The organism is Duganella sp. CT11-25 (genome assembly GCF_047302815.1).
In the GTDB taxonomy this organism is placed as follows: Bacteria; Pseudomonadota; Gammaproteobacteria; order Burkholderiales; family Burkholderiaceae_D; genus Rugamonas.
The window spans coordinates 2,057,834-2,115,504 of record NZ_JBKBFD010000001.1 but is presented as its reverse complement, the minus strand read 5'-3'; the positions used below and the strand labels follow the sequence as shown (position 1 = coordinate 2,115,504).

42 protein-coding genes and 2 tRNA genes (1 of these 44 cut by a window edge) are annotated in these 57,671 nt (G+C 64.3%); 26 read left to right on the top strand and 18 right to left on the bottom strand.

What is annotated here, in order from left to right:
• Window positions 1-1,575, top strand: the 3' portion of a protein-coding gene (pnp, locus tag ACEN9F_RS08820; protein ID WP_413419662.1) for a polyribonucleotide nucleotidyltransferase. It extends 549 nt beyond the left edge of the window; 1,575 of the gene's 2,124 nt are visible here — the last part of the coding sequence; its start codon lies beyond the left edge, outside the window; it ends in the stop codon at window positions 1,573-1,575.
• A gap of 123 nt (window positions 1,576-1,698) precedes the next feature.
• Window positions 1,699-2,172, top strand: coding sequence for a DUF29 domain-containing protein (locus ACEN9F_RS08815; protein WP_413419661.1), 474 nt, complete (start codon window positions 1,699-1,701; stop codon window positions 2,170-2,172).
• Here the strand turns inward: ACEN9F_RS08815 and ACEN9F_RS08810 are convergent.
• From ACEN9F_RS08810 to ACEN9F_RS08800, 3 genes are all read right to left on the bottom strand, one after another.
• Window positions 2,132-3,040: a hypothetical protein gene (locus ACEN9F_RS08810; RefSeq protein WP_413419660.1), complete on the bottom strand. Its 909-nt coding sequence runs from the start codon at window positions 3,038-3,040 to the stop codon at window positions 2,132-2,134. The two genes, ACEN9F_RS08815 and ACEN9F_RS08810, sit on opposite strands and share 41 nt — an antisense overlap.
• 1 nt (window position 3,041) lies before the next feature.
• On the bottom strand, window positions 3,042-4,472 hold the full coding sequence (locus ACEN9F_RS08805) for a PQQ-dependent sugar dehydrogenase (RefSeq protein ID WP_413419659.1): 1,431 nt from the start codon (window positions 4,470-4,472) through the stop codon (window positions 3,042-3,044).
• Window positions 4,473-4,617: 145 nt separating this feature from the next.
• The gene (locus ACEN9F_RS08800) at window positions 4,618-6,276 is read right to left on the bottom strand and encodes a methyl-accepting chemotaxis protein (protein WP_413419658.1); all 1,659 of its coding nucleotides are present in this window, start codon (window positions 6,274-6,276) and stop codon (window positions 4,618-4,620) included.
• Between the two features lie 199 nt (window positions 6,277-6,475).
• On the opposite strand from ACEN9F_RS08800, the gene ACEN9F_RS08795 reads away from it, so the two are divergent.
• On the top strand, window positions 6,476-7,189 hold the full coding sequence (locus ACEN9F_RS08795) for an alpha/beta fold hydrolase (RefSeq protein WP_413419657.1): 714 nt from the start codon (window positions 6,476-6,478) through the stop codon (window positions 7,187-7,189).
• Here ACEN9F_RS08795 and ACEN9F_RS08790 read toward each other — a convergent pair.
• From ACEN9F_RS08790 to ACEN9F_RS08735, 12 genes are all read right to left on the bottom strand, one after another.
• Window positions 7,174-7,269: transfer RNA gene (locus ACEN9F_RS08790), tRNA-Sec, on the bottom strand. The genes ACEN9F_RS08795 and ACEN9F_RS08790 overlap by 16 nt on opposite strands.
• A 6-nt stretch (window positions 7,270-7,275) precedes the next feature.
• Window positions 7,276-9,177: a selenocysteine-specific translation elongation factor gene (gene selB / locus ACEN9F_RS08785; RefSeq protein ID WP_413419656.1), complete on the bottom strand. Its 1,902-nt coding sequence runs from the start codon at window positions 9,175-9,177 to the stop codon at window positions 7,276-7,278.
• Window positions 9,174-10,655 (bottom strand): L-seryl-tRNA(Sec) selenium transferase, encoded by a 1,482-nt coding sequence (selA, locus tag ACEN9F_RS08780; protein WP_413419655.1) that lies wholly within the window; start codon window positions 10,653-10,655, stop codon window positions 9,174-9,176. The genes selB and selA overlap by 4 nt, the downstream gene beginning before the upstream one ends.
• Complete coding sequence (gene fdhE / locus ACEN9F_RS08775; protein ID WP_413419654.1) at window positions 10,652-11,650, bottom strand: formate dehydrogenase accessory protein FdhE; 999 nt, start codon at window positions 11,648-11,650, stop codon at window positions 10,652-10,654. The genes selA and fdhE overlap by 4 nt, the downstream gene beginning before the upstream one ends.
• Before the next feature lie 71 nt (window positions 11,651-11,721).
• Window positions 11,722-12,375: a formate dehydrogenase subunit gamma gene (locus tag ACEN9F_RS08770; protein WP_413419653.1), complete on the bottom strand. Its 654-nt coding sequence runs from the start codon at window positions 12,373-12,375 to the stop codon at window positions 11,722-11,724.
• Window positions 12,372-13,286, bottom strand: coding sequence for a formate dehydrogenase subunit beta (fdxH, locus tag ACEN9F_RS08765; protein ID WP_413419652.1), 915 nt, complete (start codon window positions 13,284-13,286; stop codon window positions 12,372-12,374). The genes ACEN9F_RS08770 and fdxH overlap by 4 nt, the downstream gene beginning before the upstream one ends.
• A 19-nt stretch (window positions 13,287-13,305) precedes the next feature.
• The gene (gene fdnG, locus ACEN9F_RS08760; RefSeq protein ID WP_413419651.1) at window positions 13,306-16,377 is read right to left on the bottom strand and encodes a formate dehydrogenase-N subunit alpha; all 3,072 of its coding nucleotides are present in this window, start codon (window positions 16,375-16,377) and stop codon (window positions 13,306-13,308) included.
• 143 nt (window positions 16,378-16,520) lie between these two features.
• Window positions 16,521-18,005: a histidine-type phosphatase gene (locus tag ACEN9F_RS08755; RefSeq protein WP_413419650.1), complete on the bottom strand. Its 1,485-nt coding sequence runs from the start codon at window positions 18,003-18,005 to the stop codon at window positions 16,521-16,523.
• Window positions 18,006-18,007: 2 nt separating this feature from the next.
• On the bottom strand, window positions 18,008-20,080 hold the full coding sequence (locus tag ACEN9F_RS08750; RefSeq protein ID WP_413419649.1) for a TonB-dependent siderophore receptor: 2,073 nt from the start codon (window positions 20,078-20,080) through the stop codon (window positions 18,008-18,010).
• Between the two features lie 141 nt (window positions 20,081-20,221).
• Window positions 20,222-21,136 carry a carbohydrate kinase family protein gene (locus tag ACEN9F_RS08745; protein WP_413419648.1) on the bottom strand — a complete coding sequence of 305 codons (915 nt, stop codon included), beginning with the start codon at window positions 21,134-21,136 and terminating at the stop codon, window positions 20,222-20,224.
• A 1-nt stretch (window position 21,137) separates the two neighbouring features.
• On the bottom strand, window positions 21,138-22,349 hold the full coding sequence (locus ACEN9F_RS08740; protein ID WP_413427006.1) for an AGE family epimerase/isomerase: 1,212 nt from the start codon (window positions 22,347-22,349) through the stop codon (window positions 21,138-21,140).
• Window positions 22,350-22,351: 2 nt separating this feature from the next.
• Window positions 22,352-23,380 carry a LacI family DNA-binding transcriptional regulator gene (locus ACEN9F_RS08735; protein WP_413419647.1) on the bottom strand — a complete coding sequence of 343 codons (1,029 nt, stop codon included), beginning with the start codon at window positions 23,378-23,380 and terminating at the stop codon, window positions 22,352-22,354.
• A gap of 272 nt (window positions 23,381-23,652) precedes the next feature.
• Here ACEN9F_RS08735 and ACEN9F_RS08730 point away from each other — a divergent pair, with 272 nt between their 5' ends.
• Genes ACEN9F_RS08730 through axe2C form a run of 6 tightly spaced genes read left to right on the top strand, consistent with a single transcriptional unit; the run spans window position 23,653 to window position 34,951 of the window.
• The gene (locus ACEN9F_RS08730; RefSeq protein WP_413419646.1) at window positions 23,653-24,921 is read left to right on the top strand and encodes a sugar MFS transporter; all 1,269 of its coding nucleotides are present in this window, start codon (window positions 23,653-23,655) and stop codon (window positions 24,919-24,921) included.
• A 16-nt stretch (window positions 24,922-24,937) separates the two neighbouring features.
• Window positions 24,938-27,202, top strand: a complete 2,265-nt coding sequence (locus tag ACEN9F_RS08725) for a glycoside hydrolase family 3 C-terminal domain-containing protein (RefSeq protein ID WP_413419645.1) — start codon at window positions 24,938-24,940, stop codon at window positions 27,200-27,202.
• A gap of 20 nt (window positions 27,203-27,222) precedes the next feature.
• On the top strand, window positions 27,223-28,545 hold the full coding sequence (locus tag ACEN9F_RS08720) for a glycoside hydrolase 5 family protein (protein ID WP_413419644.1): 1,323 nt from the start codon (window positions 27,223-27,225) through the stop codon (window positions 28,543-28,545).
• Window positions 28,546-28,557: 12 nt separating this feature from the next.
• Window positions 28,558-29,763 carry a glycoside hydrolase family 27 protein gene (locus ACEN9F_RS08715; RefSeq protein ID WP_413419643.1) on the top strand — a complete coding sequence of 402 codons (1,206 nt, stop codon included), beginning with the start codon at window positions 28,558-28,560 and terminating at the stop codon, window positions 29,761-29,763.
• A gap of 2 nt (window positions 29,764-29,765) precedes the next feature.
• The gene (locus tag ACEN9F_RS08710) at window positions 29,766-33,887 is read left to right on the top strand and encodes a glycosyl hydrolase 2 galactose-binding domain-containing protein (RefSeq protein ID WP_413419642.1); all 4,122 of its coding nucleotides are present in this window, start codon (window positions 29,766-29,768) and stop codon (window positions 33,885-33,887) included.
• Between the two features lie 17 nt (window positions 33,888-33,904).
• A complete protein-coding gene (gene axe2C / locus ACEN9F_RS08705; protein WP_413419641.1) occupies window positions 33,905-34,951 on the top strand; it encodes a bifunctional acetylxylan esterase/glucomannan deacetylase AxeC2 in 1,047 nt (348 codons plus the stop codon).
• On the opposite strand, the gene ACEN9F_RS08700 is transcribed toward axe2C, so the two are convergent.
• The gene (locus ACEN9F_RS08700) at window positions 34,938-35,621 is read right to left on the bottom strand and encodes an LrgB family protein (protein WP_413419640.1); all 684 of its coding nucleotides are present in this window, start codon (window positions 35,619-35,621) and stop codon (window positions 34,938-34,940) included. The genes axe2C and ACEN9F_RS08700 overlap by 14 nt on opposite strands.
• On the bottom strand, window positions 35,618-36,019 hold the full coding sequence (locus ACEN9F_RS08695; protein WP_413419639.1) for a CidA/LrgA family protein: 402 nt from the start codon (window positions 36,017-36,019) through the stop codon (window positions 35,618-35,620). The genes ACEN9F_RS08700 and ACEN9F_RS08695 overlap by 4 nt, the downstream gene beginning before the upstream one ends.
• 77 nt (window positions 36,020-36,096) lie before the next feature.
• Here ACEN9F_RS08695 and ACEN9F_RS08690 point away from each other — a divergent pair, with 77 nt between their 5' ends.
• Window positions 36,097-36,984: a LysR substrate-binding domain-containing protein gene (locus ACEN9F_RS08690; RefSeq protein WP_413419638.1), complete on the top strand. Its 888-nt coding sequence runs from the start codon at window positions 36,097-36,099 to the stop codon at window positions 36,982-36,984.
• Here the strand turns inward: ACEN9F_RS08690 and ACEN9F_RS08685 are convergent.
• Window positions 36,981-39,653, bottom strand: a complete 2,673-nt coding sequence (locus ACEN9F_RS08685; RefSeq protein ID WP_413419637.1) for a TonB-dependent receptor — start codon at window positions 39,651-39,653, stop codon at window positions 36,981-36,983. The two genes, ACEN9F_RS08690 and ACEN9F_RS08685, sit on opposite strands and share 4 nt — an antisense overlap.
• A 468-nt stretch (window positions 39,654-40,121) precedes the next feature.
• On the opposite strand from ACEN9F_RS08685, the gene ACEN9F_RS08680 reads away from it, so the two are divergent.
• From ACEN9F_RS08680 to ACEN9F_RS08605, 16 genes are all read left to right on the top strand, one after another.
• Window positions 40,122-41,372, top strand: coding sequence for an ABC transporter substrate-binding protein (locus ACEN9F_RS08680; RefSeq protein WP_413419636.1), 1,251 nt, complete (start codon window positions 40,122-40,124; stop codon window positions 41,370-41,372).
• Window positions 41,373-41,481: 109 nt separating this feature from the next.
• Window positions 41,482-42,396 carry a carbohydrate ABC transporter permease gene (locus ACEN9F_RS08675; RefSeq protein ID WP_413427004.1) on the top strand — a complete coding sequence of 305 codons (915 nt, stop codon included), beginning with the start codon at window positions 41,482-41,484 and terminating at the stop codon, window positions 42,394-42,396.
• Window positions 42,397-42,406: 10 nt separating this feature from the next.
• Window positions 42,407-43,273 carry a carbohydrate ABC transporter permease gene (locus ACEN9F_RS08670; RefSeq protein ID WP_413419635.1) on the top strand — a complete coding sequence of 289 codons (867 nt, stop codon included), beginning with the start codon at window positions 42,407-42,409 and terminating at the stop codon, window positions 43,271-43,273.
• Between the two features lie 96 nt (window positions 43,274-43,369).
• Window positions 43,370-44,509, top strand: a complete 1,140-nt coding sequence (locus ACEN9F_RS08665) for an ABC transporter ATP-binding protein (protein WP_413419634.1) — start codon at window positions 43,370-43,372, stop codon at window positions 44,507-44,509.
• Between the two features lie 42 nt (window positions 44,510-44,551).
• Complete coding sequence (locus ACEN9F_RS08660; protein WP_413419633.1) at window positions 44,552-47,173, top strand: TonB-dependent receptor; 2,622 nt, start codon at window positions 44,552-44,554, stop codon at window positions 47,171-47,173.
• 95 nt (window positions 47,174-47,268) lie between these two features.
• Window positions 47,269-48,567, top strand: coding sequence for an ABC transporter substrate-binding protein (locus ACEN9F_RS08655; protein WP_413419632.1), 1,299 nt, complete (start codon window positions 47,269-47,271; stop codon window positions 48,565-48,567).
• On the top strand, window positions 48,539-49,246 hold the full coding sequence (locus ACEN9F_RS08650; protein ID WP_413419631.1) for a response regulator: 708 nt from the start codon (window positions 48,539-48,541) through the stop codon (window positions 49,244-49,246). The genes ACEN9F_RS08655 and ACEN9F_RS08650 overlap by 29 nt, the downstream gene beginning before the upstream one ends.
• Window positions 49,239-50,684 (top strand): ATP-binding protein, encoded by a 1,446-nt coding sequence (locus tag ACEN9F_RS08645; protein WP_413419630.1) that lies wholly within the window; start codon window positions 49,239-49,241, stop codon window positions 50,682-50,684. The genes ACEN9F_RS08650 and ACEN9F_RS08645 overlap by 8 nt, the downstream gene beginning before the upstream one ends.
• Before the next feature lie 10 nt (window positions 50,685-50,694).
• Entirely contained in the window at window positions 50,695-53,175 is a 2,481-nt protein-coding gene (locus ACEN9F_RS08640) for a family 20 glycosylhydrolase (protein WP_413419629.1), read from the top strand.
• A 132-nt stretch (window positions 53,176-53,307) separates the two neighbouring features.
• Window positions 53,308-53,508 carry a hypothetical protein gene (locus ACEN9F_RS08635; protein ID WP_413419628.1) on the top strand — a complete coding sequence of 67 codons (201 nt, stop codon included), beginning with the start codon at window positions 53,308-53,310 and terminating at the stop codon, window positions 53,506-53,508.
• Window positions 53,509-53,573: 65 nt separating this feature from the next.
• Window positions 53,574-54,341: a GIN domain-containing protein gene (locus ACEN9F_RS08630; protein WP_413419627.1), complete on the top strand. Its 768-nt coding sequence runs from the start codon at window positions 53,574-53,576 to the stop codon at window positions 54,339-54,341.
• A 28-nt stretch (window positions 54,342-54,369) separates the two neighbouring features.
• Window positions 54,370-54,978 carry a tetratricopeptide repeat protein gene (locus tag ACEN9F_RS08625; protein WP_413419626.1) on the top strand — a complete coding sequence of 203 codons (609 nt, stop codon included), beginning with the start codon at window positions 54,370-54,372 and terminating at the stop codon, window positions 54,976-54,978.
• A 75-nt stretch (window positions 54,979-55,053) separates the two neighbouring features.
• A complete protein-coding gene (locus ACEN9F_RS08620; RefSeq protein ID WP_413419625.1) occupies window positions 55,054-56,034 on the top strand; it encodes an NAD(P)H-quinone oxidoreductase in 981 nt (326 codons plus the stop codon).
• Between the two features lie 108 nt (window positions 56,035-56,142).
• Window positions 56,143-56,889, top strand: coding sequence for a triose-phosphate isomerase (gene tpiA / locus ACEN9F_RS08615; RefSeq protein ID WP_413419624.1), 747 nt, complete (start codon window positions 56,143-56,145; stop codon window positions 56,887-56,889).
• 59 nt (window positions 56,890-56,948) lie between these two features.
• Window positions 56,949-57,356 (top strand): preprotein translocase subunit SecG, encoded by a 408-nt coding sequence (secG, locus tag ACEN9F_RS08610; protein ID WP_413419623.1) that lies wholly within the window; start codon window positions 56,949-56,951, stop codon window positions 57,354-57,356.
• Between the two features lie 205 nt (window positions 57,357-57,561).
• Window positions 57,562-57,646: transfer RNA gene (locus ACEN9F_RS08605), tRNA-Leu, on the top strand.
• The last annotated feature ends 25 nt before the right edge of the window (window positions 57,647-57,671 follow it).

The following is a 57,671-nucleotide window of genomic DNA, read 5'->3' as shown; positions in this document are numbered from 1 at the left end:
ACCGCCGTGCTGATGGTGGAATCGGAAGCGCAGCAGCTGTCGGAAGAAATCATGCTGGGCGCCGTGGTCTTCGGCCACACCGAAATGAAAGCGGTCATCGACGCGATCCACGAACTGGTGCGCGACGGCGGCAAGCCGGAAGTCGAATGGGTTGCCCCAGCGAAGAACGAAGCCCTGATCGGCCGCGTTGCCCACTTCGCCGCAGGCAAAATCAACGAAGCCTACCAGACCAAGGACAAGCAGGAACGCACCGCCAAGCTGAAGGCCGCCACCAGCGAAGTGCTGGCCGACCTGGCAGCCGAAGCGGCAGCCCACGGCGCCTCGGCACCGGATTCGGCTGAAGTGAACAACATCCTGTTCGACATCGAAGCCAAGATCGTCCGTTCGCAGATCCTGGACGGCGAGCCACGCATCGACGGCCGCGACACCCGCACCGTGCGTCCGATCTCGATCCGCACCTCGGTGCTGCCACGCACCCACGGTTCGGCGCTGTTCACCCGCGGCGAAACGCAGGCGCTGGTGGTTGCCACCCTGGGCACCGCGCGCGACAGCCAGAAGATCGACGCGCTGATGGGCGAGTTCACCGACTCCTTCATGCTGCACTACAACATGCCACCGTTCGCCACCGGCGAAACCGGCCGCGTCGGTACGCCGAAGCGCCGCGAAATCGGCCACGGCCGCCTGGCCAAGCGCGCGCTGATCGCCGCGCTGCCGTCGGCTGAAGAGTTCAGCTACGCCGTGCGCCTGGTGTCGGAAATCACCGAATCGAACGGTTCGTCGTCGATGGCTTCGGTCTGCGGCGGCTGCCTGGCGCTGATGGACGCCGGCGTTCCAATGAAAGAGCACGTCGCCGGTATCGCGATGGGCCTGATCAAGGAAGGCGGCAAGTTCGCCGTGCTGTCGGACATCCTGGGCGATGAAGATCACCTGGGCGACATGGACTTCAAGGTCGCCGGTACCCGCAACGGTATCACCGCGCTGCAGATGGACATCAAGATCATGGGCATCACCAAGGAAATCATGCAAGTGGCGCTGGCGCAAGCCAAGGAAGGCCGCGAGCACATCCTGGGCGAAATGCAAAAAGCCATGCCGCACGTGAAAACGGAACTGTCCGATTTCGCACCGCGCCTGATCACCATCAAGATCAACCCTGAGAAGATCCGTGACGTGATCGGCAAGGGCGGCGCCGTGATTCGCGCGCTGACCGAAGAGACCGGCACCCAGATCGACATCAGCGACGAAGGTGTGGTCACCATCGCTTCGGTCGACGCCGCCGCCGGCCAGGAAGCCAAGCGCCGCATCGAAGAGCTGACCGCCTCGGTCGAAGTAGGCAAGTCCTACGACGGCGTGGTCCTGAAGCTGCTGGACTTCGGCGCGATCGTCCAGGTCATGCCAGGCAAGGACGGCCTGCTGCACATCTCGCAGATCGCCAACGAGCGCGTCAACGCCGTTGCCGACTACCTGAAAGAAGGCCAGGCAGTGCGCGTCAAGGTTCTGGAAACCGACGACCGCGGCCGCCTGAAACTGTCGATGAAAGCCGCCGCTGAAGAAGCCGCTGCCGCCGCCGCACAGTAATACTTCAGATCAGTCTGACTAAAAACCGCACTGTGTGCATGCAATGGCCAAGGCCAGCGCATTGCCACAGTGCGGTTTTTTTACGTCCTGAACTTTTAGAGTCGTGCCCGGTCTAAGCAGATCATGGGCACGCTATACGAAGACGACATCATTGCCTGGTCCGAACAGCAGGCCGCCTTGCTGCGCGCCGGCCGCTGGGAGCTGCTGGATCGTGACAACATCGCCGAGGAGATCGAGGATGTGGGCAATCGGGAAAAGAAAGAGTTGCGCAGTCGAATGATCGTATTGCTCACACATCTACTAAAGTGGCAATTTCAAGCGTCGCATCGCGGCAGCAGTTGGATAAATACGATACGTACTCAACGCGTAGCTATCGAGGACGCGCTCGACGATTACCCAAGCTTGCACAAGCTGCTCGACGATCCGCAGTGGCTGGCAAAAACCTATAGTCGTGCAGCAAGGGAGGCTTGCGCCCAGACACATTTGAAAGTCATTCCTGCCGCGCTGCCCTGGAGTGCCGCGCAATGCGTGTCGCACGATTTCTGGCCTGATGGCGCTACCGCAGCAGCCAGCGGCGCGACAGATAGTCCAGGGTGATGGTGCGCCGGCCGAGGTGGCGCAGGCCCAGTAAACCGACCAGCTTCTGCCCCGGCCTAAACCGGTCCACCGCACAGTAGGAAGCCATGTACTCCTTCAGTGTCAGCATGTCGGCGATCGTCAGCGGCCGCTTGACGATGGTTTCGTAGCAGCTGACTTGCTTACCCCAGCTGTTGACTTTGAACTCTGTCACCGTGGTGCTGGCAGCCAGCGGCAAACCGCCGGTGATGGCGTGCCATTCCGCCGCGTCGATAGCGCTCAGGCCGAAGCGCGCAGAACCTGTATCGAGCAAGGCGTAGCCCACCAGGCCCGACGACAGGCGGACTTCCACCAGCGTATGGCCACCGGCCTCGCTCCATTGCGAGTAAATCAGGGGCTGGGCGGCGCTGTTGTTGGCGAGCAAGGCCGAACTCGCATAACTGTATTTTGACAGGTCCAGATTCAGTGTCAGTGTGCCGTGCTCGAAGAAGGCGTTGCCCAGCGAGGCGATCCCATCGCAGGCGCCGGATTTGATGCGGGCTGCTGTGTCCGCGCCCGCTGTCGTGGTCATGCTGGCGCCACCCGCTTCCACCAGGACGCTGACCGTCGCCGCACCTTCTGCCACACGATCGTCATGCCACAGCACGCCGCCATTGGCGCCGGTATCGAGTTGCAGTTTGCAGTCGATGCCATTGATTTTGGCGGGTATGAACAACGCGACCCGTTCGATGGGGCCGCCGGCGACGACGCTGGCGGATTGCCATTCGAACGGATGCCATTGCGGCTCCGTGGCCTGCCCGGACAAGGGCAGGCAAAGCAAGGCCAGAAGTGCCGCGTAGCGCTGCGGCCGGGAGGGCCGCGCCGTGCTTGACGGGTCGGGCAGCTGCAACTTATTTGCCGTCGTAGGTGACGCGGTAGATGCGGCCGCCGAAGTCGTCGGAGACCAGCATCGAGCCGTCGGCCAGCGTGACCAGGTCGACCGGACGGCCGACCACTTCCTCGCCGCGCAGGAAGCCGTCGATGAAGGCGGTGTCGCTGACGACCTTGCTGTTGTACAGCGTAATCAGGCGCACGGTATAGCCGCTCTTGGTGGTGCGGTTCCACGAGCCATGCTCGGCCACATACACATTGTTGCGATACGCCTCAGGGAACTGCTTGCCGGTGTAGAAGGTCAAGCCCAGCGGCGCCACGTGCGGGCCCAGCTTGGCGACCGGCGGTTCAAACTCCTCGCAGGTGCGGCCGTTGGCAAACTGCGGATCCGGCACCACGCCGCCGTGGCAGTAAGGGAAGCCGAAGTGCAGGCCCGCCTTCGGCGCGATATTCAACTCGCACGACGGCGTGTTGTCGCCCATCTCGTCGCGGCCGTTATCGGTGAACCACAAGGCCTTGGTGGTCGGATGGAACGCGAAGCCGACGGTGTTGCGCACGCCGCGCGCGTATTCCTCCAGCCCGCTGCCGTCGGCGTTCATACGGTAGATCCTGGCGCTCTTGGTGTCCTCGGTATCGCAGACGTTGCACGGCGCGCCGACCGGGATGTACAGCTTGCCGTCCGGCCCGGCCTTCATGATCTTCTCGCCATGCCATTTGTCGTTGGGCAGGCTGACCTTGACCACTTCGTACGACGGCTTCTGCGCATAGCGCTTGTCGATATTGTCGAAGCGGATCACGCGGCTGATCTCGCCGACGTACAGCGCGCCGTTCAGCAGCGTCACGCCGATCGGGTTTTCAAGTCCTTCGACGATGGTCACCACGTCGGCGGCCTGCTTGTCCGCGCGCGGCACCAGCGCATACACTTTGCCGGCCTTGCGCGAACCGACATAGACGATGCCGCTGTCCGACACCACCATGCTGCGCGCGGCGGCGACCTCATTGGCATACACGCTGATGTGGAAGCCTTTAGGCAGCTTGAAGCCGCTCAGGTCAGGCCCATCCTGCCGGACCTTGGTCGCCGCCGGGGCGGGCGCAGCCGCGGCCACTGCCGGCTTCGCGGCCGGAGCGATGGCCTTGTTGGCGCCGGCCGCGATGTAGTCGGCCAGCAGTGCGATCTGCGGCGCGCTCAGCGTCGACGACCAGGCCGGCATATCCTTTTCCGGCACGCCCTTGCTGATGACCTTGATCAGGTTGGCCTTGGTCGGCGCGCCGTGCAGCCAGGCGTGGGCGCCCAGCGTCGGGCCGATGGCGCCTTCCATTTTGGCGCCGTGGCATACCGCGCAATTGGCCTGGTACAGTTTTTCGGCGGTCAGGGCCGGCGCGGCGGCGTGCGCGGCAAACGATGCAAACGCCAGGCCGATGGTCGCGGCGCGCAGAGCGATCTGTTTCATGTGGATTATCCCCGTGTAAGTGATGCAGCATTGTACAATCCGCCACGAATCCACCACCAGAATTTGATCGCCCATGCGCCTGTTCCTGCTGCGCGCCGCTGGAATCACCGCCGGCAAGCGTCTCGCGGACGAGCGCGCGGCATCGTCAGACTGACCCGGTCCGCAGCCGTGGCAACGCCGGCCGCGTGCCCGCATCCGCCGGCCGCTTGCGGGCCGACGCGATCGCGCTGACACTGGCCGATGACGCCGCGCCACCCACGATGAACACGCTCACCAGTCCCGCCAGATGGGTGGACTGGTCTTGCAGGGCCTCGGCGGCCGCAGCCGCCTGTTCCACCAGCGCCGCGTTCTGCTGCGTCACGCCGTCCATCTCGATGATGGCCTGATTGATCTGCTCGATACCGGCCTCCTGCTCGCCGCTGGCGGCGGTGATCTGCTCCATGATCTCGCTGACGTGCTTGATGCTGGTGACGATCTCGCTCATGGTGCTGCCGGCTTCATCGACCAGCATGGCGCCGTCGGCGATCTTCTCCACCGACTCGCCGATCAGGTGCTTGATGTCCTTGGCGGCGCTGGCCGAACGCTGCGCCAGGTTGCGCACTTCGGAGGCGACGACGGCAAAGCCGCGCCCCTGCTCGCCGGCGCGCGCCGCTTCGACGGCGGCGTTCAGCGCCAGGATATTGGTCTGGAAGGCGATGCCGTCGATGACGCCGATGATGTCGACGATCTGCCTGGATGATGCACTGATCGATTCCATCGTCTTCACCACGCCGCCGACCACGTCGCCGCCGCGCACCGCGACTTTCGACGCGGAGGACGCCAGCTGGTTGGCCTGGCGCGCGAACTCGGTATTCTGCTTGACGGTGGCGGTCAGCTCTTCCATCGATGATGCGGTCTCTTCCAGGGAGCCGGCCTGCTGCTCGGTGCGCGAGGACAGGTCCTGGTTGCCGCTGGCGATCTCGTTCGACGCGGTGGCGACCGAATCGGTGCTGGTGCGCACTTCACTGACGATGGCCGCCAAGCGGTCGCGCATCGAGACGATGCTGAACAGCAGGCTGGAACGGTCGCCGGCGGCGATCTCGACATGCACGGTCAGGTCGCCGCCGGCGATGCGGTCGGTGATGCCGGCCGCGTAGCCCGGCTCGCCGCCGAGCTGCTTGAGCAGCGAGCGGCTGATCAGCCAGCCCAGCGCCGCCGCCAGCGCGACCGACGCCAGGCTGAGGATGAGAATGGTCCAGGCGGATTGGCTGCTGCGGCGGCCGATGGCGGTGCCGATTTCATCGATCGCCGCTTTCTGGCGATCGACAATGGCTGCCATGGCGGCAACGTAGACCTGGCCGGCGGGGATGAATTCCTGGTCGATGATCTGGTTGGTTTTCTCCAGGTCGCCGCCGGCCTTTTCCGCGAAGGCGCGCTTGCGGGCGGCCTGGTAGATCTTGCGCTTCTCGATGGCGGCGTCGAACAGCGCCTTGGCGGCGGGATCGTCGAGCAGCTCGACGATCTGCCGCTGGTTCTCCTCGGCGCGCCTGGAGTTGGTGGCGATGCCGTCCTCGAACAGCTTCTGGGTCGCGGGATCGCTGGTCTTGGAGGCCGCCAGCGCGCGCTGTACATTGGTCTCGACGATGGCTTTCCAGTCGCTGACCAGGCGTTCCGTCTTGAGTTGATGGCCGAGCAGGGTGTTGGTGTCGGCGGCGGTCTGGCGGATGCTCATCCAGCTGACGATGGCCACGGTGAGCAGCAGCAACAGCGTGGCGCCGAAGCCTGTGGCCAGCCGGTTGCTGACCTTCATGTTGGAAAACTGCATATTGCCTCCTTGGGAAAGCGAAGTGGTTGGAGCGAAATGTTCGTCTCGGAGGTTATTGTTTTTTAAGAAACTATAGTTTCTATAATTCATTTTATCACTGAAGGAAAAATGCCGTACGGCAAGGCCATTGTTCTTACGCGAATTTACAAATGTGACGGCGTCGGGTAGGCTGCTGGGCTACTTTTCCAGCGCGCAGACCATGTCCTCCATTGTTGATTTCGAAGTCCCGTTCGACGGCTTGCTGCTCAAGGGCGACCAGTTCGTCGGCAGCGACAGCAACCGCGTCTTGTATGTGCATGGCGCGGGCGCCAGCACCCGGCACGGGCACCGCCTGCTGCGCGGAGCGCTGCGGCAGCGCGGCGTCGGCAGTACCTGTTTCGACTGCGTCGGACATGGCGAAACGGGCGGCACGCTGGCGCAATCGTCGGTGGCCAGCCGCACGCGCCAGGCGCAGGCCGTTGCGGCGGCGCGCGGATTGCCGGAACCGCTGGCGGTGTTCGGTTCGAGCATGGGCGCCTACAACGCCATCAGGCTGACGCAGACTTGCGCGGTCGATGCGCTGGTCTTGATCGTCCCCGGCGTCTACACGCCGTCCGCCTACGAGGTGCCGTTCGGTCCCGGCTTCTCGGCGGTGATACGCCGCGAGCGCAGCTGGGCCGACAGCGATGCATGGGAGATCCTGTCATGCTTCGAAGGGCGCCTGCTGGTGATCGCCGCCGAACACGACGCCGTGATCCCGCTGGAGATCCCGCAGCGCCTGGTCGCCGCCGCCACACGCGCGCAATCGCGTGAACTGCATGTGGTGCAGGGCGCCGGGCATAATCGCCTGTGGTCCTTGCTGGAAGAGGAGCCGGCGCGCTTCGACGCCGCAGTGGATATGGTGGCTGCCGTGGTCAATGGCGGAAAGCAGTAGGAGTCGAACCTACCGGAGAGCGTCTGACGCCCCCCACCGGGTTTGAAGCCCGGCCCCACCACCGGGTGAGCATGCCTTCCTCGGTACTACCCGCCACTGTACGACCAGACTACATTCGGCCGTATCATGTGGATGTTGCCTACGCGCCGAGTATAGCCGACGCGATTGAAGAACTCCAATATCTGTATGGCCCGCTTGCGACCGATTCCGGCCGCGTCGCGGAACGCCGATGCCTGCGCCTCGGGCAGCGAGGCCACCAGCGCCGCCAGTTCCGCCAGCCGCGTGGGATGATAAAACAAATCCGGCACCAGTTGGCTGATCTCTCCCGTCTTGGATAGCTTCAACAACAACCTGCGCACCTCCGCCTCCGGCAGGTCGTGTTCGCGCGCCAGGTCGCGTACCCACGGCGGATCGAAGCCGCCCGCCAGCAAGGAGGCCAGCAACGGGCTGGCCTGCGCTTGCTCGGTCTCGCTCAGCTCCACGTTATGCGACGGCAGGTGCAGGCTGCGGCCGCGCTGCTTCAGCGCTCCGTTGCCGAGCAGCGTTTCGATCAGGCGGCTCCACAAACGGTCCTCCATGTCCGGTGCGACGATGCGCTTGAGGCGCCACAGTTCGGGCCCCGCATCGTCCGGCGCGCGCGCGTGGAACCCGGCCAGGGCGGCCAGGATGCGAACTTCCAGCGTCTGTACCTCCGCCGCCGCGATCAGCAGCTTGTCGCCGCCTTGCAGCGCGACTTCGACGGTGTCTTGCGGCGCCGCGACCTGGTCGGCCGGCAGCTGCGACAGGCGCACCAGTGCCGACATGCGCAAGCCCAGTGGACTGCGGGCCAGCAGGGAGGCGATGTCGCCGCTGGCGATGTAGTCGGATAGCGCTTGCAGCCAGGCCAGCCGCGCGGCGCTGCGCCGCTTGCGCGCGGGCGCGAACGGATCGAGCACCATGCCGCCGCCTATCGTCGCCGAGGCTTGCGCGTTACGGATCACGAAGCGGTCGCCCGGCACGGCATGCACCGGCGCGTCCAGTACCAGTTGCACGCGCGCGGTGTGGCCCGGCGCCAGCAATTCGCCGTCAAGCAGCACGACGTTGGCGGTGTGGTGCGCGGCGCCCAGATGCACATGCAGCGGTGACCAGGGCTTGAGCGTCAGGCCGCAGTCAGGCGTCAACGTCAGTTCGGCGTCGATGCGTTCGGAGCAGGAGGCGAGGGCGGGGGCGGCCACCCACGTGCCGCGGGGAATGTCCTCCTTTGCCACGCCGCTCAGGTTCAACGCCAGGCGCTGGCCCGCGCGGCCGGTGTCGGCGGTGCGGTTCTGCGCGTGGATGCTGCGCACGCGCGCCTGCTGCCCGCCTGGCGCCAGTTGCAGCGTGTCGCCTGCCCGGACGCTGCCCGCCAGTGCCGTGCCGGTGACGATGGTGCCTTGCCCGGCCAAGGTGAATACGCGGTCGACGCCAAGCCGGAACAGGCGGCGTTCGTCGCTGGCCGGCAGCGTGGACGCCATCTGCGCCAGATGCTTCAACAACGATTGCACACCGGGATCGCCTTCGGCGGTGGCGTTGGTGCGGAAGATGGCCGCGCCGGCAAAGTCGGTCGACGCGAGCAGCGCTTCGATGTCGGCTTCCACCTGTTGCAGGCGGGCGGCGTCGGTGCGGTCGGTCTTGGTCAGCGCGACGGCGCCGCGCTTCACGCCCAGCAGCCGCAGGATCGCCAGGTGCTCCAGCGTTTGCGGCATGATGCCGTCGTCGGCGGCGACCACCAGCAGCGCGGCGTCGATGCCGGTCACGCCGGCGGCCATGGTGCGGATGAATTTCTCGTGGCCGGGGACGTCGATGACCCCGAGGATGTCGCCGTTCTCAAGCGGCGCATAGGCGTATCCGAGTTCGATCGAGATACCGCGCGCCTTCTCTTCCTTCAGGCGGTCAGTGTCGACCCCGGTCAAGGCGCGCGTCAGCGTGGTCTTGCCGTGGTCGATGTGGCCTGCGGTGCCGACGATCATACGGCGCTTTGTCCCAGCAGCGGCAACTGATCGACGAAGCGCTGTTGCTGGTGCTCGTCCAGGCAACGCAGGTCCAGCCACAGCGCGTCCTGCGACACGCGGCCGATCACCGGCAGCGGCAAGCTGCGCAAGCGCTGCTCCAGCATGCCCAGCGCGTTGCTGATGCGGCTGGCCGTCGCGGCGCGTACCGCCAGGCCATGGCTGTGCAACTGGTCGACGGGCAGGGCGCCGCTGCCGATCTGGCTCATCATCGCTTCATCGCGCACTTCGTAGCCGGTGCCCAGCGCCGCCTGCAACTGCGGCAGGATAGCCTGCGCCTGCGCGCGCATGGCGGCGGCGGGGCGGGTCAGCAGTTTCAAGGTGGTCAGGCGTTCCGGCAGCAGGTCCGGCGCGCGGTACAGCGCGAGCACCGGCTCCAGCGCCGCCAGCGTCAGTTTGCCGACGCGCAGCGCGCGCTTCAGCGGATTCTTCTTGATCTGCGCGATCAGGTCCTTGCGGCCGACGATGATGCCGCACTGCGGCCCGCCCAGCAGCTTGTCGCCGCTGAAGGTGACCAGGTCGGCGCCGCCGGCGATGGTCTCGCGCACGGTGGTCTCGTGCGGCAGCCCATATTGTTCAAGGTCGACCAGCGTGCCGCTGCCCAGGTCCACCGCCAGCGACACCTTGTGCTTTTGAGCCAGCGGGGCCAGTTCCGGCAACTCGACACTTTTGGTAAAACCGGTGATGGCGTAATTGCTGCAATGGACTTTCATCATCAGCGCGGTCTGCGGACCGGCCGCCGCGTCGTAGTCCTTCAGGTGCGTGCGGTTGGTGCTGCCCACTTCGCGCAGCACGGCGCCGGCGCGGGTCATGATGTCCGGAATGCGGAAGGCGCCGCCGATCTCCACCAGCTCGCCGCGCGAGACGATCACTTCCTTGCCCTGCGCGATGGTGTTCAGCATCAGCAGCACGGCGGCGGCGTTGTTGTTGACGATGGTGGCCGCTTCGGCGCCGGTCAGTTCCAGCAGCAGGTCTTCAATCAGGTTGTCGCGGTCGCCGCGCTTGCCGGTGTCGATGTCCCATTCCAGGTTCATCGGCCAGCGCAGCGCTTCGGCCACGGCTTGCACCGCGCTGTCCGGCAGCAGCGCGCGGCCAAGGTTGGTGTGCAGCACGGTGCCGGTCAGGTTGAAGACGGGACGCAGCGGCGAGCGGTTGGTTTCGCGCAGGCGCTCGGCCAGCATCGCCAGCAGCGCGGGAATGTCGGTGGCGGTGGTGGCGGCCGGCGCCGTGGCTGGGCCTCCGCGCTGGCCCGCCAGCAGTACGCCGCGCAGCTCCGCCAGCAGGGAGCGCGCCGCTTCCAGTGTCTGTACGCGCCCATATTCAGCGATCAGCGGCGCACAGCCGGCGTCGGACAGGATCAGGTGCACGGCCGGCAGGCGGATCGGGCCGACTGCTGCGCCGGCGCCATCGGCTGCGTCGTTGGCGGCAGGCGTATTCATTCGGCGTTAAACCACAGCAGGGGATTGCCGCTGGCGCGGGCGTAGCCGGCTTCGCCGACCAGCAGGTCCAGCGTCAGGCTGGCCAGGTCGTCGGCCAGCGGATCGACGTTGTAGTCGTGCTCCTGGTTGAAGATCTTGCGATAGGTGCGACAGTCATCGCAGGTCTCGGCGCGCGCGACCTTGCTCGGATCGTTGGCCTTGTTCTCCAAAGGCGCGGCCGGTTCCGCGTCCGCCGGCTCGATGCTCTGGTAGGCGATTTTCGCGGTGTGTTCGCAGCACGAGCACTTGACACGCACCATATGCCATTCGCTGCAGCAGGTGGCGCAGTGCAGGTAGCGGTAACCCTGCGATTGCCCGCCGATGCGGATCACACTGGCCACCGGATGCGCGCCGCATACAGGGCACAAGGTGTTGGTCACCAGCGGCTGTACGCGCTGTCCATCGAGCTGGCTGGCGCGCATGGCCCACACAACCTGCAAGGCTGCGGCCACAAACGGCGCATGCAGCGGATTCACGCCTTCGGTCAGTTCGGCCAGCACGGCGTCGGCGCAGCCTTCCAGTTGCGTCTCGTCGAGCGCACGCAGCTCCACCAGCACCGCCGATATCTGCGGCTGGCTCGCGGCGAGAGAATCAAGTTGATCGAGCAGGGCGCTGAATACGGCGCGCCATGAGGCAGGCCGGATGCCGCTGACCGGCAGCGGCGGCATGTTGTGGTCCAGTGAAAGCGTGATGTCGGCGGCATCCGGCAGAGCGAATGCTTCGGCCGGGAAGGACTTGATCACCGCCGCCTGCGCGTCGACCAGCGCCGCCATCAGCTGCAGATAGCCGCTCAGCGTTTCGCCGACGGGAATTCCCTTGATCTCGTTGTTGGCCAGTTGGCGCAGGCGCGCGGCGCGCGAGGTGAACAGGCTGCGGGCTTGCGGCAGCAGCAGGCGTGGGATGGCGTTGTGATCGAGGGCTTCGATCTCGCCAGGGGCAAGCAGGCGTTGTACCAAAAAAGTCTCCCAGGTTGCCGGCGGCGAGGGAGCCGCCGGCTCGGGGACTATTCTAATCCCAAATCGCGCTATCAATCGCGCGATTTACGGGCGACTTCTTCAAACCAGCGCGGATGGTGCTTGCGCGCCCACCCATAAGTGACAGTGCCGCGCACCATCGCGCCTATCGAGCCCTTGACCCAGAAGCCCGCGTAGATGTGAACGATGATGGAGCAGATGATCACAAAGGCGCAGAACGCGTGCAGCAGCCCCGCGAAGCGCACGATCTCGATCGGGAAGTAGAACGAGAAGTAGGCGCGCCACAGCACCACGCCGGACAGCAGCAGTCCGACCATGCAGGCGATCAGCACGAAGAACAGCATCTTCTGGCCGGCGTTGTAGCGGCCGGCTCCGGGCAATTTGTCCTCGCGGTTGTTGACCACGTCGCCGACCTGCCGCAGCCATTCCTTGTCGCCTTTCTCGAAGTGGTTGTGATGCCAGAAGCGCAGCACCAGCAACGCGAACGAGACGAACATCACCAGGCCGATGAAGGGGTGGAGGATGCGTGTCCATTGGCCGCCGCCGAGGAACACCGCCATCCACGCCGTCGCCGGGTGGAACATGGCCAGCCCGGACACCGCCAGCAGCACAAAGCAGATGGCGGTGATCCAGTGGTTGCTGCGCTCATTCGGCGTGTAGCGCTCGATCAGCGGATTGCCATCCTTGTCGCGATTGGGTGTGCTCATTTTTCGCTCTCCCTGATCCGGTCGGCCTCTTGCAGCGCCACGGCTTCCTCTTCCTTGCTGACCTCGTTCGGGCCGACGCGCGAGTAGTGGAACCAGCCCGCCAGCGCGGTGACGGCGATGCCGGCCAGCGCGAGCGGCTTGGTCAAGCCCTTCCACAATCCGACCATCGGACTGATGCTCGGATTCGCCTTCAGGCCGTGGTACAGGCCCGGCTGGTCCGCGTGGTGCAGCACGTACATCACGTGCGTGCCGCCGACGCCGGCCGGATCGTACAGGCCCGCGTTGGCGTAGCCGCGCGACTTCAGGTCGACGATGCGCTCCTCCGCATGCACCTTCATGTCCTCCTTGGTGCCGAACACGATCGCGCCGGTAGGGCAGGTCTTGACGCAGGCCGGCTCCTGGCCCACCGCCACGCGGTCCGAGCAGAGCGTGCACTTGTAGGCGCGGTCATCCTTCTTGGAGATGCGCGGCACATCGAACGGACAGCCGGCCACGCAGTAGCCGCAGCCGATGCAGTTCTCCTGGTGGAAGTCGACGATGCCGTTGGTGTACTGGACGATCGCGCCCGGCGAAGGACAGGCCTTGAGGCAGCCCGGGTCTTCGCAGTGCATGCAGCCGTCCTTGCGGATCAGCCATTCGAGGTTGCCATCGTTGGTCTCGTGCTCCGAGAACCGCATCACGGTCCACGATTGCGGCGACAGATCGATCGGGTTGTCGTACACGCCGGTGGTTTCGCCGATGTCGTCGCGCAGATCGTTCCATTCCATGCAGGCCGTCTGGCAAGCCTTGCAGCCTATGCATTTGGAGACGTCGATCAGCTTGGCCACGGTGCCGGTGACCGGCGACCGCGCCACCGGCTCCTGCACCGTCGTCGCCGACATGCGCTTGATATCAAGTGATTGTAGTGCCATGGTTATTCTCCTCGGGCCGTCATGCTTTTTCCACTTTCACCAGGAAGGACTTGAATTCCGGTGTCTGTGAATTGCCGTCTCCAACCGTCGGCGTCAGGGTGTTGATCAGGTAGCCCGGTTTGGTGACTCCCTTGAACCCGAAGTGAATCGGCAGTCCGACCTGGTGGGTCTTCTTGCCGTCGATGGTCAGCGCCTTGATCCGCTTGGTCACCACGGCCTTGGCCACGATGACGCCGCGCTTGGAACTGATCTTGACCCGGTCGCCGTGCGACACGCCGATCTCCTTGCCGAGGTCTTCGCCGATTTCGACGAATTGCTCCGGCTGGATGATGGCGTTGAGGCGCGCGTGCTTGGTCCAGTAGTGGAAGTGCTCCGTCAAACGATAGCTGGTCGCCACGTGCGGGAACTCTTCCTTCTTGCCCAGCTTGGCCCGATCCCCGGGGAACATGCGGCCGGCAGGATTGCTGGTGGCGCGCGGATTGTTCGGGTGCAGCGGGTTGTGCCCGATCGGCGACTCGAACGGCTCGTAGTGTTCCGGGAACGGACCTTCGGCCATCGCATCGCGCGAGAAGAAGCGCGCCACGCCTTCCGCCAGCATGATGAACGGACCCATGCCGTTTTCCGGCGGTTCGTCCAGCTTGAAGTCCGGCACGTCGGCGCCGGCCCAGGCGGCGCCGTTCCAGCCCACCAGCTTGCGGGTTGGATCCCACGGCTTGCCCTTGGTGTCGCACGAGGCGCGGTTGTACAACACGCGGCGGTTGGCCGGCCAGGCCCAGGCCCAGTTCAGCGTCTGGCCGATGCCGGTCGGGTCGCTGTTGTCGCGCCGTCCCATCTGGTTGCCGGCGGCGGTCCAGCAGCCGGCGAAGATCCAGCAGCCGCACGCCGTGCTGCCGTCGTCGCGCAGTTGCGCGAAGCCGGCCAGCTGCTCGTTCTTCTTCAGGATGACTTTGGTCGGGTCCTTCGGATCGGTGAGCTCCTTGAGCGCCTTGCCGTTGAACTCCATCGCCAGCTCTTCCGGCGTCGGGCTGTCAGGCTTGGCGTAAGGCCAGGTGAGGTTGAGGATAGGATCGGGGAACTTGCCGCCGTCCTTCTGGTAAGCCTTCTTCATGCGCAGGAAGATGCCCGACATGATTTCCAGGTCGCTCCTGGTTTGACCCGGACCTTCGGCGCCTTGCCAGTGCCACTGCAGCACGCGCGAAGAACTGACCAGCGAGCCGCGTTCCTCGGCGAAGCAGGTGGTCGGCAGGCGGAATACCTCGGTCTGGATCTTGCTCGGATCGACCTGGTGGAACTCGCCGAACGGACGCCAGAACTCCGCCGTCTCCACCGCCAGCGGATCCATCACCACCAACCATTTCAGCTTGGACAGCGACTCGGTGATCTTCTGCTTGTCCGGCGCCGAGGCCAGGATGTTGAAGCCCTGGCAGATATAGCCGTTCATCTTCCCTTGATGCATCAGCTCGAAGGCCTGCATCATGTCGTACGGCTTGTCCAGCTTGGGCAGATAGTCGAAGGCGTAGTTGTTCTCTTCGGTGGCGGCGTCGCCCCACCAGGCCTTCATGAAGCTGACCAGGAACTTCTTCGCATTGCTGTAGTAGCTCAGCTGATTCGGACGCAGGGGCTTCAGCGCGCGCTTGGCGGCATAGGCCTCGAAGTCCTGCTCGGCGTCGCTTGGCAGCGTCAGATAGCCCGGCAGCATATTGGTCAGCAGCCCCAGGTCCGTCAGGCCCTGGATGTTGGAGTGGCCGCGCAACGCGTTCATGCCGCCGCCGGCGATGCCGATGTTCCCCAGCAGGAGCTGCACCATCGCGCCCGTGCGCAGCGTTTCGGCGCCGGTCGAGTGCTGGGTCCAGCCCAGGGCGTAGAGAATGGTCGCGGCGCGGCCCGGCACGGCGGTCGACGCCAGCATCTCGGCGACCTTGTTGAATTTCTCCGGCGGCACGCCGCAGGCCTTCTCCACCATCTCCGGCGTGTAGCGCGCGTAGTGCTTCTTCATCAGCTGATAGACGCAGCGCGGATGTTCGAGCGTGGCGTCGATCTTGGCGTAGCCGTCCTCGCCCATCTCGTAGTTCCAACTGCTCTTGTCCGCGTACTTGCCGGCCGCCTCGTCCCAGCCCGAATACAGGCCGTCGTTGAAGGCGAAGTCCTCGCGGACGATGAACGGCATGTCCGTGTAGTTGCGGACGTATTCGTGCTGGATTTTGTCGTTGGTCAGCAGGTAGTTGATGATCCCGCCGAGGAAAACGATGTCCGCGCCGGTACGGGTAGGGACGTAGTAGTCCGCCACCGAAGCGGTTCGGGTAAAGCGCGGATCGACCACGATCAACTTGGCGCCGCGATGCGCCTTCGCTTCCGTGACCCATTTAAACCCGCAAGGGTGTGCTTCAGCTGCGTTGCCGCCCATGACCAGGATGACATCGGCGTTCTTGATGTCCACCCAGTGATTCGTCATCGCACCACGTCCAAATGTCGAGGCAAGACCTGCCACCGTCGGACCGTGTCATACGCGTGCTTGATTGTCGAATGCGAGCATGCCCAGACTGCGCATGGTTTTATGGGTCAGGTAGCCGACTTCGTTGGAACCGGCCGACGCGCACAGCATGCCGGTCGTGGTCCATCGGTTGACGGTCTTGCCGTCAGCGTTTTTCTCGATGAAGTTGGCGTCCCGGTCGGCCTTCATCAACTTGGCGATGCGCGTGAGCGCGTCGTCCCAGGATAGCTTGCTCCATTCCGTGGCGCCGGGCGCGCGGTATTCAGGCACCAGCAGGCGATTCGGGGAGTGGATGAAGTCGATCAGGCTGGCGCCCTTCGGGCACAGCGTGCCGCGGTTGACCGGGTGGTCGGCGTCGCCTTCGATGTGGATGATGCTGGCGGTGGCGTTCTTGGCGCCGTCGCCCAAGCCGTACATCAGGATGCCGCAACCGACGGAGCAGTAGGGGCAGGTGTTGCGGGTTTCGGTACTGCGCGCCAGCTTGTACTGCCGGACTTCGGCCAGGGCCGTTGCCGGCGCAAAGCCGAGTAGCGCAATGCTCGAACCCGCGATGGTCGCGCCGGTCACCCGTAGGAACTGGCGCCGTGACATCTGGTTCATGAGGAAGCCTCTCAGTAGTTTGATCGGACCTACCGAGTGTAGCACTACAAAAACCAGCGTGTCCGCACCGGCATGTATCAATTGTATCGTTTGCGCCAGTGCAATAACTTTATGGATAGTCGAAGTGACAAGTTTACCGATGTTTACTTTAATTTATAACAATTTTTCAGCATCGCGTAGTCGTAGTAGCGGCTGGCCGGGGCGATTTTTGCACCGCCGCATTCCGGCTTGAAGTCCGTTTCCTTTTCGTTGTAGAGCATGCGGACCAGCGTGCGGCCCTGATCGTTGCGGTACACGTCCCACTGGATGTTGGCGGCCATCGGCGCGACGGCCTCGCCGCGCCATGCGCTGTTGTCGTAGCTGTAGGCCGTGGCGCGCGGCAGCTGCTCCGACATGCCCGGCAGGCCCAGCGCCGCCGCCATCGGCATGACGATCTCGGCGTGGGCGAAGCGCAGCTTGGCGGCGTGTGCGAGATCGCCTTTGGCGATGGCGTCCACTTCGTTGAAGAAGTCGGCCAGCAAGGTGCGCGCCATGCCGTAGGTGACGTTGCCGTTTTCGGCGATGCCGGGGCCTTTCTCGTAGAAGGCGACGGCGTCGGCGGCCGAGGCGAAGACGGCGGCCTGCTCCGGCTGCACGTAGCGCGTGAAATCGGCGGCGACTTCCACCCGCATGTCGGCGGTGGCCGCATACAGCTCATACAGCGCCAGTGCGGCATCGGTGGCGGACGCGATTTTTGTGCCGCCGTCGCCGCTCAGCGTATTGGTGAATTTGCCGTCGGCGCTGGTGTAGCTGTAGGTGCCGGTGTTGGTGGCCTTGTAGCGGCCTGCGTCCAGCGCGGCGATGAAGGCCGGCGTGAACAGGCGCGCCAGTGTGGCCTGCGCAGCCGTCTTCACGCGTGCTTGCGCGAGGATGGCCGTGGTCCGCGCCTTGAGCTCGGGGCTCTTGGCCCAGCGCTGGTAGGCCTGGCTGGCCTGGTATGTGGCGAACAGCGGATCGGCGGCGTTGGCCACCTTGTCATCCTTGGCGTTCAGCTTGTGGAAGTAGAGCAGGAAGCGGTCGGTGGCCTGCGGATTGCTGATCAACGGTGCCAGGTCCGGCTGCTGCGCGACCAGCGAACGAGCGAAGAAATAGCCGCTATCGACCGCGCGGTCCTTGCCGGACGTGACCACGACGATCCGGCGGTCGCCGATGTCGTCGAACAGTTCCGGCAGCCGCTGATGCAGGCGCCGCGCGAGCTGCGTATGTTCGGTCACGCCCTGCATGGTCTCGTTGCCGTAGCCAGGCTTGCTGATGCCGGCCACGCCATAGCCGAGCAGGAAGTTCGCCTTCATCAGCGCCTGCATGTCCGGCCCCAGTTCCTTGCCGAGCGGCGTCAGCGCATTGGCCTTGGCGGCCTGCAGCCACAGGTTGTACAGCGCCAGGTCCGTCTTGAAGCTGCTCAGTCCACGCGAGCCGTGGCGGGCCAGAAGCTGCGTGTAGACCGGGCGATAGCCTTGCGGCGCCGCCTCGTAGCTGGCGCTGGCCTGCTGCGGTTGATACGGCATTTTGGTTTGATAATACTGCTCGCCGAAGGCATTCAACAACAGCAGGGACAGCGCGGCGCCAGCCGCAAGACGGAGTGCTTTCATGCTTAGAAGTCTACGCGAACATTCACGCTTGCGGTGCGCGGCGAGCCGATGTTCAGGTAGTTCTCCTGGTAGTAGGTCCAGTATTTTCGGTTGGCGAGGTTGGAGATGTTCGCGCGCACGCTGACCATCTTGCCGAAGTAGCGGTGGCGATAGTTGAAGCCCGCGTCGAGCAGCGTGTAGGCCGGCAGCGTATTGACGTTGGCCGCGTCCATCGGCAGTTCGCCCAGGTACTGGGTGCCGGCGTGCAGTGCGAGCCCCGGCAGCACTTCGCGCCAGGTCGCCTGCACCGAAGCCTGGCGGCGCGGCGCGCCGACCGCGCGTTTGCCGCTGTAGCCCGGCGCCGCGTCTTCCAGCGTCGCGTCCAGCAGCATGATGCCGCCTTCGATCGACACATTCTTCGCCGCCTGCACCACGGTGTTGAACTCAACGCCCTGGTACTTGGTCTGGCCGTCTTCCACAAACAGGTTGGCGCTGTTGGTGTATTGCGCGCCGCGCTCGATGCGGAACAGCGCGGCGGTGGCGTTCCAGAAGCTGCGCTCCGTCTTGATGCCGATTTCGGTCTGCTTGCTCTTCAGCGGCTGGAAGGTCTGGTTGGCGTTGACGGCGGAGGTGGGGGCGCTCGCGGCCTGCTCCAGCACTTCCACGTAGCTGCCGTACAGCGTGGTATCGGAGGCCGGCTTGTACATCAGGGCGATGGTTGGCGTGGTCTTGTTGGCCGGGTAGCTGGCGGTGACGGCGCCCTTGGTGGAATAGGCGTTGTCGATGAACTGCGTGTAGCGCAGGCCGGCCAGCACGGACCAGCTGTCGCTCAGCTTGATGGTGTCGCTGACGAAGGCGGCTTCCTGGCGGGTGGCCTCGTCGCGGTAGGTGCCTCCGCTGTAGTTGGTGCTCCAGATGTTGATGATGGTCGGCGCGTACAGATTGCCCGTGCCCAGGTACGGCTTGGGCGTAACGACGGAGGACGTCGATTCCAGGTTCTGCGACATCACGCCCGCCACCAGTTCGTGACCGATGCCGGCGGTGCTGAACCTGCCATCGATGGTGGCCTGCACCTGGTCGAAGTGGTAGCCGTGCAGTTCGGAGGTGACGCGGTCCTTGTAGGCGCCGGCGTTGCTGGTGATGTAGTACTGGTCCTTCTTGTACACGCGGGTGGAATCGGAGGTGCGGTAGGATGCATTGGCCACCCAATCCGGCGCCAGGCGGTATTCCAGTCCGACGGTGGACAGCGTGTATTCCACATCGCTGCCGGCGCCGATGCTATTCAGTTTGCTGTCGCCGGCGACAGGCGCGGGGACCTTGTACGCCGGGGCGATGACCACATCGGTGCCGCCGACGCTGAAGCGGCGCTGGTAGATCGCGTCGTAGGTCAGCGCCAGGTCCCTGGTGACGCGCCAGTCCAGGTTCAGGCCTGCGGCGTTGCGCTTGATGGAACCGCTTTCTTCCTTCACGTCGCCGTCTTCATGCAGCAGGTTCAGGCGGTAGCCGAAGCTGCCTTCCTCGCCCAGCCGGCCGCCCATGTCGATGTGCTCCTTGATGGCGCCTCCCTCCTGGTAGCCCAGCGCCGCGCTGAAGCTTGTCTCGGTGGTCGGGCGCTTGCTGACGTAGTTGACGATGCCGCCCGGCGAACCGAAGCCGTACATATAGCCGGTCAGGCCTTTCAGCACTTCCACGCTCTCGAACATCTCCAGCGGCATTTCGGTACCGCGGTTGATATTGGCCAGGCCATTGACCTTGTAGCCGTTCAGGTCATCGAGGCGCAAGCCGCGCATCTGGATGGTGGCGGGGTGGGTGCTGATCGGCGGGCTGATGGCGGTCACCGAGGCGTCGTACTTCAGGACTTCGGAAATGCTGGTGGCCAGGCGGTCTTCGATTTCGTCGCTGCTGACGGCCTTGGTGGAGAAGGGCGTATCCAGTTCCGACTTGCGTCCCAATGCGCCGCCGCTGACGCTGTCGCCGAGTTTTTTCTTTTCCACGGTGGCCTTGACCACGACCGTGGAGAGCGCGCCAGCCGTGTCTTCTTCAGCGGCGACGGCGGAAAGGTTCAGTGCGCACAGAGTGGCGGCCGCGAGGGCCATGCGGGTTTTTGCGTATGGGGTGTTGGGGAACATGAGGACCTAAGATCGAGGGGCAATGTAAAGCCCTCGATCTTAGTGAGCGCGGATGACATCCCGATGACGCCGATGCGCGCTTCCTCTTGAGATATGTATCGATATGTATCAGGCGCGGTCCAGCAGCGCCTCGATCGCCGCCAGCGACGGCGGCGATGCGCCAGGCGCCAGGCAGGCGGCGGCGCCGGCCGCGACCGAGAAGCGCAGGTGCTGCAATGGCGCGGCGTCGGCGCGATGCATCATGCTCCAGGCCAGCGCCGCGATGCTGGCGTCGCCCGCGCCGACCGTGTCGACCACTTCGATCTTCGGCGCCGGCAGATGCCAGGCGTCGTCGCCGATGTGCAGCGCAGCGCCGTCGCCGCCCTTGGTATATAAGTAGGTAGCGGCAGGATTCCAGCTGCGCAGCGTGGCGAAGGCGGTCCCGATATCGTCGGTGCGGAACAGGCCGGCCAGGTCTTCCTCCGACACCTTGACCACTTCGGCCAGTTCGGTCATGCGGCGCAGCGTGCTATCGTAGCTGCGGTCCATCAGCAGCCGGTAGTTGGGGTCGTAGCTGACGCGCACGCCCTGCAGCTTGAGCTGCTCCGCCATCGCCACCAGCTTGCCGGCCAGCGGCTGGCGCGCCAGGCTGATGCCGCCGAAGTGCACCCAGCGGCACTGCGCGCTCCAGCCATGCGGCAGTTGCGCCGCGTCGAACTGCAGGTCCGCGCTGTTGTCGCCGACGAAGAAGTAGGCCGGCGGATCGGTGCGGTGTACGATCGCCAGCAGCGGCGAGTGGTCGTAGCGCTGCAGGAAGCGCAGGTCAAGCTTTGCCGCTTCGCTGGCCTGCCACAGCGCGTCGCCGAAGACGTCGCGGCTGATGGCGCCCGCAAACGCGGTCGGCACATCCAGTTTGGCCATGGCGCGCGCCACGTTCCAGGTCGAACCGCCGACCTGGCTGAACCATTGTTGTTGCGCGGGGTCCTGCACGATCATGTCGGTCAGCGCTTCGCCCGCCGCAACGAATAAAGGGAGGTGCGCCATTTCAGTCCTTCGTCAGCACGTTGAGGACTTCGTAGCAGGCGCCCATGGTGTGATAGTCGGTCTTGCCGGCGGGGCTCTTCTCATCGGTCAGCTTGCTGTTGTCGGTGCCGAGGATGCGGTACCAGGCGCCGTGCCGGTGATCGACGAAATGTTCCCAGCTATAGGTCCAGATCTTGTCGTACCAGGTCCAGTAGCGCGACTCGCCGGTGCGCGCCGCCAGCAGCGCGGCGGTGGCCAGGCTCTCGGCCTGCACCCAGAAGTATTTGAGGTCGTCGCAGATGCTGCCGTCCGGCGCGAAACCGTAGTAGATGCCGCCGTGCTGGTGGTCCCAGGCCTTGGCCAGCGCGGCGTCGAATAGTTCGACCGCGCGCGGCATCAGCCAGTCGGGATTGCCGTCCAGCTGGGACGCATGGCGCTCCAGCAGCAGCAACAGCTTGGCCCACTCGGTCAGGTGGCCGGGCTGGTAGCCCCATGGGCGGAAGATATTGCTCTTGTCGTGGCGGTTGTATTCGGTATCGACCGACCAGTCGGCGTGGTAGTGCTCCCAGATCATATTGTCGGCCAATGCGGCCTGGCGTTGCGTGATGTTGCGCGCCAGCGTTTCGGCGCGCAGCAGGTAAGCGCGTTCGCCGGTCGCTTCAAAGGCGGCGATCAGCGCTTCGCAGGAGTGCATGTTGGCGTTCTGGCCGCGGTACGGATCCAGGGTCGACCAGTCGGCGCTGGCCTCGTCGGCGTACAGGCCATGACTGGCATCCCAGAAGCGCAGCTCCATCAGCGCGAAGGTCTCGTCGATCCAGGCGCGGGCCTGGGTTTCGCCGGCCATCAGCGCGTGGCTGTAGGCCAGCAGCACGAAGGCCAGGCCGTAGCAGTGGTTGGTGCCGTCGGTGACGCGGCGCTCGCCGTTGTTCCAGTCCAGCTGCCAGGCGTAGCCGCCGGTGGCCGCATCGCGGTGCGCATCGCGCAGGAAGGCCAGCGCATGGCGCAGGCGCTGCTGGTCGGCGGCGTCGCCGAAGCGGCGCCACGCCATCGCGTAGTTGAACACGAAGCGCGTGCTGCTCACCAGGTGGCGGGTGTGGGCGTCGTAGATCGCGCCGTCGTCTTTATAGAAGTGATACAGGCCGCCGCTGGCGTCTACGCAGCGGTCGTCGTAGAAGTTCTTGGTGTGGCGTATGTGGTCGAGCAGGGTGGTGCGGGAGCGAAAATCAGGGGCCATCATCAGGTCCGTTTGAAGGTTACAAGGTTCTTCGGCCGCCAGCCGTCGAACACGGTACTGGCGCGTATGATCAATTCCACCGGTGCGATCTTCTCGACCGGTTCGTCGTGCGGGCCGTTGAGCAGCATTTCCACGCCCAGCGCGCCCAGTGCTTTCTTATCGATGCGCAGCGTCGTCAGCGGACGATGCCCCAGCACGGCGGTCGAGATGTCGTCGAAGCCGACGATCGCGATGTCGTGCGGGACCTTCAGCCCCTTGGCCAGGCAGCAGCGCATCGCCACCAGCGCCGCGCTGTCGTTGTAGCAGAACACCGCGTCCGGCGGATGGGGCAGGGCCAGCAACTGCTCCATCGCTTCCCAGGCGCCGGTTTCCAGGTCGACGCCATCCGGCAGCCCCGCTTCCAGGCGCGGGTCGGCGAGGATGCCCTCCTCGAACAGCGCCTGGCGGTAGCCGCGCGCGCGTTCGCGGATGCTGTAGTGCGACAGCGGACCGGAGATGAATCCCACCCGCGTGCGGCCGGTATCGATCAGGTGCTTGGTCGCCAGGTAGCCGCCCATCATGTTGTCCGGATTGACCGAGCTGTAGCCGCGCAGCTGCATATCGATCAGCACCAGCTGCTTGCCGGTCGAGCGCAATGCGCTCAGCGTTTCCGGCTCGAAGAAACCGGCGCACACGATGCCGTCCGGCGCGTGCATGCGGATCTGGTCGATCAAGCCGTCCGCCGGCCCCACCGCCATGAACGACAGCACGATACCCTGCTTGCGGCAGGCTTCCTCCGCGCCGTGCAGCACCGGCGAATAGAACGGGCTGCTCGATGCGGTGTTGTGCTGGCGGTGCAGCAGGAACGTCAGGCGGCGCAGCCGTTTCGGGCGCAGCTTGCAAAAATCGTAGCCCAGCTGCCGTGCCGCTTCCAGCACCATCTGGCGGGTCGCTTCGGTCAGTCCGGGTTCGTTTTTCAGTGCGCGCGAAATAGTCCCCGCCGACACGCCGGCGACGCGGGCGATATCCCTGATCGTGACATTCGTGCCCAATCGAGTCTCCTTTTGTTATGAATGCAGTCTTGCATAGGCGTCCAGCCATGGTCAAACGACACATCGACTTTACTGAAAAGTTTAGCGCAATTTACTAAACACGCTAGTTTTAGCGGTCTTTACTCCGGTCCGGGCCGCGCAACGTCCGGGTAAGCTTGTTTAGTGAATATGGCTAAACTGCGACCAAAATCCGCTTGTTGTTTGACCCGCTGACGGCGCGCATGCAGAATCTTTTCATTAATATAAAAACCATCCATACAGGAGACAGTCTTATGGAACACGTTGCATCGGCAGCTTTGCGCCCTCACGACCATACGGAGCAGGGTAGCAATACCGTTCCGCTGGTGATCATCACACTGCTGTTCTTCATGTGGGGCCTGCTAACGTCGCTAAACGACGTGCTGATTCCTCACCTTAAATCGATTTACACCCTCAGTTATGTGCAGGCGATGCTGGTGCAGTTCTGCTTCTTCGGCGCCTACTTCATCGTTTCGCTGCCCGCCGGGATGCTGATCAAGCGCATCGGCTACCAGCGCGGCGCGGTCAGCGGCCTGGTACTGGCGGCAGGCGGCTGCGCGCTGTTCTATCCTGCTTCGATGAACGGCTATGCCTTGTTCCTGCTGGCGTTCTTCGTGCTGGCCAGCGGCATCACGATACTGCAGGTGGCGGCCAATCCTTATGTGACGGTGCTCGGTGCGCCGGCCACCGCCTCCAGCCGCTTGACGCTGACGCAGGCATTCAACTCGCTGGGCACCACCATCGCGCCGGCGCTCGGCGGCATGCTGATCCTGTCTGAAGGCGCGCCTGCCGTGGCCAACCTGGTCAAGACCAAGGCCGAGGAAGCCGCGGCCGTGCAGGGTCCGTACCTGGTGCTGGCCGCCGCGCTGCTGGCACTGGCGATCCTGTTCGCGCTGGTGCGCTTGCCGAAGATCAGCCACGCCGACGAAGAGGGCGGCGTCCCCGCGCCGGCCGGGCAGTCCGCGTTGGCGCACCGCCACCTGGTGCTGGGCGCCATCGGCATCTTCCTGTACGTCGGTGGAGAAGTCAGCATCGGCAGCTTCCTGATCAACTTCCTGGGCGACGCCAATGTCGCCAGCCTGCCTGCCGGCGCGGCCGCGCACTATGTCAGCTATTACTGGGGCGGCGCCATGGTCGGCCGCTTCATCGGCTTCGGCGTGATGCGCTACGTCAGTCCAGGCAAGGCGCTTGCCTTCAACTCGACGGCTTCCATCGTGCTGATACTGACGGCGATCTTCGGCAGCGGCCAGCTGGCCATGTGGTCCATCATCGCGGTCGGCCTGTTCAACTCCATCATGTTCCCGACCATCTTCAGCATGGCGCTGCACAAGCTGGGCAAGCAGACCGGCCAGGGCTCCGGCATCCTGTGCATGGCCATCGTCGGCGGTGCGGTCGTGCCGTTCGCGCAAGGGCTGATGGCCGACACCATCGGACTGCAGCCGTCGTTCTTCGTGCCTGCCGCCTGCTATACCTTCATCCTTTACTTCGGCTTGAAGTACGCCGGCATGTACGCCAACCGCTGATCGAGAGAGACATCACATGAGTTCCGACCTGAATCTGCGCCCGCTGGCCATCGCGCTGGCGGCGGCGCTGACCGCCGCCGCCGTGACCATCATTACCGTGGCGACCGCGCTGCCGGCGTATGCGGCCGAAGCCGCGTCCGCCGCACGTCCGTGGCTGGACAAGTCCCTGAGCGCCGACAAGCGCGCCACGCTGGCGCTGCAAGCGATGACGCAGGAAGAAAAACTGACCTGGGTGCTGGGCCACTTCGGCTCCGACTTCGGCACCAAGACCAAGAAGCATCCGGCGGCGCTGCCGTTTTCTGCCGGTTATATCGCCGGCGTGCCGCGCCTCGGCCTCCCGGCCCTGTTCGAGACCGACGCCGGCCTGGGCGTCGCCACCCAGGCATCGAAGACGCCCCGCGAGCGCACCTCGCTCCCGTCCGGCCTGGCCACCACCGCCACCTGGGACCGCGAGCTGGCCTACAAGGGCGGCGCGATGATCGGCGCGGAAGCGCGCGCCTCCGGCTTCAACGTGATGCTGGCCGGCGGCGTCAACCTGCTGCGCGAGCCGCGCAACGGCCGCAATTTTGAATATGCAGGCGAAGATCCTCTGCTGGCCGGCACCATGGTGGCGCAGCAGGTCAAGGGCATCCAGTCCAACCACCTGATCGCGACGATGAAGCACTTTGCCGTCAACGACCAGGAAACCGGCCGCTTCGTGCTCGACGCGCGCATCGACGACGCCAGCAACCGCATGTCCGACCTGCTGGCCTTCCAGTTCCTGCTGGAGCAGGCGGATCCCGGTTCGGTCATGTGTTCGTATAACCGCCTGAACGGCGTCTACGCCTGCGAGAACGATTACCTGCTCAATCAGGTCCTGAAAAAGGATTGGGGCTTCAAGGGCTTCGTGATGTCCGACTGGGGCGCCACGCACAGCACCGTCGAAGCGGCCAACAGCGGCCTCGATCAGCATTCCGGCTGGGAGTTCGATAAGTCGCAGTATTTCGGCGGTGCGCTGGAGGAAGCGGTCGCCAACGGCCACGTGCCGCAGGCGCGCCTGGACAACATGGCGTACCGCGTGCTGTATGCGATGTTCGACAAGGGCGTGGTCGATCATCCAGTGGCCGAAGGCGGCGCCATCGATTTCGCCGCGCACACGCTGGTCAGCCGTACCGATGCCGAAGAGGGCATGGTCCTGCTGAAGAATGCCGGCAACGTGCTGCCGCTGAAGGCCGGCGTCAAGAAGATCGTCATCATCGGCGCCCATGCGGATGTTGGCGTGCTGGCCGGCGGCGGTTCGTCGCTGGTGTATCCGATCGGCGGCAACGCGGTGCCCGGCATCGCCCCGACCAGCTGGCCGGGTCCTGTGCTCTACCATCCATCCTCGCCGATGAAAGCGATCCAGGCGCGCGCGCCGGGCGCCACCGTCACCTATAACGATGGCCTGGATCCCGCCGCCGCGGCCAGGGCCGCCGCCGACGCCGACGTGGTGCTGGTGTTCGCGCAGCAGTGGGTGGGCGAGGCGCTGGACGCGGTATCGATGTCGCTGCCGGACAACCAGGACGCGCTGATCGGCGCCGTATCCAGGGCCAATCCGAAAACTGTGGTGGTGCTGGAGACCTCCGGTCCGGTGCTGATGCCGTGGGTGGACCAGAGCGCCGCAATCCTGCAAGCCTGGTATGCCGGCAGTGGCGGTGGCGAGGCTATCGCCCGCGTGTTGTTCGGCGAGGTCAATCCATCGGGCCACCTGCCGACCACCTTCCCGGCGTCGGAAAGCCAGCTGCCGCGTCCGAAACTGGACGGCGATCCGAAGAACGAAGCAGTGCGCTTTACGGTCAACTACCATGAAGGCGCGGCGGTTGGCTACAAGTGGTTCGACCTGAAAGGTTTGAAACCGCTGTTCCCGTTCGGTCACGGCCTGTCGTACACGCAGTTCACGTATTCCGGCCTGGCCGTCAACCAGAAGAACGGCAAGCTGCATTTGAGCTTCAATGTCACCAATACCGGCGCCGTCAAAGGCAAGGATGTGCCACAGTTGTACGTCGCGCCGCAGGGCGTCAAATGGGAAGCGCCCAAGCGCCTGGCCGGCTGGGACAAGGTGGAACTGGCCCCGGGCGAAAGCAAGGACGTCAGCGTGACGGTCGATCCGCGCCTGCTGGCGATGTTCGACAGCCGCAGCAAGACCTGGCGCATCGCCAAGGGCGGCTACAAGATCCTGCTGGCGCATGACGCGGCGGACGCGAAGGCGGCCACGATCACCGTGCAGCTGCCGGCGCGCACGCTGAACGTCAACGGAAAATAAAGAGAAAAGGAACGAGACAAATGAAGCAACTGTACAAATTCTGCGCCGCCGCCCTAATGATAGGCGTCTGCGGCATCGTCGAAGCCGCACCCGCCGCCAAGGGCGATTTCGTCACCGTCAAGAACACGCATTTCGCCCGCAAGGGACAAGCCTACTACATCGCCGGCGCCAATTTCTGGTACGGCGGCTACCTGGGCGCCGCCAGCGGCGTGGGCGAACGCGCCCGTCTGCTGAAGGAACTGGACAACATGCGTGCGCTGGGCATCAACAACCTGCGCGTGCTGGCGGTATCCGAAAAAACCGAGATGAAAAGCGCCGTCAGTCCGGCGACGACGGCCGCTCCGGGCCAGTACGACGAAGACCTGCTGGCCGGCCTGGACTTCCTGATGGCGGAGGTGGCCAAACGCGACATGACCGTGGTGCTCTACCTGAACAACTTCTGGCAATGGTCGGGCGGCATGACGCAGTACCTGAACTGGTTTGAAGGAACGCCGGCGCTGGACCCGAACGTCACCGGCGACTACGACACCTACATGAAAAAGACCGCCGGCTTCTATCGCAACGCCGCCGCGCAGGCCGAGTACCGCAACGTCATCGCCAGGATCGTCAAGCGCGTCAACACCATCACCGGCAAGCCGTACTCCGAGGATGCCAACATCATGTCGTGGCAGTTGGCCAACGAGCCGCGTCCCGGCAACGGCAAGGCGACGCCGGAGGAGAAGGCGGTCTACGTCAAGTGGGTGGACGAGGTGGCGGGCTACATCCATAGCCTGGACAAGAATCACCTGGTCAGCAGCGGCAGCGAAGGCCTGGCCGGATCGGCGCAGGACGGCCAGCTCTACCTGGATGCCCACCGCACCAATAATATCGACTACCTGACCTACCACCTGTGGCCCAAGAACTGGGGCTGGTTCGACTCCAGGGATCCGTCCGGCAGCTGGGACAACGCCGTCGCCAAGAGCCGCGACTATCTGAATACCCACATCGAAATGGCCAAGAAACTGAACAAGCCTATCGTGCTGGAAGAGTTTGGGCTGGACCGCGACGGCCCATCGTTCAGCATCAAGTCCACCACCAAGATCCGCGACCGCTACTACCGCCTGGTGTTCGACATCATCAGCCAGCGCGCGGCCAAGGGCGATCCTATCGCCGGCTTCAACTTCTGGGCATGGGGCGGTGCGGGCCGCGCGGCCAATCCGGACTTTTGGTGGAAGCCGGGTAACGACTTCGTCGGCGATCCGCCGCAGGAAGAGCAAGGCCTGTATTCCGTGTTCGACTCCGATGTCAGCTCGCTGCTGCTGATCAAAGAGTATGCGGACAAGCTGCACGCGATCAAACGCTAAGGAGTCCATCGCATGAAACGCTTATGGCTAATTTTATTAGCGGCTATCGCCTGCGCGAACGCTAATGCGCAGAAGTTCGAAGGACTGGCCGCGACGCCGCAGATGGGCTGGAACAGCTGGAACACCTTTGCCTGCAATATCAACGAGCAGCTGATCCGCGACACGGCGGATTCGATGGTCAAGCTGGGCCTGAAGGACGCCGGTTACGAGTACGTCAACATCGACGACTGCTGGCACGGCAAGCGCGACAAGGATGGCGTGATCCATCCGGACGCCGAGCGCTTCCCGTCCGGGATGAAGGCGCTGGCCGACTACGTGCACGGCAAGGGGCTCAAGCTGGGCATCTATTCGGACGTCGGCGCAACGACTTGCGGCGGCCGTCCGGGCAGCCGAGGCCACGAGTACCAGGACGCCATCACCTATGCCGGCTGGGGCGTCGACTATGTCAAGTACGATTGGTGCGACAGCAAGGGACTGAACGCGGTCGGCGCCTACACCACCATGCGCGACGCCATCCGCAGCGCCGGCCGGCCGATGTTGTTCAGCATGTGCGAGTGGGGCGACAACAAGCCTTGGGACTGGGCCGCGGACGTGGGCCATTCGTGGCGCACCACCGGCGATATCTACCCATGTTGGGATTGCGAATTCAGTCATGGCTCGTGGTCGTCGCTCGGCGTGATGCGCATCCTGGACAAGCAGGCGGGCCTGCGCAAGTTCGCCGGACCGGGGCACTGGAACGACATGGACATGCTGGAAGTCGGCATGGGGATGACCGGCGACGAGGACCGCGCGCACTTCGCGATCTGGGCGATGATGGCGTCGCCGCTGATACTGGGGAACGATCTGCGCAGCATGCCTGAGTCCACGCGCCTCATCTTGACCAACAAGGACGTGATCGCGATCAGCCAGGACAAGCTGGGCGTGCCGGCCTGGAGGTTCATGGACGGCGGGCAGCTGGAATATTGGGCCAAGCCCATGGCGGACGGCGAATGGGCGCTGATGGTGCTCAATCGCGGCGAGCAGCCGGCGGTCATCAGCTACGATTGGCGGAAGCACCATGTCAGCGATGACCTGAGCAAGCGCGAGGCCGACTTCAAGAAAACCGTCTACGGCTGGACCGACGTCTGGGGCGGCAAGTCCGGCGACACCGGCAAGAAACTCGACACCAGAATCGCACCGCATAGCGTGCTGCTGTTGCGCCTCAAGGCGCGGGGATAAGTATGAATCACAAGTTGATGGCGGGTGCGGTATTGGCGGCGCTGGCATGGTCCGGCGCACAGGCGGCGAATCAATGGGGGCCGTATAACGCGGAGTTCCCGGCGGCGAGCGATGGCTTGCTGAAGAAGGCCTCGCAAGGCGATATCTTTGGCAACGGCGAGGCGCGGCCGTTCAGTTTGAGCGGCTGGTTCAAACCATCCGAACCTGCGCCGGGACGCACGCTGATCGCAGGCGTGGCCGATGCGGCGGGACTGGGCTGGTTCCTGTGCAGCGTGGACGGCGCGTTCTCCTTCTGCGCCGATGGTGTGGAAGTGCGCTCCACGGTATCGTTGACACCTGGGGCCTGGCTTCACCTGGCCGCCAGCTACGACGGCAAGCAGGTGACGTTGTACGCCAACGGCGGCGTGGTGGCGCGGCGGGACATGAGGCTGGCGAAAGCAGGTAAGCAAGTCTCGCTGGGCCCGCGCGGCAAGGCAGCTACCGGCTATGCCGGACGCATCGCCGGCTTCGTCGTCAACGGCGAGGCGCTGGACGAGGGCGCGTTGCGCGCGCAGGCCGCCGCCAAGCCGCAGGATGCGCTGATCAACTTTGAAACCGGCAGCCCGTCGTGGCCGATCCAGGTGCGCCAGATGTTCGGCCAGCTTGCGCCGCAGGATCCGTGGACGCTGCCGAAATCCGGCTCGCCGCTGCAGGCGCCGGTGGCCAAGCCTGCATACAGCGGTCCGCCGCTGGTGCAGAGCGCCGCCAACCGGTGGACGCTCAAATCGTGGAAGCTGCAAGCCGCGCCGCAAGTCAACGCCAGGCCGGAGCAGATATCCTCGTCCGCATTCGATGCCGGCGGCTGGTACCAGACCACCACGCCGGGCACGGTGCTGACCACGCTGGTCGATCGCGGCGTGTATCCCGATCCCGACTATGGTCTCAACAACCTGGCCATCCCGGAATCGCTGAACAAGCAGGACTACTGGTACCGCACGCCGTTCGAGCTGCCGGCCGGATTCAAGCCGGGCCAGCACCTGTTCGTCACCTTCAAGGGCGTCAACTACGAGGCGGAAGTCTGGATCAACGGCCGCAGGCTGGGTGACATGAAGGGCGCCTTTGTGCGCGGCACCTTCGACCTCAGTCCCTACCTGAAGCTCAAGGGCCAGAACGTCATCGCCGTCAAGGTCTCGCCGCCGCCGCATCCGGGCATTCCCCAGGAAGAATCGATGACGGCCGGCGCTGGCGAGAACGGCGGCACGCTGGCACAGGACGGCCCGACCTTTATCGCCTCCGAGGGCTGGGACTGGATTCCTTCCGTCCGCGACCGCAACACGGGCCTGTGGCAGGACGTGGTGCTGCACGCGACCCGCGACTTCAAGCTGGGCGACGCCCACGTCGTCACCGCGCTGCCGAAAGCCGACAACAGCGTGGCCGACGTCAGTATCGAAGTCCCGCTCACCAACCTGTCGAAGGGGACGCTGCGCGCGACCGTGCGCGCCACCATCACGCGCCGCGACGGCGGCATGAAGCCGCTCCAGATCAGCAAGGACGTCTCGCTGGCGCCGGGAGAACATGGCGTGCGCTTCACGCCTGCCGATTTCGCCGCGCTCAAGCTGCGAAATCCCAAGTTGTGGTGGCCGAACGGCTACGGCGCGCCGGACCTGCATGAGCTGAAACTGGAAGTGGTGCAGGGCGGCCAGCTGTCCGATCAATCCAGCACGCGCTTCGGCGTGCGCGCCGTCACCTATGAGCTGTCGCTGGTTGACCAGGGTGGTCATCTGCGCCGCGTGGAGGCCGACTTCACCAAGGGCCAGGAGCTGGGGGTACGCATCACCGACGGCCGCCACCAGGCCATCAAGAAGCTCTCCGATAACAACTGGGCCACCGGTCTGCGTCCGGAGGCGGAAGGCACGGCGGCGATCAAGCCGCTGGAAGACACTGCGCTCAGTCCCTTCCTGGTCATCAAGGTCAATGGCGTGCGTATCGCCGCGCGCGGTGGCAACTGGGGCACGGAAGACTGGCGCAAGCGCGTCGAGCGCGAACGGCTGGAACCATACTTCCGCCTGCACCGCGACGCCAATGTCAACATCATCCGCAACTGGGTGGGGCAGAATACCGAAGAGAATTTCTTCGACCTGGCCGACGAATACGGCCTGATGGTGCTGAACGACTTCTGGGCCTCCACGCAGGACTACAACCTGGAGCCGCAGGACGTCAACCTGTTCATGGAGAACGCGCGCGACGTCGTCAAGCAGTACCGCAACCATCCGTCGGTGGTGCTGTGGTTTGGCCGCAATGAAGGCGTGCCGCAGCCGGTGTTGAACGAAGCGCTGGAATCCATGATCTACCAGCTGGACGGCACGCGCTGGTACACCGGCAGCTCGAACCGCGTCAACCTGCAGAACAGCGGCCCGTATAACTACCGTGCGCCCGCCAGCTACTTCACCGAGCACGCCAAGGGCTTCTCGGTGGAGGTCGGCGTGCCATCCTTCCCGACGCTGGAGGCGTTCAAGGCAGCGGTGCCCGGCACAGACCAGTGGCCGCTTAGCGACACCGTCGCCTATCATGACTGGCACCCGGACGGCAACGGCAGCATCAAGTCCTTCACCGAGGCGATGGCGACGGAATATGGCGCGCCCGCCTCGCTGGCGGACTTCGAGCGCAAGGCGCAGCTGCTCAACTATGAAAGCCACCGTGCGATCTTTGAAGGCATGAACGCCGGCCTGTGGCGCCAGAACAGCGGCCGCATGCTGTGGATGACGCAGCCCGCGTGGCCGAGCACCATGTGGCAGATCCTCAGCCACGACTACGACACGCACGGCGCCTTCTACGGCGTGAAGAGCGCTTCCGAGCCGGTACACGTGCAAATGAACCTGCCCGATCACCGGGTGATGGTGGTGAACAATCCGGCGACGCCGCTCGACGGCGTGACGCTGGCGTGGTTCGCCTGGGACGTGAGCGGCAAGATGGTGGCCAACGGCGAGCGCGCGGTGCAGGTGCCGGCGGTCAGCACGTCGGCGGCGATCGACATCGGCATCGACGGCCTGCTGGCCAGGCACAAGCTGGTGGTGCTGAAACTGAGCCTGAAGCAGGCCAACGGCAACGTGATTTCGCAGAACGTCTACTGGCCGGGCGCCACCCGCGCCGACCAGCAGGAACTGAACAAGCTGGCGCCGGTGGAACTGGGCGTGTCCGCGCGCTGGGGCAAGGCCGCGGTCGAGGGCGAGCGCCAGCTGCTGCTCACGCTCAGCAACCGCAACGCCGCGCCGGCGCTGGGCGGCAAGCTGACCCTGTTCAAGGCCGACGGCACGCGCATCCTGCCGGTCTACTATTCGGATAACTACGTCGGCCTGATGCCGGGCGAGAGCCGCACCGTGACCGCCACCTTCAAGGCCGAAGGCGATGTCCGCCTCGACTTGCGCGGCTGGAACGTAGCGCCGCAATCGCTGCCGGTCGGCAGCTCGACGGGCCTGACCGGGGACGGCAGCGCATGCGGCACCACGCCGTCGCCACGCAAGGTCGAATATTCGTGGATGACGGTGGAGCGCTGGAAGAAGATATTCAGCGAGCAGACCGCGATTGCGGATGCCGGCAATGTCGACCTGCTGTTTGTCGGCGATTCGATCACCGAGGGCTGGAACAAGGCCGTCTGGGACAAATCGTTCGGCGGCTGGCGTCCCGCCAACTTCGGCATCGGCGGCGACCACACCGGCAATGTGTTGTGGCGCTTGCAGAACGGGCACGCGGAGAAGCTGCACCCCAAGCTGGTGGTGTTGACCATCGGCGTGAATAACTTCTTCCATTGCAGCGCGACGCCGGCTGAAGTGTTCGACGGCGTGAAAGCGACGGTGGCGAAGCTGCGCACGATATATCCCGATGCGACCATTCTTTTGAACGGTGTGCTACCTTACGAGCAATCCGCGAAAAACCCCAAGCGGGAGCAGATCAAGGAACTTAACCGCATGATCGCCACGCTGCAGGACGGCGGTAAAGTAATCTACCGCGACTACGGCGCGCGCTTCCTGCAGGCGGACGGCGATATGTCGCGCGAGGTGATGGCCGATTTCCTGCATCCGACGGCGAAGGGCTACCAAATCTGGTCCGACGCCATGCTGCCGGATATCCGCCAACTGATGCAGTAACAAGCATGGGAGTGTGAATGCGATACCGATTGTGGGCCGCCTGCGCCGTGCTTTGCGCCGCGATGCCGGCGATGGCGGCGCCGATTCCGGCGGCTGATGCGCGCGTGGCCCGCATGGGCCGCAGCGAGGTTGGCGCCGATGGCAGCGTGCGGTTCGGTTATCCGGGCGTGAGCTTTTACCTGAACTTTGAAGGTTCGCGCCTGAGCGTTGAGGTGGAAGCCGATGGCGAGCGCAACTACCTGGATGTGATCGTCGACGGCGGCGAGCCGCGCAAGCTGCATCTGGCGCAAGGCAGGCAGACGCTGGCCCTGTTCGAAGCCGACCAGCCGGACAGGCATAGCGTCGAAATCGTCAACCGTTCCGAAACCTGGCACGGCATCGCCGCGCTACGAAATTTCGATACCGATGGAGAGTGGAAGCAGCCGCCCGAGCTCCCGCAGCGCAAGCTGCTGGTGCTGGGCGACTCGATCACCTGCGGCGAAGCCATCGACCGCGTGCCCGGCGCGAAGAAGGAGCCTGCATGGTGGAATCCGCGTGCCTCCTACGGCATGCTGATGGCGCGCGATCTGAAGTCGCAAGTGCAGCTGGTCTGCTACGGCGGGCGCGGCCTGGTGCGCACCTGGGACAACAAGACCGATGACCTCAACCTGGCCGATTACTACCAGCTGACGATCGCGGACAAGCTGCACCCGGTGCAATGGGACCAAAAGAATTATGAACCCGACGCGATTGTCAGCGCCATCGGCACCAACGACATGGCGCCCGGCATCCCCGAGCGCGAGCCTTATGTGGAAGCCTACGTCAAGCTGGTGCAAACGCTGCTGAGGGATCATCCGCGCGCGCAGGTCATGCTGACCGAGGGCGGTATCCTGACCGGAGAGAAGCACGCGACGCTGGCCGGCTACATCGCCGAAACGGTGCGCCGCGTCGGCGATCCGCGCGTGCACGCCATCGCGTCAACCGGCTATCCGGGCGACGCCACCGACGGTCATCCGACCAGGGAGCAGAACGTCAGGATGGCCAACGACCTGCTGCCGCAGATACGCGCCATCATGCACTGGTAAGCAGCGTACTGAGTATCGGCGCCAGCAACACCATCAGGATGCCGCTGAAGATCATGGTCAGGCTGGCGACCGCGCCTTCCTGCGGACCGATCATGCGCGCCTTGCTCAAGCCGAAGCCGTGTGCCGCGGCGCCCAGCGGCGCGCCCCTGGCGATGCGCATGCGCAGCGGCAGCAGCCCAAGCAGCAGCTGGCCGAGCAGGATGCCGAAGATTCCCGTGATGATGACAAACAGGCCTGTCAACTGCGCCGAGCCGCCCAGGTGCTGCGTCGCCTCCAGCGCGAACGGCGTGGACACCGAGCGCGCCAGCAGGCTTTGCGCGGTGCTGCCGTGGAGACCCAGCAAGCGGTCCAGCAGGAGCGTGCTGGTCAGCGATGCGGCGATGCCGGCGCAGCTGCCAAGGGTGAGCGCCAGCCAGTGCTTGCGCACCAAATCACGGTACTGGTAGATCGGCATCGCGAAAGCCACCGTTGCCGGCCCCAATAGCCACGACAGCCAGCGCGTATCGCCGAAGTATTCGGGAAACGGCGTGGACGACAGCTGGACCACGGCGATCAGCAGCGCCGAGGTGGAGATCGCCGGCGCCAGCCAGAAATAAGGATAGCGACGGTGCAAGGCCTGGTTCGCATAGAACAGGCCCAGTGTCAGCAGCAGGAACAGCAGCGGCTTCATGCCGCCGCCCGTTGCGCGCGCAAGCGGCGCAGGCGCATGCCGCGCTCCAGGCGGCATACCCACTCGACGGTGAACGCCGTCGCCGTCAGCACGCAGATGAATCCCAGCCCTATCGCGGCGCACAGCCGCAGGCCATCGCTCTTGAGCAGGCCGGTGAACTGCACCACCGACACCACCAGCGGCACAAAGAACAGCAGCATGTTCGACAACAGCCAGTCCGCGCCGTGCTCGATGGCGGCCGGGCGCAGCACGCCGCCCAGCAGCAGGGCGACCATCGCCAGCAGGCCGACCACGCCGCCGGAGAAGGGCAGGTGCAGCCAGGCGGCCGCGCGGTCGGCGGCGTACCAGGTGGCGATCAGCCCGAGCACCTGCATCAGAGTGTAGAGAATGCGTTTCATTGAACCATTCTAGGTGGCGATCCATAAAAGATAAAATGAATTAAAATTATGAAAATCATTCTAATTTGGAATAGATCATGGATATCCGCGCGCTGCGTTATTTCGTCGCCGTCGTCGAGCAGCAGAGCTTCAGCCGCGCCGCCGAGCGCCTGCACGTCACACAGCCCACCGTCAGCAAGATGGTCCAGCAGCTGGAGCAGTCGCTCGACCTGGTGCTGCTGGACCGCGTCGGCAAGCGCTTCACCTTGACCGACGCCGGCAAGGTGGTGCTTCAGCGCGGCCGCGCCTTGCTGGCGATGCACGAGGATATGGGCGTGGAACTGGCGGACCTGCAGCAGCTGCGGCGCGGCGACCTGCGCATCGGCGTCACCCAGCAGGCGCACGCGCCGCTGGCGCCTTTGCTGGCGGCCTATCACCGCCGTCATCCGCAGATCGAGCTCAAACTGTTTGAAGGCGGATCGCAGTCGATCGAAACGGACCTGCGCAACGGCACGCTGGAAATGGGCACCATGCTGGATCATCCGGCCAACGCCGGCATCTGGCAGGAGTTCGATTCCTTCCCGCTGGTGCGTTCGCCCTTATGCCTGCTGGCGTCCAGGGATTCCGAATGGCGCGGCCGCCGCGGCGTGGCGCTGCGCGAGCTGGCAGACAGCTCCTTCATCTTCTATGCGGAATCGTTTGCGCTGAACGAAATCGTCACCGCCGCCTGCCTGCGCGAAGGCTTCACGCCGCGTATCAGCAGCCGTAGCGGCCAATGGGATTTTGTGGCCTCGCTGGTGAGGCTGGGCGTGGGTATCGCGCTGCTGCCGAAAATCTTTTGCGATACCCTGCCCAAGGGCCGGTTCTCCGTGGCGACGCTGGAGCAACCGGCTTTGGATTGGAACCTGATGCTGGCCTGGCGGCGCGGCGGACATCTTTCGTTCGCCGCGCGCGCCTGGCTGGACCTGGTCCGTTCCGGGACTTAGTAGTTGGCGCCTACGCGGACACCGAACATGCGCGGCTCGACGAAGTACGACCGCATGAAGCCGCCGAAGGCCGAATCGGTGCTGGTCTTGGCGTGGCTGTCGGAGATGTTACGCACATACAGCTCGGCGTGCCATTTGTCTTCCGGTGCTTCCAGGCGGATCGACGCATCGCCCATCGCGTAAGCCTTCTGGTAACGGCCGACGTGGGCGAAGTCCGAATTCAGCAGGTCGAAGTAAGCCTTGTCGCGCCAGTTCACCTTCACGTACGGGATCACCTTGTAGCCGTTCTCCAGTCCGAACTCCTGCGAGAAGTTGATGTTGAACTGGTACTTCGGCGTATTCGGCAGGTGGTTGCCCTCGATGTTGGCCAGGCGGCGGCCCAGCAGCGTCTTGTCCGTGCCGTTGTAGACGGCAGGGCAGGCCGGCAGACCCAGCTCGGTACGGACATCGCACTGGTAGTCGTCGCTGTACGAGTTGAAGTCGTGCACGCTGGTGTTGATGTAAGCGAAGCCGCCGCCAATGCGGCCGCCGCGCCAGGGCTTGTAGTCCCATTCCAGTTCCAGGCCGGGGATATTGACCTTGCCGACGTTGATGGTGCGCCAGGTTTCATACACGTCGCACTTCGGCTGGTCGGCCGGGCATGGCAGGCCGTTGTCCGGGATGATCTGGTTGACGAAGTAGGTGCCGGTCAACTGCATGCCCTTGTACTTCATGAAGAAGGCGGTGGCCGAGAGGCTCAGCGTATTTTCCAGGAACTTGCCCTTGAAGCCCAGCTCATAGTTGGTCACGGTCTCCGGCTCATACGGCAGGAAGGTCACCACGCCCGGTTTGCCGTCCGCGCACTTGTGATAGTTGCAGCTGTCGGTCTTGTCGGCGAAGCCGCCGGCCTTGTAGCCGGTGGAGACGGAAGCGTAGACCATCTTGTTGTTGTCGATCTGCTTTTGCAGGCCGGCGCGCCAGGTGATCTTGTTCCAGGTCTGCTTATGGTCGTTCGAAGTCGGCGCGCCATACAGGTGGTAGGCGCCGACGCTGCCGCCCATGCCCGGCGCCAGGTCGGTGCCATCGTGGACGTGGAAGCCCGGTGTGCCCGGCGTGCCTTGCGAGTACCAGCCGTTGTAATAGGCAGGATCGCCCTTCCAGTTGGCGCCATAGACTTCGCCGCCCTTGTCTTCCTTGCTGTCGACGCTGTAGCGCGCGCCCAGCGTGGCGGTCCAGGTCGGGATGAACTTCCAGTCGGCTTGCGCGAAGGCGGCCTTGGCGTCGACCTGGCGGTTGGGCTGGTGATACAGCACGCTGCCCACGTCGCCGTACGGCTTCTGGATGGTGTTGGTGATCTCGTAGTCGATGTTGTTCCGCTCGTGCATCCAGAACAGGCCGGCCACATACTGCACGTTGCCCAGCTGCTGCTTGAGCTGCGCCTCATGTACGGTCGACAGGTAACGCGAATCCAGCGTGCGGTGGAAGGAATCGGTCAGCGGCCAGGTGCCCCAGTTGCCGTCGACCGAATTCGGATAGGCGCCGTTGATCTGGAACGGCGCGGCGTTTTGCAGCCCCTTGTCGTCGTCGGTGATTTCCGAGCGGCGCTGGTCGGCGAGCTGGAAGGTGTAGTCGAAACTGGTGTGGTCGTTGATGTTCCAGTTGACGCCGGTGCGCAGCGTGCGGATCTTCATGTCGATATGGCCAGGCACGTTGACGTTGATGTCCCATTTTCCCTGGTCGGTGCAGGCATAGCGCGTGCCTGCGCCGGCATCGCAATCGCGGAAAGCGGCGCCGCCGGCGCTGGAGTCCTGGAATTCCTCGTAGGCCGCCTTCGCGGTCACGTCCTTGTTCACCTTCAGCAGGGCGGAGATGCGGCCGGCCCATTCGTTCTGGTTGGTGTAGTAGTCGCTCGGGCCGATGACGCTGTTGAAGCGCTGGTCGACGTCCGGCTTGCCGTTCGGGATCCAGCCCAGCGCCGGCGCGTTGGCTTCGCTCAGGTCGCGTTTTTGGTTGGCATAGCCGTCGCGTTTCACCTTCATGAAGGTGCCGCGCAGTGCCAGCGAGTCGTTGACGACCACGTTTTGCACCAGCGAGAGCTGCTTCTTGTCGTAGTTGCCGAGATCCAGATCGGCCTTGCCGTAGTTACCGGTCCAATCGGGTTTTGCGGGGATCACGTTGATGCTGCCGCCGGTGGAGTTGCGGCCGAACAGCGTACCTTGCGGGCCGCGCAGCACTTCGACCTGGTCCAGGTCGAACATCAGCGCCTGCGCACCCTGAGGACGCGGCGAATACATGCCGTCGACGTGGAAGCCGACCGCCGGGTCGCCGGTCTCGGTGAAGTTGGTCGAGGTGATGCCGCGGATGGTGATCTGCACAGCCGAATCGAGGCCGGTGTTTTCGATCACGACGTTGGGCATTTCGCCGCTCAGATCACGCAGGCTGGTGGCACCTTTGCGGGTCAACTGGTCCTGGCTCAGCGCCGTGACGGCAAGCGGGGTTTTCAGCAGCGAGGTTGAATAGCGGGTCGCGGTGACTTTGACTTCCGGGATCTGGTCAGGGTTGCCGACCACCGGAGCCGCGGCCGCAGCGGTGGTGGCGGCTTGCGCGTCGCCGTTTGCGTTGTCGGCGCCGGCTTGCGCATATGCGCTCATGTTCATGAAACCGCAGGCGCTGGCGACGGCAAGACTCATGAGAGTCCTTCTCGTAGGTTGAAGCATTTTGTCTCCTTGATGTTTTTGGAATTGTGGGCAGTCGCTATGCCCCGGAGGCGGCCGCGCTACGGGTATGGCAATCTGACAACCCCGAGTATTGGCTTGCTATTTTTGATGGTCAAACGAATCCAAATTTGGCGGCGCAGTTTAATCAGATTTACTAAACACGCTCCGCGTACAGCGGGTTGGCGTCTCCCAACAACAACGGCGCAACCTTTTTGTTAAGTTTTGTAAGCTTTTCTTGCGAAGCGTTGCAAAGTCCCTAGTGGGCGCACGCCGCCCTGCCCGGTAGAGCCCCGGCGGGGTTAGGAAATGTAACTTCTTAATATGGTTTTATGAATGAATTCAATCACTTAGCTTTGTCGTGATTGTCGATTCCGTAACGGAAAATGCGATGCTAAGATGAATTCATCGTTGTAAACAAAGCTACGCAAAAGGGACACATACATGCAATTACGCCGGATTGTTCGACACGCTCTGCTGCTCGCCATGTTCTCCGCGCAGGCCTCCCAGGCCGGCACGCTGGTGATCGAAAGCTGGCGCGTCGACGATAAAACGCTGTGGGAAAAGGTCTTGCTGCCGGCGTTTGAAAAGAACCATCCCGGTATCGACGTCAAGTTCGCGCCGACCGCGCCGACCGAATACGACTCCAGCCTGGCCGCGCGGCTGGCCGGCGGCACGGCGGGCGACCTGATCTCCTGCCGTCCGTTCGACGTCTCGCTGTCGCTATATAAGAAGGGGCATCTCGAAAAGCTGGACGGCAAGGGCGGCATGCAGAACTTCGCGCCAACGGCAACGGTGGCCTGGCAGACCGACGACGGCAAGGACACCTTCTGCATGCCGGTCGCCTCGGTGATCCACGGCTTCTTATATAACAAGAAGATCTTCAAGAAGCTGAACCTGCAGCCGCCGAAGACGGCGGACGAGTTCTTCGCCGTGCTGGAATCGCTGAAGAAGGGCGGCGTCGTGCCGCTGGCGCTGGGCACGGCCGACCAGTGGGAATCGAGCCAAATGGTTTACACCAATATCGGACCGAACTTCTGGCGCGGCGAGGAAGGGCGCAAGGCGCTCATCGCCGGCAAGGCCAGGCTGACCGACGCGCCGTTCGTCGAGGCGCTGGAGTTCGAGGCGAAGATGGGCACCTACCTGGGTAAGGGCGCCAGCGCCCAGACCTACGGCGACAGCCAGAACCAGTTTGCGCTGGGCCGCGCGGCAATCTACCCGACCGGCTCCTGGGATATCTCCTACTTCAGCCAGACGCCGGGCCTGGAACTGGGCGCGTTCGCGCCGCCGGTGCGCAAGGCGGGCGACCCGTGCTTCATCTCGGACCACATGGACATCGGCATCGGCATCAACAAGAAGTCCAGGAACAAGGACGACGCCTACAAGTTCCTGGCATGGGTGGGATCGCAGGAGTTCGCGGACATCTACACCAACCGCGTGACCGGTTTCTTCTCGCTGTCCAACCATCTGATCGCGGTGCGCGATCCGGTGGCCAAGCAGATGGCCGAGTGGCGCAACAGCTGCGCGTCGACCATCCGCTTCAACGCCCAGGTGCTGAACCGTGGCCAACCCAGCATGGAGAGCGAGCTTTGGAACATCAACGCACAGGTCTTGAACGGCAAGTTGGCGCCGAAAGATGCCGCCGCCAAGCTGCAGAACGGTTTTGCCAAGTGGTACAAGCCACAGCAAAAGTAGTGTCACACTAATCCCTCCCCTTGATTGTGTGTGATCCATTCAGGCCGGCGCCGGGCGCGGTGCCGGCCATTTTTTTGTCCGAATTCTGGAGGCAGTCTTGAAACATGAGGTGAATACGGTGCGGCCCTGGCAGTTGCTGCTGTTTCTGGCGCCGGCGGTGGCGATCTACGCGCTGTTTAGCGCGCTGCCGCTGGTGCAGACGCTGGGGCAGGGTTTCTTCAGCGCGGACGACAGCGGCGCCGTCGTCTTCGTCGGGCTGGAGAACTTCCGCACCATCCTGCTCGATCCCGACTGGTCGGCCGGCTTCTGGAACGCGATGCTCAACAACGCCAGGTTCTTCGGCCTTCATATGCTGCTGCAGAATCCGATCGGCCTGCTGCTGGCCACCTTGTTTAGTTTGAAGGGGCTGCGCGGCGCGCGTACCTACCGCACCTTGATCTTCCTGCCGACGCTGCTGTCGGTGGTGATCATCGGCTTTATCTGGCAGCTGATCCTGTCGCCGCTGTGGGGCGTGGGTGAGAAGCTGATGGGCTTTGCCGGACTGGCCGGCTTGTTCGCGCCGTGGATCGGGCAGGAGGAGACCGCGCTGGCGACCCTGTCGATGATCTCGGTCTGGCAGTACGTCGGCATGCCGATGATGCTGATCTATGCCGCGCTGCTGGCGGTGCCGGACGAAATCGTGGAAGCGGCGCACGTCGAAGGCGCCAGCGCGATGCGCATCTTCTGGCAGATCAAGCTGCCGCTGATTTATCCGACGCTGGGCCTGGTGACCATCCTGACCTTCGTCGCCAACTTCAACGCGTTCGACCTGATTTACTCGATCAAGGGCGCGCTGGCCGGGCCGAACTATTCGACCGACATTCTGGGCACCTTGTTCTACCGGACCTTCTTCGGCTACCAGGCGCAGGTCGGCAATGCGTATCTGGGTTCCGCCGTCGCCACGCTGATGTTCCTGGTGATCCTGGCCGGGGTGGGTGTTTACTTCGTCGGTGTCCAGCGCAGGCTGACCCGCTTCGCACTGTGAGGACCGCGCCATGACCGCAATCGCCATGTATCCTCCCGTCCCGCTGATGCGGCGCATCGACCTTGGCCGCCTGATGGTGCATGCCACGCTGATCGCCTACACCGTGCTGGCGCTGTTCCCGATCGCGTTGATCCTGATTAACTCGATCAAGAGCCGCGAAGCGATCTTCGACGATCCGCTGGCGCTGCCGACGATGGAATCGCTGACCTTCATCGGCTTCGAGAAGGTCCTGGCCAGCACCAACTTCCTGCTTTACTTCGGCAACAGCCTGGTCGTCACGCTCGCCGCGTTGTTCTGCATCGTGCTGTTCGGCGCGATGGCGGCATGGGCGCTGTCGGAATACCGCTTCATGGGCAACCGCGTGCTGACGCTGTTCCTCGCGCTGGGCATCATGATCCCGATCCGCCTCGGCACGGTGTCGATACTGGAGTTGATGGTCAAGCTGGACCTGGTCAATACGTTGACGGCGCTGGTGCTGGTTTATACGGCGCAGGGGCTGCCGCTGGCGGTCATGATCCTGTCCGAATTCATGCGGCAGGTGCCGTCGGAGCTGAAGGACGCGGCGCGCTGCGACGGCGTCGGCGAGGTGAAGATCTTCTTCAAGGTGGTGCTGCCGCTGATCCGTCCCGCCGTCGCCACGGTGGCGGTGTTCACCATGATCCCGGCCTGGAACGATTTGTGGTTCCCGCTGATCCTGGCGCCGTCGGACCGTACCAAGACCGTCACGCTGGGCGTGCAGCAGTTCATCGGACAGTACGTCACCGACTGGAATTCCGTGCTGGCGGCGCTGTCGCTGGCGGTGATCCCGATGCTGATCCTGTACGCGGTCTTCTCGCGCCAACTGATTCGCGGCCTGACAGCGGGCGCGGTGAAATAACCCCAGCGTCATTCCCGCGCATGCGGGAATCCATACTCAGCATGGGCTCCCGCGTGCGCGGGAGCGACGGTGACTTGATTTGAATGAGGAAATGTAATGGCAAGTGTCAGCCTGAAAGAACTGCGTAAATCCTACGATGGCAAGACCGACGTCCTGGCCGGCATCGACCTGGATATCGCGGATGGAGAGTTTGTCGTGCTGGTCGGGCCGTCCGGCTGCGGCAAGTCCACGCTGCTGCGCATGCTGTGCGGCCTGGAGAACATCACCGGCGGCAGCATGGAAATCGGCGGCCAAGTGGTCAACCACTTGCCGCCGGCGGAACGCGGCATCGCGATGGTGTTCCAGAGCTACGCGCTGTATCCGCACATGACGGTGTACCAGAACATGGCCTTCGGCCTCAAGGTGGCCGGCAAGGACAAGACGGCGATCAAGGCGCGCATCAACCAGGCCGCCGCCACGCTGAAAATCGAACACCTGCTGGAACGCCTGCCGCGCGAACTGTCCGGCGGCCAGCGCCAGCGCGTGGCGATCGGCCGCGCCATCGTGCGCGAGCCGCGCCTGTTCCTGTTCGATGAACCGCTCTCCAACCTGGACGCGGCATTGCGCGTGCAAACCCGGCTGGAGATCGCCAAGCTGCACCGCCAGCTGGACGCCACCATCGTCTACGTCACCCACGATCAGGTCGAGGCGATGACCTTGGGCGACAAGATCGTCGTCATGCACGAAGGGCAGATCCAGCAGGCCGGCACGCCGCTGGACTTGTACCAGCAGCCGCGCAACCTGTTCGTGGCGGGCTTTATCGGCTCGCCGAAAATGAATCTGCTGGCCGGCACCGTCGCCGAAGCCCACGCCAACGGCGTACTGGTGCTGTTGCCGAGCGGCGAATCGGTGCGTGCGGCGGTCGACGGCAGCGGCATGCGCATCGGTTCCAGGGTCACGCTCGGCCTGCGCGCCGAGCATATCCAGGAATCGCGGGCCGGTTCGGAAGTGTTTAACGGCGAGGTCAGTGTGGTCGAACACCTGGGCGAAGCCAATTACATCTACGTCAGCCGCGAAGGCGGTGAAGACGTAGTGATACGCGGGGATGGCGAGCGCCACGTCGAGATCGGACAGTCCATCGTCTTCTCGGCCGACAGCACCGCCTTCCACGTGTTTGACGAAGGAGGGCAGGCGCGGCGGCGTCTGCGTCCGGGAAATATGGTGTCGTCCGCCCGCAGCTTCATGCGCAGCGTTTGACATCAAGAGCGGTTCTTTACTTTTTAAAACAGGGAGAATTGAATGAGCAAGCCGGTACTTAAGAAAAAACTACTACCCAACCTGATCGCGCTGGCACTGGGCGGAGCGATTGCGCCGCACCTCTACGCAGCAGATCCCGTAGAGGCACAGACCACCGAAGCTGTACCGGCTGGAGAAACCGCAACCGTTGAAGTGCGTGGCATCCGCGAGCGCCTGAAACGCAACCTGGCGGAGAAGCGCGATGCGGGCAATGTGATCGACACCGTCACCGCCGAGGAAGTCGGCAAGTTCCCCGACAAGAACGTGGCCGACTCGCTGCAGCGCGTGCCGGGCATCTCCGTGGACCGCACCTGGGGCGAGGGTCGCGACATCTTCGTGCGCGGCACCGACAAGAACCTGAACCTGACGCAGCTGAACGGCCAGGCCGTGGCCTCCGGCTACTGGTGGAAGAACGATTCGCAGAGCCGCGGCTTCAACTACGACATCCTGGCGTCGGAGCTGGTCGGCAGCATCGACGTGTATAAAAGCCCGTCCGCCGATCTGGACGAGGGCAGCATCGGCGGCCTGGTGATCGTCAAGACCCGCAAGCCGTTCCAGCTGAAGCCATTCGTGGCGCAGGTGTCGGCCGAAGCGACCTACAGCGAACTGCCGAAGAAGACCGATCCGCAGTTTTCGGGCTTGCTGAGCTGGACCAATGAGCAGAAGACCTTCGGCGCGCTGATCGCGCTGAGCCAGCAGAAGCGCACCATGCGCCGCGACGGCCTGGAAAACTTCACCGATTCGACCAAGTACAACATCGTCGACCAGAACGGCGTCGTCACGCCGGGCGCATATGCATCGTGGGGCGGCGGCTCGGCGATCTTCCGCCAGGACCGTGAGCGCACCACCGGCAACCTGACGTTGCAAGCGCGTCCGAACGCCAACACGGACATCACGCTGAACTACATGAACTCCGATATGAGCATGGACAACAGCAACCAGAACTACCTCTGGGAGGCCGGCGGCCTGGCGGATGCGAAGGGCAATATCGCCGTGTCCAATCCGAAGTTCATCACGACCTCCGACGGCACCAAGGCGCTGGTCGGCGGCACGGTTGGTCCGACGGGCGGCGTGTCGTTCGAACCTATCTTCCGCCAGTCCTACATCAAGTCGGAAGTGCTGGACCTGGACGGCACCTACGATGGCGACAACTGGAAATTCCACGGCCAGGCCGGCACCACCAAGGGCTCCGGCGGCAGCGACCATGACCGTAATTTCTGGTTCACGGGGAATACCCGCACCACCTTCAATATCGCGCCGGACACCTATGAGGTCAAGTACCTGGACATGAACCCACTGGACGCGAGCAAGCTGACGCTGCAAAACGCGCGCGACTGGATCCGCCGCATGGAGACCAAGGAGAACTACGCGCAGGGCGACCTGACGCTGGACCTGAACGGCGACTTCTTCAAGGCGATCAAGGTCGGCGCCAAGTTCCGCGATACGACGGTGCAGAACCGCCGCACCATCGGCACCGTCGGCCCGGGCAGCACCGGCTGGCAGTCGTTCTCGCTGTCCGACCTGTCGACCGGCGCTTCGCCGCTGCTCAGCCAGGAGGCCGCCAGCGCCGGTTCGCTGACGCAGTACGCATGGGTGGACGATGGCTTGGCCTACTCCAAGGGCTTTGCCATGTACGACAAGGGCATGGTCTACAACGAAGCCAAGGGCGAGTACTACAAGATCAAGGAAAAGATCTACGCCACCTACGTGCGGGCAGACTTCGCGGCCGGCCAGTGGCGCGGCGATTTCGGCGCGCGCGTGGTCAAGACCGACCAGACCTCGGAGGCTTACCAGGACCTGAGCGGCAACGGCAACTACGTGCTGGGCAATGTAACGCGCAGCTACACCGACGTGCTGCCCAACCTGAACGCGGTCTACAGCGTCAACAAGGACCTGCTGGTGCGCGGCGCGGTGGCCCGTGTCATGGCGCGCAACACCTACAGCGATTTGAGCGCCAGCACGGAAGTCAGCGGCACCACCAACGCCGCCACCTCGGGCAATCCGCTGCTCAAGCCTTACCACGCCAACCAGGCGGAGATCGGCGCCGAGTGGTATTACGCCGATGCCTCGCTGCTGTCGGCGACGCTGTTCGCGAAGAAGCTCGACACCTTCATCTATTCGCAGACCGCGACCGAGAATGTGGCCGGCGTCCAGCGTTCGGTGACCCGCCCGTACAACGCCAACAACGGCGCCACGGTCAACGGCCTGGAATTCCAGTGGCAGCAGGCCTTCACCAGCGGCTTCGGCGCCATCGTCAACTACACCTTCACCGACGCCAAGACCGGCGCCAACGCGGCGGGCCGCAAGCTGAACGTGATCGGCAACTCGCGCAACCAGGCCAACGTCACCGGTTTCTGGGAGAAGAACGGCTACAGCGCGCGCTTGTCGTACAACTACCGCTCCAAGGCATACGGCGCGCTGGACGAGGGTGGGCAGGATGTCACCAGCGCCTACGGCCAGTGGGATGCGTCGGCCAGCTGGGACGTGACGCCGAAGATCAGCGTCTATCTCACGGCGGTCAACATCGGTAATGAAGTCATCCGCACCAATACCACCGACGGTTTGCCGGTCGGCGTGTACGAAAACGGCGCGCGCTACAGCGTTGGCCTGAAAGCCAAGTTCTGATAGCGTTTTTTTAACCACAGGTGCAGCCCGATTCCATTTCATGGTGTCGGGCTTTTCCATTACAATCATGTCATTATTTCCGTTTGGGATGCTGAGTGATCCGGTTACGCCTTCGTTCCACCTGCGGCTTGCTGGCCGCCTGCCTGGTCGCGCAATCCGCGACTGCCGCGGCGACCCTGCAAGTGCTGCACTGGTGGACCTCGCCCAGCGAGCGCAAGGCGGCCAACCTGCTGGCCGCGCGCGCGGCCGACGAGGGCATCGAATGGAAGGACGCCGCCATCCCCGGCGGCGCGGGACTGGGCGCGGGCAAGGTGCTCAAGAGCCGCGTGCTGGCCGGCGATGCGCCGGAGGTCACGCAGATCATCGGCGCCTCCATCGCCGAGTGGGCCGACCTGGGCCTGCTGCTGGAGATCGACAACGTGGCCAGCGCCGCGAACTGGAACAGCGTGCTGTTCCCGACCATCCAGACGCTGATCACGCACCGCAAGCACGTGGTGGCGGCGCCGGTCGGCATCCATCGCGTGAATACGCTGTTCTATAACCGCGCATTGTTCGCGCAGCTCAAATTGTCACTGCCGCAAAGCTGGGCGGATTTCGAGAACGTCGCGCAGAAGCTCAAGGCCGCCGGTGTGACGCCGCTGGCGCAGAGCAGCGAGTCGTGGCAGGTCGCCGCGCTGTTCGAGAACCTGGTGCTGGCCGAGAGCGGACCGGAATTCTATCGCCAGCTGTTTGTGCGGCGCGATCCTTCCGCTGCCGCGGACCGCCGCACGGCGCAGGCGCTGGAGCGGCTGCGCACGATCAAGGGCTGGAGCGGCGGCCAGGTTGACGAGCGTTCATGGCCGGATGTGGCGCGCCAGTTCGCGCGGCGCGAGGCCGGCATGATGATCATGGGCGACTGGGCCAAGCCCGAGCTGCGCGACATGGGCATGGTGCTGGACGAGGACTTCGCCTGCGGCACGGCGCCGGGCACCGGCAAGTATCACCTGTACAGCGTCGACACCTTCACCATGTTCGCCGGCGACTACCGCCATATGCCGACGCAGGAAAAGATGGCGCGGCTGCTGGTGTCGCCGCCGGTGCAGGTCGAATACAACGCGCTGAAAGGCTCGGTGCCGGTGCGGCGCGATGCCGACCCGTCGCGCATGGACAGCTGCGGGCGCGCTTCGTGGACGGCGTTCGGGCAGGGCGCGGCGGTGCAGGCGCCCAGCCTGGTGCACCGCATGGCGACCGACGAGGCGAGCCGCGACGCCATCATCGCCGAGATACACCGCTATTTTCTAGACGACAGGACCGCGCCGGCCGAGGCGCAGCGGCGCCTTGGGGTGCTGTTCCGACTATTCAACCTCAGAAGCCAGGGAGCACACGGTGCGCAAGATACTGATCGTAGACGATGACCAAAAGACCCGCGTGCTGCTCAAGACTTATCTGGAGAAGAACCAGTACGAGGTGCTGCTGTCGCATAACGGAGAGAGCTTCCTGGCCGAGCTGCATGCGCATACGGACCAGCTGTCGCTGGTGATCCTCGACGTGATGCTGCCCGATACCGACGGTTTCGCGCTGTGCAAGCAGGTGCGGCAGCGCTCCAATGTGCCGATCATCATGCTGACCGCGAGCTCGGACGAGACGGACCGCATCGTCGGCCTGGAGCTGGGGGCGGACGATTACATCGCCAAGCCGTACAGCCCGCGCGAGCTGCTGGCGCGCATCAAGGCCATCCTGCGCCGCACCGCATTGGAGGCGCCGTCCGCGCGCTACTATCGCTTCGTTGGCTTCACGCTGGATCTGCTGGAGCGGAAGGTGATCGACAGCGAGGGCGTGCCGCTGGCGTTGACCGGCCTGGATTTCCAGCTGCTGAAGTATTTTGTCGAGCATCCGGGCGTGATCCTTGACCGCAGCGTATTGTGCGAAGAGACGCGCGGCCGCGATTCCGGTCCGCTCGACCGTTCGCTGGACGTGCAGATCAGCCGTTTGCGCCTGCGCCTCAACGACGACGGCAAGCAGCCGGCGCTGATCAAGACGGTGCGCGGCGCCGGCTACGTGTTCTCGGCGGACGTCAGCGTGTCGCATGCTTGATCGCCTGCGGCGCATTTGGCCGGCGTCATTGCTGGGCCGCTTGTCGCTGGTGATGGTGGCGGGGCTGCTGGTCACGCAGCTGGCCGCGAGCGCGATCTGGGCCAGCCAGCTGCGGGCCAAGGCGCAGGTGGAGGCGCAATCGGCGGCGCAGTACGTGGCGCATAGCGCATCCGGTGCGATCCGTTTCTTCCGCAGCCTGCCGCCGAGCTATCGCCAGCTGACCATCCAGCAGCTGCGCGAGATGGGTGGCACGCGCTTCTTCGTCAACCTGAATCACGCCTACGTGCCGGTCAAGCCGATCGCCGAACATCCGCTGGCGACCGGCGTGATGGCGACCGTCGGCGCCACGCTGAAAAGCGACCTGCCGCATTCGCCCAGCTTCCATCTGGCGTTTGCGTGGCCGGACGAGCTGATCGTCTCCGAAGGCGACGTGCGCCTCAACGACCTGCCGGACGCCTGGGTGCAGCACATCCTGCTGCTGCAGCCGGATCCCGCGCCGATACTAGTGATCCAGACCGAGCTTGAGCCGGGCAACTGGCTGTACATGGCGGCGCTGATGCCGAATCCGTACTTCTTGAGCAGTAACGATCCGCTGGCATGGGATCGCCTTGCGCTGCAAGGACTGTCGCTGGCGGCGGTGCTGCTGCTGTGCATACTGGTGGTGCGCTGGATCACGCGTCCGCTGGCCGCGCTGTCCGATGCCGCCGCCGCTTTCGGCCAGGATGAGAATGCGCCGCCGCTGCCGGAGACGGGCAGCCGGGAGTTCATCAACACGGCGCGCGCCTTCAGCGCGATGCGCGAGCGCATACAGCGCTACATCGAGGACCGCGAGCGTTTGTTCATCTCGATTTCGCACGACCTGCGCACGCCGATCACGCGCCTCAAGCTGCGCTCGGAGCTGCTGGACGATGAAGCGCTGCGCAACGAGTTCGAGGAAGATCTCGATGAACTGGACATGATGGTCAAGGGCGCGCTGCAATGCGTGAAGGATAGCGACATCCACGAGAACCCGGCGGAGGTGAAGCTGGATGCATTGCTGGGCCGTCTGGTGCGCAGCGCGCGGCTGGCCGGGCATGAAGTAGGCTTTGCGGAATCCGGCCTGTCGGTGCGGGCCAAGCCGCTGGCCTTGAAGCGCGCCATCGGCAACCTGCTGGACAACGCGCTTTTCTACGGCAAGCGCGCGGAGATCAGCGTGCGTAGCGAGCCTGGCGCCGTGGCGATCGCGGTGCGCGATCACGGACCGGGCGTGCCGGAGGATGCGTTTGCGAGTTTGTTCGATCCGTATGTGCGGCTGGCGCATGGCCGCGAGCAGAACGATGGCGGCATGGGCCTGGGGCTGGGGATCGCGCGCAGCGTGATCGAGGCGCACGGAGGCCAGCTGATTCTAGAGAATCATCCCGAGGGCGGCTTGAACGCCACCATTCGGCTTCCGGCATGAGGAGCGCTCTATGCAAGTCAAGATAATCGCAGCATTGGTACTGGCGGCCAGCACGTTAGGTACGGCATGGGCTGCGCCTTCCGCGCAGGTCAGGATGCAGTGGGAAGTGTTGCGCAACGAGTTCGGCGCGCAGGGCGGACGCACCAAGGCACGCCTGAGCGTGACCGCGCTGCCCGGCCATGCCTTGCCGGCGCAGGGATGGGCGATTTACTTTAACTGCATGGATGGCGTGTCGACCGGGCCGCTGGATGGCAATCTGCTGCTGGAGCAGGTGGGCGGCGGCTTGTTCCGCGTGCGGCCGGCGGCGGGCTTCAAGGGTTTGGCTGCGGGGCGGACGCTGGACGTCGACTACTACTATCCCAACCTCGTCATCAAGATGGCGCGCGCGCCGTCCGGGCCTTACCTGGTGTTTGACGCGCGGCCGGATGAGGCCATCGCCATCGACGACTTCAAGCAGCTGCTGCCTTCACGGCCGGAGCAGCTCAAGCGCGACGACGCCAGGCATGCGCTGGTGACGCCGCAGGATACCTATCGCCGCAATGCGCGCGCCGATGTGCTGCCGGCCAGCGCGCTGCCGCCGGTTTTCCCGACGCCGCTGGAGGTTACGACGGGCGGCGGTCAACTGCGCCTGACGCAGGCGCCCAAGGTGATTGCCGGCCCAGGCCTGCAGAACGAATCGGTGTCTGCGGAGGCGCTGTTCGCCCGCTACTTGCCGCATGATGGCGCGGCAAGCGGTGTTCAGGCAACGCTGGCGCTGGGCATCGCCCCGGTTGCAGGGCAGGCTACGCCTGAGGCTTACACGCTGACTGTGAGCGCGGGCGACGGCATCCGCATCGTCGGCAACAGCGCCGCCGGTGTTGCGCGCGGCTTGCAGTCGCTGCACGACCTGCTGCCGCTGCCAGACGGACGAGCTCGTGTCCGAATGTCGGCACTGACACTGCCTGGGGTGGCGGTAAGGGATGCGCCGAGGTTTGCGTATCGCGGCTTTCAGCTGGACGTGGCGCGTAACTTCCAGCCCAAGCAGGTGGTGTTCAAGGTGCTGGACCTGATGGCGGCATATAAGCTGAATAAATTCCACTTCCATTTGACCGACGACGAGGGCTGGCGGCTTGAGATCGTGGGTCTGCCGGAGCTGACCAGCATCGGCGCGGTGCGCGGGCATAGCGCGAAGGAGGGCGTGCGCTTGCCGCCGGTCTATGGCTCCGGCCCGCGCGCGGACGATCCGCATGGCAGCGGCTTTTACACACGCGCGGACTACGTCGAGATACTGCGCTACGCGGCGGCGCGGCATATCGACGTGATACCGGAGATCGAGATGCCCGGGCATGCCCGCGCCGCCGTCAAGGCGATGGAGGCGCGCTACAAGCGCTTGCAGGCTGCGGGCGAGCAGGGTGCATCCCAGTATCTGCTGCACGATTTTGACGATCGCTCGGTGTACCGTTCGCCGCAGGAGTACACCGACCATGTGATCAATCCGGGCCTGGAGTCCACCTACGCCTTCATCGAACAGGTGGTGACGCAGGTCGCGGCGCTGCATCGCGAGGCCGGCGTGCCGCTGGCGACCATGCATATGGGCGGCGACGAGCTGCCCACCGGCGCGTGGGAGATGTCGCCCGTCAGCCGCGCGCTGATGCAGCGCGAGGGACTGGCGGACATGCAGGCGCTGTGGGACTACTTCTACAACCGGGTCGACGGCATCCTGCGCAAGCAGGGCATGTTCGCTTCGGGCTGGGAGGAGATGGGCGCGCGGCGCGACGGTGCGGCGCAAGTGCCCAATCCGCGCTTCCTGGGACGCGGCTATAGCCTGTACGTCTGGAATAACACGCCCGGTGCGGAGGATTTCGCGGCCCGCCTTGCCAATGCCGGCTACGACATCGTGCTGGCGCCGGTCACCAATATGTATCTCGACATGGCGGCCAATCCCAATCCGGAGGAGCCGGGCGTCAACTGGGGCGCCTATGTCGACCTGGATACCGTGTATGACTTCGTGCCGCTGGATCCGCGCCTGACCGAGGCCGGACGCAGGCGCATACGCGGGATCGAGGCAACGCTGTTCACCGAAACCGTGCGCGATGCCGGGCGCCTGGATTACTTGCTGATGCCGCGCCTGATGGCGGTCGCCGAACGCGCCTGGGCGGGGGATCCCGCCTGGACCACGGAAGCCGATCCGGCCAGGGCGGCGGCGCTGCACCGCGCCGCGTGGTCCGGTTTCGTCAATGTGCTGGGGCAGCGGCTGTTGCCGCGCCTGGACCTGGAGCGCAAGGACGTCCGCTACCGCATCGCGCCGCCCGGCCTGATGCTGGACGGCGGCAAGGTGCTGGTCAATCATGCGATTCCGGGCCTGACGCTGCGCTACACCACCGACGGCAGCGCGCCGACGGCCGGCAGCCGGCAGGTCACGGGGCCGATCGCTGCCAAGGGTGTGATCCGGGCGGCCGCCTTCGACCGCAACGGCCGCTCCGGCGGCGTGGCGCGCGTCGACAATCCATAGGGATGAGCTAGCTCCATTCCCGGGTTTTTGTCGCCCAGGCCCCGTTTTGTGCAGTTCGTCGCAATCCGCATGAGCGTTGAGGCGGTGATCGATATAGTGATCACATACCGAAACGACTTTAAGGAGCGCATCATGAACATCGCAAAAAACATGGAAATCATCTTCGTCACCGCCGCCGTCCTGCTGGGCGCCACCGCCTACGCCAGCGCCGCCCAGCAGGCGGCCGTCGCGCTGCAGCCGGCCGTGCAGGTTGCCGCCGCCCAGGCGCCGATGCAGGTGGTCGTGATCAAGGCCAAGCGCCTGACCGCAGTGGAAAAAGCCAATCTGTCGTAATCCAGGCATATCTTTACAGCAAAGATTGCTAGAATCTTCTCAGAACAACATAGAGGAACCCGACAATGAAGAAGCTTTTCCAACTTGGCCTGCTGTTTGCCGCTTTCTGCGCCCTGTTCGGCCGCGCCGAGGCAGCCGACGACGCCACCGAGACACGCGTCATCGCCATCGACGCCCGCGTGGTGCGCGTCAAGATCGACGGCGTGATCAACCTGAAGTTGCGGCAAGGCGACACGCCTTCGCTCAAGCTCATCGGGGAAAAGCGCAACCTGGAAAAGCTGACCGCCTCGCAGGCGGGCGACACCCTGCACCTGGAGACCGAGGGCCGCGGCATCCGGCTGGGCGGCTCCAGCATGCGCGCCGAGCTGGTGCTGCCGATGCTGCGGGAGGTGGTGTCCGAGGGCGTCGGCTCGACCGAGATCAACGGCTTCAGCGGCGAGGAACTGGAACTGGCGATGGACGGCGCCGGCAGCATGAAGGTGGTCTGTGACTACAAGATGCTGAAGGCCAAGCTGGGCGGCGTCGGCAGCATGCACCTGTGGGTCAGCGAGAACGACAACGTCGAGCTGGACCTGGGCGGCGCCGGCTCCATCACGCTGGGCGGGCGCGGCAAGTTGCTGAAGGCCGGCATGGGCGGCCTGGGCAGCCTGAATGCGCAGCAGTTCCAGGCCGACGCCGTCAACGTCGACATGAGCGGGCTGGGCAACGCAACCGTCAACGCCAAGACCAACGTGACGCTGAACTTGAGCGGCCTTGGATCGGTCATTGTTTATGGCAAGCCTTTGAACCGCAACGTGAGCGTTGACGGTTTGGGCAAGGTAATTTGGAAGTAAAACCAAACACACCCACTTATAACGCGATATGAAAAAATTCATACTAGCGATCGTCATCGCGCTGGCCTGGCAACAGGCCGCGATGGCAGGATTCGCCGAAGGGGCGACCGCATACAACAGCAAGAACTATGCGGTGGCGCTAAAAGAGATACGACCGCTGGCGCAAGCCGGCAACCCGGATGCCCAGCATTTGCTGGGCTTGATGTATTACATGGGCCGCGGCGTGCCGCAGGACTACAAGACCGCGCTGCAGTGGCACCGCAAGGCCGCGCTGCAGGGCAAGGCCGACGCGCAGTACGTGGTCGGCGCCATGTATTACACCGGCAATGCGGTGATCCAGGATCACAAGCAGGCCGTCACCTGGTTCCGCCTGGCGGCCGAGCAGGGCCATCCGGACGCGCAGCAGGTGATGGGGCTGATGTACCGCTACCACATCGGCGGCATGCCGCAGGACAATGTGATCGCCTACATGCTGTGGAACCTGGCTGCGGCCAACGGTTCGGCCAACGCGGCCGAGCAGCGCGCGGCCGTGATCAAGAGCATGACGCACGAGCAGATCGAGGAAGGGCAGGCCTTGTCGGCGGCCTGGAAACCGGGTACGCCGTTGCCGAGGCAAAGCCGCACCGGCGGCGGCTGACCGGCAACCGTGGCGGCGCCCTGCGCGCCGCCACGCTCTGACGTACAATCGCCCTTTATTTGCAAAGGGCGAGCCATGCGCGCGATCGAAATCACCCATCCCGGCCCCGCCGATGTCCTGAAACTGTGCGAACGCCCGATGCCCGTCGTCAAGGCGGGCGAAGTGCTGATCAAGGTGCACGCGGCCGGCATCAACCGCCCCGACGTGTTCCAGCGCATGGGCAACTATGCGCCGCCTCCCGGCGCCTCCGACATTCCCGGCCTGGAAGTGGCCGGCGAAATCGTCGACGGCGACCTCGACTATACGACCCTCGATATCGGCGACCACGTGTGCGCGCTGGTGCAGGGCGGCGGCTATGCCGAATATGTCGTGGCCCCGGTCCAGCAAGTGCTGCCCATCCCCAAGGGCTGGTCGATGCTGGAGGCGGCCTCGATTCCCGAGAACTACTTCACCGTCTGGAGCAACGTCTTCGACCGCGCCCACCTGAGCGCCGGCGAGACCCTGCTGGTGCAGGGCGGCAGCTCGGGCATCGGCGTGGCGGCGATCCAGCTGGCCACCGCCATGGGCCACCGCGTGTTCGCCACCGCCGGCAGCGACGACAAGGTCGCCGCCTGCATGAAGCTGGGCGCCGAGCGCGGCATCAACTACAAGACCGAGGATTTCGCCGTGGTCGCCAAGTCGCTGACCAACGACCGCGGCGTCGACGTCATCCTCGACATGGTGGGCGGCGACTACCTGCCGCGCGAAATCGCCTGCCTGGCCGACGACGGCCGCATCGCCATCATCGCCACCCTGGGCGGCGGCAAGTCGACGGTGGACCTGGGCCAGGTGCTGCGCCGCCGGCTGACCATCACCGGCTCGACCCTGCGCCCGCGCTCGGTCGAGTTCAAGGGCGCGATCGCCAAAAAACTGCTGGACAAGGTGTGGCCGATCATGGCGGCGAAAAAAATCAATCCGGTGATCCATACGGTGTTTCCGCTGGAGCAGGCCGCCGCCGCCCATGCGCTGATGGAGAGCAGCAGCCATGTCGGCAAGATTATGTTGCAAGTAATTTAAGATAAACCGTCGTTTTTAAGACGGATTCGGGACCGCGCGGCGGCCCGCTGGTTTGACCGGGGTTCCGGCCTCGCGTTAAAATAGCGGGTTATTGAATTTTAGGCTACTATGCGTCGCAAACTCGTCATCGGCAACTGGAAAATGAACGGCAACCGCGCCGCGAACACGGCATTGTTGTCGGGCATCGTCGCCGGATTGACCTCGACCGGCGCCGATTGCGCCGTCTGCGTGCCGGCTCCCTACCTGGCTCAATGCCAGGCGGAACTGCAAGGCAGCGCGGTCGCCTGGGGCGGGCAAGACCTGTCGGTCCACGCCAGCGGCGCCTACACCGGCGAAGTATCGGCCGGCATGCTGGTCGACTTCGCCTCGCGCTACGTGCTGTGCGGCCATTCCGAGCGCCGCGCCTATCACAAGGAAAGCAGCGAACTGGTGGCGCAAAAGACCGTGGCCGCGCTGGCTGCCGGCCTGACGCCGGTGGTGTGCGTGGGCGAGACGCTGGCGCAGCGCGAAGCAGGGGAGACCGAAGCGGTCATCTGCGGCCAGCTGCAGGCGGTGCTGGACCTGATCCCGGCCGCAGACGTGGCGAAGATCGTGGTCGCCTACGAGCCGGTCTGGGCCATCGGCACTGGCAAGACGGCGACGCCGCAAATCGCCCAGGACGCCCACAGCTTCCTGCGCGCGCGCCTGGCGCAAAAGAATGAAGCGGCCGCGGCCGGCGTGCAAATCCTGTACGGCGGCAGCATGAAGCCGGACAATGCGAAAGAATTGATGGCGCAGGCGGATATCGATGGTGGATTGATCGGCGGCGCGGCGTTGAAAGCGGCTGATTTCCTCGGGATTATCCAGGCTGCGTAATCGGCAATTGAAGAAGTAGAAACAAAACGATACAAACTTTTATTTTTGAATGGAATAACATGAACTCCTTGTTCAATCTGGTTATCGTAGTGCAGGTCATTTCCGCAATCTCCATTATCGGCCTGGTATTGCTGCAGCATGGCAAAGGCGCCGACATGGGCGCGGCCTTCGGTTCGGGCGCTTCGGGCAGCCTGTTCGGTGCGACCGGCTCCTCGAACTTCATGTCCAAGTCGACCGGCGTGGCCGCCGCGATCTTCTTCAGCGCCACGCTGGCGCTGGCGTACATCTCGGCCCACCAGGGCAGCAACGTCAGCGGCGGCGTAATGGACAAGGCGCTGCCGACGGCGCCGGCGCCAGCCACCGGCTCGGCGGGCATTCCGAACGCGCCGGCGGCGGCTCCGGCAGCACCTGCGGCACCTGCGCCAGCCCCGGCATCGAGCGCTCCAGCAAACTCGATCCCGAAGTAGTATACTAATGAAATAGTATGTGAAATAATTGCATGCTGTTTAGCAACAGATACATTGTTCGCTGATTGTTTTGGCAGTACATTAGCCCTTCAAGCTAGAAAAACTGGTCAGCGTTCAAAGATGTAAAGATTTATCGTTTTTCTTCTTGTTTTAGCGCAATACGGATTAACAACCGCGTAAAAACGAAGTAGAATAGCGGCCTTACGCCGACGTGGTGAAATTGGTAGACACGCTATCTTGAGGGGGTAGTGGCGCAAGCTGTACGAGTTCGAGTCTCGTCGTCGGCACCATAAATTTAAGGCCAGCAAGGGAGTA

Excerpts from the sequence above, each read along its gene's own strand:
- selB (WP_413419656.1), bottom strand. The coding sequence starts at position 9,177 with ATGATCGTCGGCACCGCAGGCCACATCGACCACGGCAAGACCACGCTG.
- ACEN9F_RS08670 (WP_413419635.1), top strand. The coding sequence starts at position 42,407 with ATGACCGCAATCGCCATGTATCCTCCCGTCCCGCTGATGCGGCGCATC.
- ACEN9F_RS08805 (WP_413419659.1), bottom strand. The coding sequence starts at position 4,472 with ATGAAACAGATCGCTCTGCGCGCCGCGACCATCGGCCTGGCGTTTGCA.
- ACEN9F_RS08700 (WP_413419640.1), bottom strand. The coding sequence starts at position 35,621 with ATGAAGCCGCTGCTGTTCCTGCTGCTGACACTGGGCCTGTTCTATGCG.
- ACEN9F_RS08685 (WP_413419637.1), bottom strand. The coding sequence starts at position 39,653 with ATGAGTCTTGCCGTCGCCAGCGCCTGCGGTTTCATGAACATGAGCGCA.
- ACEN9F_RS08750 (WP_413419649.1), bottom strand. The coding sequence starts at position 20,080 with ATGGCCCTCGCGGCCGCCACTCTGTGCGCACTGAACCTTTCCGCCGTC.
- ACEN9F_RS08730 (WP_413419646.1), top strand. The coding sequence starts at position 23,653 with ATGGAACACGTTGCATCGGCAGCTTTGCGCCCTCACGACCATACGGAG.
- ACEN9F_RS08715 (WP_413419643.1), top strand. The coding sequence starts at position 28,558 with ATGAAACGCTTATGGCTAATTTTATTAGCGGCTATCGCCTGCGCGAAC.
- ACEN9F_RS08745 (WP_413419648.1), bottom strand. The coding sequence starts at position 21,136 with ATGGCGCACCTCCCTTTATTCGTTGCGGCGGGCGAAGCGCTGACCGAC.
- ACEN9F_RS08660 (WP_413419633.1), top strand. The coding sequence starts at position 44,552 with ATGAGCAAGCCGGTACTTAAGAAAAAACTACTACCCAACCTGATCGCG.
- ACEN9F_RS08710 (WP_413419642.1), top strand. The coding sequence starts at position 29,766 with ATGAATCACAAGTTGATGGCGGGTGCGGTATTGGCGGCGCTGGCATGG.
- ACEN9F_RS08625 (WP_413419626.1), top strand. The coding sequence starts at position 54,370 with ATGAAAAAATTCATACTAGCGATCGTCATCGCGCTGGCCTGGCAACAG.
- ACEN9F_RS08755 (WP_413419650.1), bottom strand. The coding sequence starts at position 18,005 with ATGAAAGCACTCCGTCTTGCGGCTGGCGCCGCGCTGTCCCTGCTGTTG.
- selA (WP_413419655.1), bottom strand. The coding sequence starts at position 10,655 with ATGAATACGCCTGCCGCCAACGACGCAGCCGATGGCGCCGGCGCAGCA.
- ACEN9F_RS08815 (WP_413419661.1), top strand. The coding sequence starts at position 1,699 with ATGGGCACGCTATACGAAGACGACATCATTGCCTGGTCCGAACAGCAG.
- ACEN9F_RS08640 (WP_413419629.1), top strand. The coding sequence starts at position 50,695 with ATGCAAGTCAAGATAATCGCAGCATTGGTACTGGCGGCCAGCACGTTA.
- ACEN9F_RS08665 (WP_413419634.1), top strand. The coding sequence starts at position 43,370 with ATGGCAAGTGTCAGCCTGAAAGAACTGCGTAAATCCTACGATGGCAAG.
- ACEN9F_RS08725 (WP_413419645.1), top strand. The coding sequence starts at position 24,938 with ATGAGTTCCGACCTGAATCTGCGCCCGCTGGCCATCGCGCTGGCGGCG.
- ACEN9F_RS08690 (WP_413419638.1), top strand. The coding sequence starts at position 36,097 with ATGGATATCCGCGCGCTGCGTTATTTCGTCGCCGTCGTCGAGCAGCAG.
- secG (WP_413419623.1), top strand. The coding sequence starts at position 56,949 with ATGAACTCCTTGTTCAATCTGGTTATCGTAGTGCAGGTCATTTCCGCA.
- ACEN9F_RS08695 (WP_413419639.1), bottom strand. The coding sequence starts at position 36,019 with ATGAAACGCATTCTCTACACTCTGATGCAGGTGCTCGGGCTGATCGCC.
- ACEN9F_RS08635 (WP_413419628.1), top strand. The coding sequence starts at position 53,308 with ATGAACATCGCAAAAAACATGGAAATCATCTTCGTCACCGCCGCCGTC.
- ACEN9F_RS08630 (WP_413419627.1), top strand. The coding sequence starts at position 53,574 with ATGAAGAAGCTTTTCCAACTTGGCCTGCTGTTTGCCGCTTTCTGCGCC.
- fdxH (WP_413419652.1), bottom strand. The coding sequence starts at position 13,286 with ATGGCACTACAATCACTTGATATCAAGCGCATGTCGGCGACGACGGTG.
- ACEN9F_RS08795 (WP_413419657.1), top strand. The coding sequence starts at position 6,476 with ATGTCCTCCATTGTTGATTTCGAAGTCCCGTTCGACGGCTTGCTGCTC.
- ACEN9F_RS08800 (WP_413419658.1), bottom strand. The coding sequence starts at position 6,276 with ATGCAGTTTTCCAACATGAAGGTCAGCAACCGGCTGGCCACAGGCTTC.
- ACEN9F_RS08645 (WP_413419630.1), top strand. The coding sequence starts at position 49,239 with ATGCTTGATCGCCTGCGGCGCATTTGGCCGGCGTCATTGCTGGGCCGC.
- ACEN9F_RS08720 (WP_413419644.1), top strand. The coding sequence starts at position 27,223 with ATGAAGCAACTGTACAAATTCTGCGCCGCCGCCCTAATGATAGGCGTC.
- ACEN9F_RS08770 (WP_413419653.1), bottom strand. The coding sequence starts at position 12,375 with ATGAGCACACCCAATCGCGACAAGGATGGCAATCCGCTGATCGAGCGC.
- tpiA (WP_413419624.1), top strand. The coding sequence starts at position 56,143 with ATGCGTCGCAAACTCGTCATCGGCAACTGGAAAATGAACGGCAACCGC.
- ACEN9F_RS08680 (WP_413419636.1), top strand. The coding sequence starts at position 40,122 with ATGCAATTACGCCGGATTGTTCGACACGCTCTGCTGCTCGCCATGTTC.
- ACEN9F_RS08620 (WP_413419625.1), top strand. The coding sequence starts at position 55,054 with ATGCGCGCGATCGAAATCACCCATCCCGGCCCCGCCGATGTCCTGAAA.
- ACEN9F_RS08740 (WP_413427006.1), bottom strand. The coding sequence starts at position 22,349 with ATGGCCCCTGATTTTCGCTCCCGCACCACCCTGCTCGACCACATACGC.
- axe2C (WP_413419641.1), top strand. The coding sequence starts at position 33,905 with ATGCGATACCGATTGTGGGCCGCCTGCGCCGTGCTTTGCGCCGCGATG.